This window comes from Alkalimonas amylolytica (genome assembly GCF_900107845.1).
In the GTDB taxonomy this organism is placed as follows: domain Bacteria; phylum Pseudomonadota; class Gammaproteobacteria; order Enterobacterales; family Alteromonadaceae; genus Alkalimonas; species Alkalimonas amylolytica.
The window spans coordinates 1-57,671 of the sequence record NZ_FNRM01000004.1; the positions used below are offsets into that span (position 1 = coordinate 1).

The window sequence follows — 57,671 nt, forward strand, 5'->3', positions numbered from 1 at the left end:
CGTGGCCCGAAGGTCCCACGCTTTGGTCCGTAGACATTATGCGGTATTAGCCACCGTTTCCAGTGGTTGTCCCCCTCCATCGGGCAGATACCCAAGCATTACTCACCCGTCCGCCGCTCGTCATCACCCGAAGGCATGTTACCGCTCGACTTGCATGTGTTAGGCCTGCCGCCAGCGTTCAATCTGAGCCATGATCAAACTCTTCAATTAAAGTTTTGACTCAGTATTTTCTGACTAATAAATTAACATTGGTCACTCATACTGATTATTCGTTTGCACGTATCAACACAAGTACCCACACAGATAATTGATTGCGAATTGTTAAAGAGCAGCGCTTCATTCCGAAGCAGGACGCGTATTCTACTGCGTCAGGGTATTAAGTCAAGCATCATTTGAAGTAATTTTCCAGTCGATGCAGCTTAATTTTATCGCACATCAGAAAAGACGCTTTAGATGCCTTCCCCGTGTCGACTGGGCGGCATTATAGAGGCTTGTATAAACAAGGCAAGAGAAAAAGTGATTTTACGAACCGTTTGCACAAAAACCAAACAGGCAAAGCACAAACGGCTGTTTGCCCTCAGGGCTATTTAGGTTCTGCCGTTCCAAAAAGCGCAACTTTTAAGGTATTGTCAACTTTATCCGGCGCACCGACCATTTCATCGTAAGCTGATTGGTGGCTCAGATAGGCTTTGCGAACGGTCGCCTCAGCAAACGCATCACGAACCTGCTCAATGCTGTGAAATTTCTTTGGCCTGCCTGTGGCATCGTCGATGATAAATGCTTTGCGATTATCGAAATCGACCTCTGCCAGATAGAGCCCCATCTCATAGGAGTGGATCACCAGTTCATCAATATGGACATCCTGCCGATTCAAGTGTTCTAAGCGGTGAAAATTCATAGGCACCTCGTAGTCGTTTTTTTCTGATACGAGTTTAGTGCAAAAAACGATCGCTTACAGAAAAGTTTAGTCAGAAATGGGACAAGCTTTACATTAAGAAATAGCCAAAGGTACTATGATGAAAATTCAGTCAGCATTCTAACTTGTCGAGCTGTTGATGAACCCATCTTTTTTTCGCTGTAAACAGGTGTTAGTGGTAGAGGATTGTGCACCGGTCCGGGCTACTGTGAAAAGTATGCTTCAAACCATCGGCTTTGAAGCTATTCACCTTGCACGTAACTCGACCGAGGCGTTGAAAAAGTGCTATGAAATCCCCTTCGATTTTATTCTGTGTGATTTCAATCTAGGTGACTGCAAAGATGGCTATCAACTATTTGAAGCTCTCAAACAGCAAGATCTCATCAGCCCACTATGCTGTTTTATGATCATTAGCGCTGAGAGTCAGCGTAAAATTGTCCACGGCATGATAGAGCTGCAACCTGATGACTATTTACTGAAACCTTTCAGTTACCCGGTGCTAGAAGAACGAATTATTCGCATGGTCAAAAGCAAAATTGCGCTTCGTAAAATCTACCTAGCAATTGCCGAGCACGATTATCCACTAGCTATCGAAGAGTGTGGCAAGGCCCTTAATGCAAAACCGGAACACAGCCAAACCATATACCGACTAAAAGGAGAGCTTTTACTGAAAACCAAGGCCTATGAGAAAGCCGAAACATTCTATCGGGTCTTAAATGAGGCCAAATCCTACCCTTGGGCCCGGCTTGGCTTCGCCATTGCTGGCTTTCGCCAGGAACGTTGGGAAGATAGTGAGTTGGAGCTAATCGATTTAACACAGTTTGATGAAACCAAAGTCGAAGCTCTGGACTGGCTATCTCGATTGTTAGTTAAGCAAAACCGCTACCAACGAGCGTGCGAGACGCTGACTGAGGCAGCTTTACTCTCACCAAAAAATATTACCCGCCAACAAACCCTGAGTAATTTAACCAGCATCATAGGTGATAAAGAAGCCGCAGTTCGTATCCATAGTAAATTAGTCGCCGCTGCACGCCATTCCATTCATGATACTGCCGATAATTACCTGAACCATGCCCGTGCTCTAATTGACCTCGCGCAAACTAAATCTGTGATGGAGCGAGCCGTTCATTTGCAGCATGCCAGCCAATTAGTCACCGGCCTGAACAAACGTTTTAATGAGGCCCTGGTACAGCAGGAAGTCCAGTTGGTTCGGGGGCGAATCCTGGCAGCAAAAGGACAATTGGCAGAAGCCAAAGAACTCATTCATGGCATTACCGGCCTGAAAAATAAAAAGCTCACCATTGACAGCTGCATGGATGCCGCCAAAGCTTATTTCGAAATTGGTGATTTGTATGAAAGCGAGTATTACATTGACGAAATGCGCCGCCATCTGGCTAAAGATGACTTCCTGACTGAGACCCAGCAACTGATGCTAAAAATGGAACAAAACCGGCATCAGGAACTAAAAGATAAAATTAAAACCATCAATCAGGAAGCCTCAGAAGCCTATCAGCATGGTCATTATGGTCGAGCCAGCGAGCTATTTAACGAGGCTTTTGAATACATGCCGAGCAACCCGGTCATCGCGCTGAATATGCTGCAGGCCATGAGTAAAGGGACTGGTCTGACGGTAGAAACCATGAAACCAGCCAGGCAAGCCATTGCTTTGCTTGAACAAAGCGAGTTGAGCATCACCAACCAAGAGCGTTACAAGAAATACTATCGCACGCTGATCAACAAACACCCGGAGTTGGCAACCAAAAATCGTGCACCATCTGTGGCTGGTTAATCAGCTGCCCGTGTGGCATGCCAGGAAACTACCTGCCAACCTGTATCATTCCGTTGCAGAGTGCCGCTGTTGTAAAAGCGTAATTGCTCTGCATCGCTGTTGCCGAGCAAAGTAAAGTTCAGCACCGCCACATCCCCATAGATACGGATCTGGATATCTTCTGCCCCATAGTGGAGGCGAATATCCGCTTCAGCAATGGGTCCAGTGCGATGCACGCCCTGCATCAAAGTGTCCTTACCAAAACGGGTTCCGGCAGAGCTGGTATAGACCAAATCTTCGGCCCAAAAGCTCTGATGGATCTTTGCATCATTACGGCTGGCTCCTGCTAAAAACTGATGCAATAACGCTGTAATTTCAGCTCTGTCGTCATTAGCGGATACCGATGGCACCAGCAACAAGGATATGAGTAGTGTTACGGTGAAAAATAGACTTTTCATTGTTCATCCTTCCACTAAGTAAGCGAACCGGGGCTCGCTTACTTAATGATTGAGCGGGTTACATGCTGATACCACCATCAATTTCGACCACCCGACCAGTGAAAAAGTCGTTCTCAAAAATGTATTTGGCAGTATGAGCAATCTCGCTGGCCTCACCCAGACGGCCCACCGGTTTCATCTTTTCCAGCCGCTCGCGTGCTTCCGGTTTCATCGCATCCGTCATTGCCGTGCGGATCACCCCAGGTGCGATAGCGCCAACCCGAATGCCATAACGGCCCAGTTCACGTGCCCAGGTCACTGTCATAGCGACCACGCCAGCTTTAGAGGCAGCGTAATTGGTTTGGCCCATATTACCGCCACGAGCCACGCTCGACATATTGATGATCACCCCTTTGGTGCCACGCTTTACCATTATAGCGGCAGCTTCACGGCCGCAAAGGAAAACGCCGGTTAGGTTCACATCGATAACGGACTGAAACTGTTGCAGTGGCATCTTGCTTACCAGCTCACCGTCTTTGTATTTCAGCAACAAGCCATCACGTAAAATTCCGGCATTGTTAATCAAACCATCCAGACCATTGAAATCGTTATCAATAGCGGCAAAGGTTGCTTCCACTTCGGCTTCGTTTGCCACATTGGCTTGATAAGTTTTTACCTCGGCACTGGCAGATAATTCCGCTTTTGCCGCAGCCAGCTGCTCTTCATTCATATCAATCAGGGCCAACCGGGCCCCTGCAGCAGCACACATCCGTGCCATTTCCAGTCCAAGCCCCTGGGCACCGCCGGTAATGACGATGGTTTTGTTGTTCAGATTCATGCTTTTTTCTCAAACAGTTTAAAGATACTGGAAAAATCAAGTTTGCCATGGCCGGCGCGCTGATGGGCAACATACAGATTACGCGCCAAGGCCCCCATTGGAGTGCTGCTTTGGCTTTGCGTAGCAGCTTCAAGTGCCAGCCCGAGATCCTTGGCCATCAAGTCCACCATAAAGCCGCCCTGATACTGGTTGGATGCAGGCACATTCTCCTGCACCCCGGGACAGGGATTGTAGAGTTCCAACGTCCAGTTGCGGCCAGAGCTTTTTAGCATGATTTCCGACAGCACTTTTGGATCCAAGCCATTGTCGATGCCCATTTGCAGCGACTCCGAGGTACCCACCATCAAAATACTGAGCAGCATGTTGTTGCAGATTTTGGCCACCTGACCGGCACCGATAGCCCCGGCATGGAAGATATTTTTCCCCATGCCCTGCAAAACCGGCACCGCTCTTTGGTAATCAGCCTCACTGCCGCCAACGATAAAGGTTAAAGTACCGGCTTTAGCGCCACCAACACCACCGGATACCGGGGCGTCAATAAAAGCTATGCCTTGCTCCGCCAAACCTGCGCCAAGCTTACGGGCACTGTCGGCATCAATGGTGGAGCAATCCATCACCAACGCATCTGGTTTGATCTGAGCCGCTATGCCCTGCTCGCCCAGATACAGGCCAAGCACATGTTTGCCCGCAGGCAGCATGGAAATGACAAAGTCTGCACCGGTTGCCGCATCGGCCGCTGACGCAGCGACTTCGGCGCCTTCTGCTTTCACAGTTGCCAAAGCTTCCAGTGATAAATCAAAGGCTTTGACCTGGTGGCCAGCTTTGACCAGGTTGATGGCCATAGGACCACCCATATTGCCTAAACCAATAAATGCAATTGTTGCCATCACAAGCTCCTTACAAGCCTAACATGCGCAGTGGATGCTGACTGGCAGTCCACGGCGATGTAAAAAAGGTATCGATCAATTCTGTGGGAACAGACTCAACATTCGGGTATTGCCAATTCGGCTGACGATCTTTGTCAATCAGCAAAGCGCGAACCCCTTCGGCAAATTCCCCCATGCGGCCACACTGCACACTGATGCCAAGCTCTAACCGGAAGCTGTCGGCCAGAATCATGCTCTGCCCCAATTGCAATTGCCGGAACACGATATGCGCCGTAATAGGACTGCCATAGCTGAGCGCCTCTTTGGCTTTTTGCAGCCAGCTGTCATCGCCTGGCATGGCATGAATAGCAGCAATCACAGCAGGCAGGTTATCCAGCTCAGCCAGTTTGGCAATCTCAGCCTGGTGCGGCCGGATCTGGCTAAGCGGTAGCTGCGTGCGGCTGTGCTCTTCAAAATCGCGCAGTGCATCGGCCAACTTCTGATGGTTAAGCGCAACGGTATCGCCCCACTTCACGGTCAGCAGTTTATCCAGCACCGCCGTTTTTTTGTCATGCAAAATGAAATGGTCGGCCAAACCAACCAGACGGGCATCGGCAGCGTTGATGGAAGCGCCGGTTAATCCCAGAAACAAGCCACAGCCAGTTGGCATCCGGTTTAAAAACCAACTTGCGCCCACATCCGGATAGAGACCGATGGCAAGTTCCGGCATGGCAATACGACTGCTGGCCGTCACCACCCGATGCGAGGCTCCTGCCATCAGGCCAAGACCACCGCCCATCACAATGCCATTGCCCCACACCAGCACGGGTTTTTCAAAGGTGTGAATCAAATAATCCAGGCTGTACTCTTTGGTGAAAAACTCTTCGACATAGGGGGCATAGCTGTCCGGGTGGTCTTTCATGGCCTGGTAGAGATCGCGAATATCACCGCCAGCGCAAAAAGCTTTGTCACCACTGCCTTGCAGCACCACCATAGCGATGCCTGCATCGTCTTTCCATTGCTGCATCTGTGGCAGTAAGGATTCAATCATGGGCAGGCTCAGGGCATTTAACGACTTCTCTGAATTCAGCGTTGCCAGGCCAATCCGTTTGCCATGCGCGGTCGTTAGCTCCTGATACTGCACGATTGGCTGCTCATTGCTCATTATCCATTCACCCATGTTGGTTGACGTTTTTGCAAAAATGCCTGCACGCCTTCGACTTGATCTTTGGTATCAAACAAGGCCACAAACAATTCCCGCTCCAGTGGTAAAGCTCCGTGCATGGTGCCACTACGCCCTTGTTGGATCAAATGTTTGCAGGCTGTGACCGCCGATGGGCTTTGCTCGCCCACTTTCTCTGCCAGAGCCAGCGCCGCGTCCAACGCCTGGCCGGTCGGCACCACGTCTTCCACCAGACCAATGCGCAGAGCGGTATCGGCTTTCAGGCGCTCGCCACAGAGGATCATGCGCTTTGCCCAGCCCTCACCCACCAGCCAGGCCAAATTCTGCGTGCCGCCGGCGCACGGCAGCAGCCCCACTTTGGCTTCCGGCAACGCCATTTGCGCCTGTTGCTCGGCGATACGAATATCGCAGGCCAGCGCCACTTCCAGGCCGCCGCCCATGGCGTAACCATTAATAGCGGCAATACTGACACCGCGAAAACGGCTTAAGGTTTCAAAAGCATCGCCAAACACGCGCGCCATATCGGATGCTACGCCTTTGTCGCCATCGGCGAACAACTTCAGATCGGCACCGGCGGAGAAAAACTTATCGCCTTCGCCGGTGATCACCAGCGCATACATGTTTTTATCGTGCTCCAGCTCCAGCACCAGCTGTTTCAGCTGCTGCAGGCTGGCTTTGGTCCAGGTATTGGCTGGTGGGTTAGACATGGTAATTAGCGCAGTGTGACCACGCTTTTCCAGCTTTAATTCTGCCACGACAGACTCCTTGGATTTAAACAATGGACTTACAGAATGTCGCCTGCGGCTTCATCCAGCAGACGCCGGCTGATAATCAGCCGCATAATCTCATTGGTGCCTTCCAGGATCTGGTGCACCCGTACATCGCGGAAGTGCCGCTCCAGCGGATACTCCTTAATGTAACCATAGCCGCCGTGCAGTTGCAGGGCCTGATCGCACACCTGGAAACCAACATCGGTAGCAAAGCGTTTGGCCATGGCGCAGTAAGCAGTCGCCTCGCTATCGCCCTGATCCAGCTTAAACGCAGCCATCCGCACCAGTTGCCGTGCGGCTACCAGTTCAGTCGCCATATCAGCCAGTTTAAACTGCAGCGCCTGAAATGCCGCCAACGGCTTACCAAACTGCTGGCGCTCCAGCATGTAGTTACGCGCAGTATTCAAGGCTTGCTGAGCGGTACCAATGGAGCAGGTGGCAATATTAATACGGCCACCATCCAGCCCTTTCATGGCAAACGAGAAGCCCTGGCCTTCTTCGCCCAATAGGTAATGCGCTGGAACACGCACATCTTCAAAGGTAATCAGCCGGGTAGGCTGAGCGTTCCAGCCCATCTTTTCTTCGGCTTTGCCGTAGATCACGCCTTTGGCATCGGCCGGTACAATAAAGGCAGAAATGCCCTTGGGGCCAGCTTCGCCGGTGCGCGCCATCACCACCAACACTTCGGTACTGCCGGCACCGGAAATAAACATTTTCGAGCCGTTTAATACGTACTCAGCACCCTCTTTTTTCGCTGAGGTGCGAAGTGCGGCAGCATCGGAGCCTGAACCTGGCTCAGTCAGGCAGTAAGACGCCAGTTTCTGGCCGGTGACCAGGTGCTCAATCCACTCTGCCTTCGCATCGGCGCTGCCCCAGCTGGCAATCATCCAGGTCGCCATATTGTGAATGGTTAGCATGGCGGTGGTGGCGGTGCAGCCCATCGACAGTTGCTCAAAAATAATGGACGAATCCAGCCGTGACAGCCCCATACCACCGTCTTCTTCCGGGGTGTAGAGGGAGCAAAAACCCAGCTCACCGGCTTTTTGAATCACGTCTTTTGGAAAATGATGATCGCGATCCCATTGGGCCGCGTTAGGTGCCAGCTCTTGCTCGGAAAATTGTTTCGCTACATCAACAAAGGCTTGTTGGTCTTCGGTTAAATTGAAATTCATAATAGGTCCTGCTTATGCCATCGGTGCCGTTGCTTCCGTACATGTAACACACTCGCGCGTTCGCCGCTCCCCGGCTCACTTTTGATCGCTCGCTCTGTTACATCTACTGTGCACAGCACCTGGTTCACCGTATTAAATAAGCATCTACGAAGGATGCCACACTAAGCCGGGCAGCCTGGAAGCATCGTGCAACTAAGCAAACATTCAAAAGTCCCGAGGGGAGCAAGGGACGGGTTTGCGTGTTGCAACGATGTTCCGGGCTTTCACCAGTATCAACCTGAAGGATCAGCGCAAATTAATCGACATATTCGGGCCGGACACCTGAATATCGTCATCAAACCAGCGCGCGGTAATGGTTTTGGTCTCTGTATAGAAACGCACCGCTTGCTTACCGTAAGCATGCTGATCGCCGTAGAAAGAACCTTTCCAGCCGGTGAACGAGAAAAACGGCAGCGGCACCGGGATCGGAATATTGATACCGACCTGGCCGACTTCGACCTGATGCTGATACTTACGCGCTGCGGCACCGCTGGCAGTAAAGATGGACGTACCGTTGCCATAAGGGCTATCGTTCACCACTTTCAGGGCTTCATCCAGCGAGTCAACACTCATGGTGGTGAGCACAGGACCAAAGATTTCCTGTTTGTAAATTTCCATCTCGGTACTGACATTGCTAAATACCGTAGGACCAACCCAGTTGCCGTTCGGGAAACCATCGACGCTGCAATCAGAGCCATCCAGCAGACAGGTGGCGCCTTCTTTTTTACCCTGTTCAATCAGTGACAAAATACGGGCTTTGGCCTGCGGGCTGATTTGCGGGCCATAGGCCGCATTCGGATCGGTGTAAACACCTGGCCGTACTTTGCCAATGGCCGCGGCCACTTCCGGGATCCAATCCTGCGCTGCGCCAACAAAGACCGCGACTGAAATCGCCATGCAGCGCTGGCCGGCGGCTCCAACCGAAGCACCAACCAGGGCATTGATCACCTGCTGCTTGTTGGCATCCGGCATAATCACCATATGGTTCTTTGCACCGGCAAACGCCTGTACCCGCTTCAGATTGTCGGTACCAGTTTTGTAGATGTACTGACCCACATTGACCGAGCCAACGAAGGAAATCGCTTTGATATCCGGATGGTGCAAAATGGTATCCACCTGCTCTTTGGCACCATGCACTACCTGCAACACCCCTTTCGGTGCGCCAGCCTCAACGAAGAGTTCAGCAATACGATTCACGGTCATCGGATCCTGCTCCGATGGTTTCAGCACAAAGGTATTGCCACAGGCAATCGCCATCGGGAACATCCACAGCGGGATCATGGCCGGGAAGTTAAAGGGCGTAATACCGGCGCACACACCCAGCGGCTGAATGTAGCTGTAGGTATCGATGCTACGCGCTACATTTTCTACCGTTTCGCCCATCATCAGAGATGGGATATTGGCGGCCTGCTCCACCACCTCGATACCGCGCCAGACGTCGCCTTTGGCATCTTCGATGGTTTTGCCCAGCTCCTGACAGATGATCTCGGCAATTTCAGTCTGATGTTCTTTTAGCAGGTGGCCAAAACGCATCATTAAGCGGGCCCGCTCGGATACCGGCACTTCTTTCCAGCTTTTAAACGCCTCTTTGGCCGACTCAATCGCCCGGCTCATTTCATCTGCGGTGGCACAAGGTGCCTGCGCAATCACTTCCTGCGTGGCAGGGTTGGTCACCGGGATCCATTGCTCGGTTGTCGAGTCAATAAAGGCGCCGTCAATAAATAGTTGGACTTGCTTGGTCATACAATGCTTCTCCCACGAATTCGAAAATCAGCCAGCCAGGCTTATTATTAGTATGCTTGCCCGGCTGACTGCTCATTTAAATCGGATGATCCGTTACACCAGCTCTACAGCCAGTGCCACCGCTTCACCACCACCGATGCACAACGAAGTCACACCGGTTTTCAGATTGCGTTTACGCAGCGCATGGATCAGAGTCACCAGCAAACGTGCGCCAGAAGCGCCGATGGGGTGGCCCAGTGCACAGGCACCGCCGTTGACATTCACTTTGGCATGATCCAGCCCCAGCTCCTGAATCGCGAGCATGGTAACCATGGCAAAGGCTTCATTAATTTCCCACAAATCGACCTGGTCTTTATCCCAACCGGCTTTGGTCAGTACTTTTTCCATGGCGCCAACCGGTGCCACGGTGAACAGTGCCGGCTCCATCGAGTGGGTCGCATGCGCCACCACTTTCGCTAAGGGGGTTAAGCCTTTGGCTTTGGCATCCGAGGCCCGCATCAACACCAACGCAGCGGCACCGTCAGAAATGGAGCTGGAGTTCGCCGCTGTGATGGTGCCATCTTTGGCAAAGGCAGGACGCAGACCAGGAATTTTGTCGATTTTAGCGTTGCCCGGCTGCTCATCCATGGCGAAGGTGACTTCGCCTTTACGGCTGCTGTAACTGACCGGAGCAATTTCATCGGCAAAAGCACCACTTTCAATGGCGTTTTGCGCCCGGGTCAAAGAGTCGACGGCAAACTTATCCATGGCTTCGCGGCCAATGCCATACTCATTGGCGGTGTCCTGGGCAAAGCAGCCCATCGCTTTGCCATCGTAGGCATTTTCCAGCCCGTCCAGCATCATGTGATCTTTGATTTCACCGTGGCCCATGCGAAAACCAGCCCGGGCTTTTTGCAACAGGTAAGGTGCATTGGACATCGACTCCATACCGCCTGCCACTACCACATCGGCAGAGCCGGCTTTCAGTAAGTCGTGCGCCAGCATGACGGTTTTTAAACCAGAGCCACACACCTTGTTGATGGTGGTCGCGCCAGCAGATAACGGCAAACCGGCTTTTAAGCTGGCCTGACGGGCAGGTGCCTGGCCAAGACCGGCTGGTAACACATTGCCCATAATGACTTCGCTGACAGCATCACCGCCAATACCGGCTTCTGCCATCGCCGCTTTGATCGCCACGGCTCCCAGGTCAGTGGCGCTGACGCTGGACAAACCGCCCATAAAACCACCCATCGCAGTGCGCTTGGCTGCGACAATCACAATTGCATCGTGTTCGGCCATCAGATTCTCTCCGTCATTGCTTCGTCAATTAAAAAGTCTGTGCCAGAGACTACACCATATTGACGTTTACGCCAACGTCAACCTTATACCACTATGGTGCAGTTTTGTCGTTTTTGTTCGGCAAAATGCAGTGGTCTGCGCTCTGTATTTGGCATCTTTGCTTTACAGCGGTTTGCAAAGCATGAACTCAGACCAGTGACAGGCGCCGGGCCTAGCTTTACCTTTACGTAAACTTCACTTATAGTTGTCGGCAGATTTCAGGAAGACCACCATGACGCAAAAAACCGAAACAACTTACTCAATCAGTGAGTTAGCCAAAGAGTTTGACATCACCACCCGCAGTATCCGCTTTTACGAGGATCAAGGTTTGCTGACGCCCATGCGCAATGGCCAGACCCGGATCTACAGCAAACGGGATCGGGTGCGCCTGAAACTGATCCTGCGCGGTAAACGGCTAGGCTTTAGCCTGGCGGAAACCGGCAAACTGTTCGAGTTGTACGACGCCGATAAAAGCAGCATCACGCAGCTCAATACCATGCTGGCCTTGATCGAGCAAAAAAAAGCCGAGCTGCACCAGCAAATGGACGACATTAAAGTGGTACTGATGGAGCTGGTCACGGTAGAGAAGCGCTGCCGCGAAACACTCAGTCAGGCCAAGCACAGCGGCAACAAAGCCGCCTTTGAATCAGAAACCTTCGAATCAACAGTGGGGATCCAGCATGATCACGACTTATAAAACCCTAAATTTTGACCTTGGCGAAACCGTCGACATGATCCGTGAGCAGGTCAATGCCTTTGCCCGCGAAGAAATTGCCCCACGTGCGGAACAAATTGATCACGACAACGCCTTTCCGAATGAGCTATGGCGCAAATTTGGTGATTTGGGCTTGCTGGGTATCACCGTCGATGAGCAATACGGCGGCTCTGGCCTGGGCTATCTGGAGCATGTGGTTGCGATGGAAGAAATCAGCCGGGCCTCTGCCTCGGTAGCACTGTCTTACGGCGCGCACTCCAACCTGTGTGTGAATCAGATCTTCCGCAACGGCAACGAAGCACAAAAACAAAAGTACCTGCCTAAATTATGCAGCGGCGAGCACATTGGCGCTTTGGCCATGAGCGAACCCAATGCCGGCTCTGATGTGGTCAGCATGAAGCTACGCGCCGACAAGCAAGGCGATCGTTACATCTTAAACGGCAATAAAATGTGGATCACCAATGGTCCGGATGCGCATACCTATGTGATTTACGCCAAAACCGATGTCAATGCCGGCTCCAAAGGCATCACGGCCTTTATCGTGGAACGTGGCTTTAAAGGCTTTAGCCAGGCGCAGAAGCTCGACAAGCTGGGCATGCGTGGCTCCAACACCTGCGAGCTGGTGTTTGAAGACTGCGAAGTGCCGGAGGAAAACGTGCTGGGCGAAGTTGGCCGTGGTGTGCAGGTGCTGATGAGTGGCCTGGATTACGAGCGTGTGGTGCTCTCTGCCGGCCCGCTTGGCATTATGACCGCCTGCATGGATGTAGTAGTTCCTTACATTCACGACCGCAAGCAATTTGGCCAATCGATTGGTGAATTCCAGCTGGTGCAGGGCAAAGTAGCCGATATGTACACCCGAATGAATGCCGCCCGCTCTTACGTTTATACCGTGGCCAAAGCCTGTGACCGTGGTGAAACCACCCGTAAAGATGCTGCTGCAGTGATCCTGTATGCAGCCGAGCTGGCTACCCAGATGGCACTGGATGCTATCCAGTTGCTTGGTGGCAATGGCTACATCAACGAGTATCCGACCGGACGTTTACTGCGTGATGCCAAACTGTATGAAATCGGCGCTGGTACTTCGGAAATCCGCCGCATGCTGATTGGCCGTGAACTTTTCATCGAGTCGAACTAGTTTCCAGCAACAGGTGACAGCAGTGACAAAAATTCTGAGTAAAGTAAACCCACGCAGCGAAGAATTCGTGCGCAACCAGGCTGCGATGCAGCAACTGGTAGAGGATGTAAACGCCAAGGTGCAGCAAATCAAGCTGGGCGGTGGTGAAGCCCTGATCGCCCGTCATACGGCGCGTGGCAAACTCTTTGTCCGGGACAGGATCCAAAAACTGCTGGACCCGGGCTCGCCGTTTCTGGAAGTCGGCCAGTTCGCGGGCTGGGACTGTTACGACGACTACGTGCCCTGCGCTGGCGTGGTCGCCGGTATTGGCCGGATCAGTGGTGTGGAGTGCATGATTGTCGCCAACGACGCCACCGTCAAAGGTGGCACCTACTACCCACTGACGGTAAAGAAACACCTGCGGGCGCAGGAAATCGCCGAGCGCTGCAACCTGCCCTGCATTTATCTGGTGGACTCGGGCGGTGCCAACCTGCCCCGCCAGGATGAAGTTTTCCCGGACAAACTGCACTTTGGGCGCATTTTCTTCAATCAGGCGCGGATGTCGGCCAAAGGCATTCCGCAAATTGCCGTGGTGATGGGGCTGTGCACCGCGGGTGGCGCTTATGTGCCGGCCATGGCCGATGAGAGCATCATCGTCAAAGAGCAAGGCACCATCTTTTTGGCCGGCCCACCACTGGTGAAAGCCGCTACCGGCGAGGAAGTCAGTGCCGAAGAATTGGGCGGGGCCGATGTGCACTGCAAAATCTCCGGTGTGGCCGATCACTATGCCGTCAATGATGACCATGCGCTGCAACTGGCACGCAATGCCGTCTCGCGTTTAAACCGCAGCAAACCACAGCAGCTGGATGTACGTGAGCCGGAAGAGCCGCTCTATGATGCCAAAGAAATCTACGGCATCGTCGGCACCGATCTGAAAAAGCCGTTTGATGTGAAAGAAGTCATCGCCCGCCTGGTGGATGGCTCCGACTTTGATGAATTCAAGCAGTATTATGGCAGCACCCTGGTGTGTGGTTTTGCGCGCATTTTCGGCTATCCGGTGGGCATTGTAGCCAATAATGGGATTTTATTCTCGGAATCAGCGCAAAAAGGTGCGCATTTTATTGAGCTGTGTGGCCAGCGTAAAATCCCGCTGCTGTTTTTGCAAAACATCACCGGCTTTATGGTCGGTAAAAAATACGAAGCCGAAGGCATTGCCAAACACGGCGCCAAAATGGTGATGGCAGTGTCCTGCGTCGAAGTGCCTAAATTCACCGTGTTGATTGGCGGCAGCTATGGCGCCGGCAACTACGGCATGTGCGGCCGGGCCTACGATCCCACCATGATGTGGATGTGGCCGAATGCCCGCATTTCGGTGATGGGCGGCGAGCAGGCCGCTGGCGTGATGGCACAGGTCACCAAAGACGGCCTGGCCCGTAAAGGCGAAACCTTATCAGCCGAAGCCGAGCAGGCACTGAAAAAACCCATCGTGGCGCAGTACGAGCAACAAGGTCACCCTTACTACGCCAGTGCCCGCTTATGGGATGACGGCGTGATTGATCCGGCGCAAACCCGGATGACGGTTGGCCTGGCCCTGGCTGCTGCTTTAAACGCCCCTATTGCCGACACCCGCTTTGGCGTGTTCCGAATGTAATGCTGGAGATTACCTGTAATGGCTGAATCTTATATCGAGCTGTCTGTTTCCCCTCAGGGCATCGCCAGTCTGACGCTAAACCGGCCAGAGGTGCACAACGCCTTTGACGATGTGATGATCGAGCAGATCATCACAGCGCTGCAGCAACTGGCAGCCAACCCTGCCGTGCGGCTGCTGCTGCTAAAAGCCCATGGCAAAAACTTTTCTGCCGGTGCCGATCTGAACTGGATGCGCTCGATGGCAGCCAAAGATTACCAGCAAAACCTGGACGATGCTGGCCGCCTGGCCGAACTGATGCGCAGCCTGGATCGCTTTCCAAAACCAACCATCGCGCTGGTGCAAGGCGCAGCCTTTGGCGGAGCCCTCGGCCTGGTGGCTTGCTGTGATATCGCTCTGGCGGAGCCGAAGGCCAGCTTTTGCTTAAGCGAAGTGAAAATTGGCCTGATCCCGGCCGTGATTAGCCCTTATGTGATGCGGGCCATTGGCGAGCGCGCCAGCCGGCGCTATTTTTTAACCGCCGAACGGTTTTTTGCCGATGAAGCCCTGCGGCTTGGCCTGTTGCATCAGGTGGTGGCTGACGGCGATTTGCTGCAAGCGGCAGACAAGCTCTGCCAGCAATTGCTGCAAAATAGCCCCGCTGCACTGAGTGCAGCCAAGCAACTGATTGCAGACGTCGACCAACAGCCGATCAATCCAGCATTGATCCAGCATACCAGCGAAGCCATTGCCCGCATCCGGGTGTCGGCCGAAGGTCAGGAAGGTCTGACTGCATTTTTAACCAAGCGCAGCCCTGGCTGGCTGCCGAAGGATTAACCCATGTTTCGTAAAATCCTGATTGCCAATCGTGGCGAAATCGCCTGCCGTATTATCGAGACCGCGCACAAGCTGGGGATCCGCTGCGTAGCGGTGTATTCCGAAGCCGATGCCAATGCCCGCCATGTCAATATGGCGGACGAAGCCTTCTTACTGGGGCCAGCACCAAGCAAAGATTCCTACTTAAAAGCCGACAAAATTCTGCAGATCGCCAAAGCTGCAGGCGCTGAAGCCATTCATCCGGGCTATGGTTTTTTATCGGAAAATGCCGGCTTTGCCAAAGCCTGTGACGCAGCCGGTGTGGTCTTTATCGGCCCACCGGTCGGGGCCATTGAAGCCATGGGCTCGAAAAGCGCAGCCAAAGACATTATGGCCAAAGCCGGTGTGCCGCTGGTGCCTGGCTACCATGGCGATGAACAGGCGCCGGATTTTCTCGCCAAAGAAGCGGAAAAAATTGGCTACCCTTTGCTGCTAAAAGCGGCCTATGGCGGTGGCGGTAAAGGCATGCGGGTGGTATGGCAACAAAGCGAGTTTGCCGATGCGCTGGCCGGGGCCAAACGCGAAGCCATGGCTGGTTTTGGCAACGACAAGATGTTGATGGAACGCTATCTGACCAAACCGCGCCATGTCGAAATCCAGGTGTTTGCCGACAACCACGGCAATGCGGTCTATCTGGCCGAGCGCGATTGCTCGATCCAGCGCCGCCATCAAAAAGTCATTGAAGAAGCCCCGGCGCCTGGTTTTACTGAAGCGCAGCGACAGTCGATGGGTGACGCTGCGGTTAAAGCAGCCCAGGCCATCGATTACCGTGGTGCCGGTACCGTTGAGTTTCTGTTCGATGAAGACGGCTCTTTCTATTTTATGGAAATGAATACCCGTTTGCAGGTCGAGCATCCGGTTACCGAGATGATCACCGGTCAGGATCTGGTGAAATGGCAATTGCTGGTCGCCAGCGGCCAGCCGCTGCCATTGGCTCAGCACGAAGTCAGCCTGCATGGCCATGCCATCGAGGTACGGGTCTATGCCGAAGATCCAGACAACGACTTCCTGCCAGCCACCGGCAAACTGACCTATTTGCGCCAACCAGAAGCCAGTCGCTATGTGCGGGTCGACAGCGGCGTAGTTGAGAACGATGAAATCAGCCCCTACTACGATCCGATGATCGCCAAGCTGATTGTCTGGGATGAAGATCGCGACCGTGCCATCAGCCGAATGCTGCGGGCGCTGGATGATTACCGCATCGCCGGGGTGACCACCAATCTAAGCTTTTTAACCAGTCTGGTCGAACATCCGGCTTTTGTCGCGGCCGAGCTCGACACCAACTTTATTGAACACCATCAAGAATCGCTGTTCGCACCAGCCACCAAAGAAAACAACCAAGCGCTGGTGCTGGCAGCTTTGTACATTCTGGAAACGCAAAAGCAGCCGCAAAGCTGTAGCGACGCCTTCAGCCCCTGGCAGTTTAGCCATGGCTGGCGGTTAAATGAACAACCGATGCAACTGCTGAACCTGCAGCATCAGGAACAGAGCCATCAATTGCAGCTGCAACAGTTGCAGGATGCCGTGCTGGTGCAACTGGATGGCCAGCAGCTACGCTGCCAGGCCCGCTTGCAAGGCGATGAGCTGATCGCCACCCTGGGCGAGCACAAAACCCGGGTGCGGATCAGTCAGTATCAGGACACCATCAGTGTCTTTATTCGCCACCATCGCTACGACTTCAGCTATCAGACCGAGCTGCTGACCGAAACCGAGCTAAGCGACGACAGCGGCAGCCTGACTGCACCGATGAATGGCACCATCGTCGCGGTGCTGGTCGAAGCTGGCCAGCAGGTGAAAGCCGGTCAAACCCTGGTGGTGATGGAAGCGATGAAAATGGAGTACAGCATCAAGGCGCCTACCGATGCCACCGTCAAGGCCGTGTTCTATCAGGCCGGAGAGTTGGTGCAGGACGGTGCCGAACTGGTGGAACTGGAAACGGAGGACGCCTGATGCTACCTAAGCAAGTTCGCCTGGTGGAGGTCGGGCCGCGGGATGGCCTGCAAAATGAAGTGGCGGTGTCGCTTGACGCCAAAATTAAGCTGGTCAATCAGCTGAGCCGCACCGGGCTCAGTACCATTGAAACCGGTGCTTTCGTCTCCCCCAAGTGGGTGCCGCAAATGGCCGACTCCGCCAGTGTTTTTGCTGGCATCAAGCGTAAAGCCGGTATTCGTTATGCCGCCTTAACGCCTAACTTAAAAGGCTACGAAGCCGCCAAAGCCGCCGGTGCCGATGAAGTGGCGATTTTTGGTGCCGCCTCCGAAGCCTTCAGCCAGAAAAACATCAACTGCAGCATCGACGAAAGCCTGCAGCGTTTTGCCCCGGTGCTGGCTGCGGCCAAGGCCGATGGCATCCAGGTGCGTGGTTATGTCTCCTGCGTGGTAGGTTGCCCCTATCAGGGCGACGTGGCCCCGGCCGACGTGGCCCGGGTGGCCAAGGCCTTACTGGATATGGGCTGCTATGAGATTTCGCTCGGCGATACCATCGGCGTCGGCACGCCTAAAACCGTTGCTGCGATGCTGGATGCGGTGCTGGCCGTGGTGCCACTAGAGCAAGTGGCGGTGCATTTTCATGATACCTATGGCCAGGCGTTAACCAATATTTACACCGCGCTGTTGCGTGGTATTGCGGTGATCGACAGTGCCGTGGCTGGCCTGGGCGGCTGCCCGTACGCCGCCGGGGCGTCCGGTAATGTTGCCAGCGAAGATGTGGTTTATTTGCTAAATGGCCTTGGCATTACACACGGCGTGGATTTAAATGCATTGGCACAAGCTGGCTGGGACATATGCGCCGAGCTCGGCAAGCCGGTTAGTTCTAAAGTAGGATTGGCATTGCAGGCCAAGTGCCTTAAAAATTAAGCGGAGTTCAGGCTCTTCGGAGCACGCAGGGGTTGCGTATCTTTTGGTGTGACACGTCGTGAACCCTTCCCAGGGGACTCTTGTCAGGCATCCTTGCCTGACAGGCTCACACCAAAAGACACATCCACCCCTGCTCATTATGAGCAGCGGACATCAGATGTTCGAAGCAATGAGGATTACAGATGGCAGGGTTTAATAAAGTCGTAGAGAGTTACGAAGCAGCGATGGCCGGGTTGGAAGACGGCATGACAGTGATTGCCGGCGGTTTTGGCCTGTGCGGTATTCCGGAAGGCTTGATTGCCCAAATCAAAAAGATGGGTACCCGGGAGCTGACAGTGGTTTCCAACAACTGCGGGGTCGATGGCTTTGGCCTGGGCATTTTGCTGGAAGATAGGCAAATCAAAAAAATGGTCGCTTCCTATGTCGGTGAAAACGCCCTGTTTGAAAAGCAGCTGCTTAACGGTGAGCTGGAGGTCGAACTGACGCCGCAAGGCACCCTGGCAGAAAAAATGCGCGCTGGAGGTGCTGGTATTCCGGCCTTTTTCACCGCCACCGGCTACGGTACTCCGGTGGCTGAAGGCAAAGAAACCCGTGAAATTGATGGCCGCCATTATGTGCTGGAGCCTGCCATTACCGGTGATTTTGCTATAGTGCGAGCCTGGAAAGCCGACCGTTACGGCAACCTGGTATTCCGCCACACCGCGATGAATTTTAACCCGATGGCGGCCACCGCTGGCAAAATTACCGTTGCTGAAGTGGAAGAAATCGTCGAGCCGGGTGAGCTGGAACCCAGCCAAATTCACACCCCGGGCATTTATGTGCAGCGCGTGATCAAAGGCAACTTTGAAAAACGCATTGAGCGCCGCATGGTTCGTCAAGGTTAAGGAGGCAGTAATGGCTTTATCACGTGAACAAGTCGCCATGCGAGTGGCGCAGGAACTGCAAGATGGCTTCTACGTTAACCTTGGTATTGGCATCCCTACGCTGGTTGCCAATTATGTGCCAGCCGGCATTGAAGTGATGCTGCAATCGGAAAATGGTTTGCTGGGCATGGGCCCTTACCCAACTGAAGCACAAATCGATGCCGATATGATCAACGCCGGCAAAGAAACGGTGACGGCCGCTACCGGCGCTGCTATTTTCAGCTCGGCCGAAAGCTTTGCCATGATCCGTGGCGGCCATGTCGATTTAACCGTACTGGGTGCTTTTGAAGTCGACCAGCATGGCAACATTGCCAGCTGGATGATCCCAGGCAAGCTGGTGAAAGGCATGGGCGGTGCCATGGATCTGGTGGCCGGTGCCCAAAACATAGTGGTGACCATGACGCACGCCGACAAACACGGCAACAGCAAACTGCTGAGCGACTGCACCCTGCCCCTGACCGGCGTCGGCTGCGTGAAAAAAATCGTCACCGATTTGGCAGTACTGGAAGTACGGGATGGCGCTTTCCATCTGCTGGAGCGAGCGCCTGGTATCTCGGTGGAAGAAATTCAGCAGAAAACCGCTGGCAAGCTGGTGGTATCCGGCGATATCCCGGAAATGCAGTTTTAATTACAATGGGCGCCGGCATGGCGCCTTTTTTATTGCCGCGCCCCACTAACCGCTCTTCATTCATCATTCAACATTCACAACCCCACTCTTCACAGATGAAAAATGCTGATTTATTGACCAGATAAAATCATCTGATACAATCATTGTATATCAACTGATAAAGGCTGCAGCATGCAAACCGTACGAGACTATAACCCACGCCTCTATTACGCCAAACCAGATATCTGGCAACAGATCGGAGTTGCTGAGCGTGGCCCTAAGCTGTATCAGGCGCTGCATCAGGGCTTTGCCTACCAGGTGTTTGATAAACTGGCAGCACTGTCCAGCCTGGATAAAAAGCAACTGGCAGCGGTTTGCCAGCTGGCCCCGGCCACTCTGGCCCGGCGTGCGAAAAGCGGCCGCTTTACTCAGGATGAAAGCGACCGGCTGTATCGCTTTGCCACCGTTTTTGCGGCTGCCAGCAGCTTGTTTGGCGGCGATAGTGCTGCCATCAGAAGCTGGCTGACACAGCCCGTGTATGGCCTTGGCGATCAGGCCCCTATTGAGATGCTGGCCACCTCGGCAGAAAGCCAGGCGGTGCTGGATCTGATTGGTCGCTTAGAGCATGGCGTCTTCAACTGATGCTGCTGTTCCGGCTGGTGCATCAGAAGTGGGCTGCTCAGGCGTTTGATGGCGAAGGTGCCAGGCTCTATGGTGGGCGCTGGAACAGCAAAGGCAAAGCCTGTATCTACACCGCCGGGTCGGAAGCTCTGGCTATTTTGGAAGTGCTGGTGCATCTGAACAACAGAGTGGCACTAAAGCAGTTTCGTTTATTTCAGTTGTACCTGCCGGACGATGCCTTGCTTAACCTGAGCCCACAGCACCTGCCCGCCAGCTGGCAGATGCAACCGGCCAGCGCCGAGACCGCCAACATTGGTGACAGCTGGCTGCAAGAGCAAGCAAGCCTTGCTCTGGTGGTACCCAGTGTGCTGGCGCCGCGCGAGCACAACATTCTGCTCAACCCAGCCCACCCCGACTATCCGTCCTGCCTTGACAGCCGGATAGAACTGGATTTTATGCCGGATCCTCGGTTAAGCCGCTAAACTGGTTTTAGCCAGCTTTTGGGTGTGGGCGCTCTGCCGGCCACTTGACGCTCAGCTTACGGTGCTGGGCCACGCAGTCTCTTAGATACAGATTAATAAGGCTTTGGTAAGGGATCCCTTCCACTTCAGCCATTTCCTTGAAGTAAGCAATCACATCCTCGCTTAAACGCATAGTCACCGGCTTCTTCAGCTTGGAGGCATAAGGGTTCTTACGAGAACTCATTTCGGAAAGATCGTATTCAGTTTTCATGGCAGACCACCTTGATAATGCTTGCGTTCGTTGCTTGTCGCTTTACGAGCTGAAATGATGCGAATCGTCTCTCCATTGCCGCGCTCACAGTGACAAACAAGCAGGATCCTGGCCTCACTGCTCATACCCAGCATCAGAAAACGATCTTCAGTCACCGAATTCTCGGCATCAAAAAACTACAGGGCAAATTCATCATAAAACACGCTTTGTGCCTCAGCAAAAGACACTCCGTGCTTCGTCAGATTGGCATTTGCCTTGGCCGGATCCCACTCGAACTTAATTATATGTACAGTGTATGTACACTACTGAGTTGCGTCAAGCTCAAAGCCTGAAGCCGACTGACCACCCTCAAAATAAGATCCGCTTACTGCAAGTGTTGTTGCAGCCAGTTTTTCATATCGTCAAAGGACTCTTGGGAAACATTGTGACCGGCATCCGGATAGATATGCAGCTGATGCGGCTGCCCCCGCTGCTCTAGCAACTTGGCAAAACGCGTGGCATTGCTGACATGCACCCGATCATCTTGCTCACCGTGCAAAATCAGGATCGGCAGCTCGGCCGGGATTTGATCCAACCAATGCACGACTGAACGTTCAGCCAGCGCCTCCTGCTTACGGTTGGCATAATCCGGGATCCTCGCCTTATACACGTTTTCCATTTCAGAACGAAACTCGAGCTCTTTCTCTAAATCAATCACGCCTACCGAAAACACCAGCGCTTTCACCTCCGGCATATTCCGCACCGCCATCAGGCTTTGCATGCCGCCGCGACTAACGCCCCACATGGCGATGTTGTTTTGATCGGCCATTGGCATCTGCTGGATAATGGGCAATAAGGCTTCAACATCGGCCACATCGGCACCACCGAACTCATCTTGCGCACGGTAATTACTGGCAATCACAATATAGCCCTGCTCAGCCCAGGTGATTAATTGATGGTATACAAATGGAAATCGTAGAGCGCCAAAATCGGCATTGCCACCACGGTTATAAATCAATACCGGCAACTGGTGCTCTGTTTTATCAGGGTGCACCGGTGCCACAACCACTCCCCGCACTTCAACATCGTCGACCAGGTACATAAAGTCACGGCAATAAACAGTGTTCACCCGCTGCTCAAACTGCGGTTGGACAAACACACGATTCACTCGCTCCTGCTGTTCGGCAGGCATTTGCTCTAAACGTTGTGCCAAAGTAACAGAGCTCTCAAATGGGCCGCGAAAACAATTGGCCGTCGTCTGAATAGACGCATGCCCACTAAAAGGTTCTGCCTGCGCCAAAGACAGCGACACCAGCAAGGCCATTCCTAGCAACCATTTCATAGTATTTTCCTTAATCATTATTTTTAGAATCGATAAAAAGTTATCACAAACAAACAATTGCAACAACTCACAAATAGATTGTTATCATATGTGGCAGAAGGTAAGGGGGGGTGGAAGCACAGTAGATGTGAGGGCGCAATCAAGCGCCCCTAAAGCCTAGAGCTTTATTAAGACTTATGCAACCGGGCCAATAGGCTGGAGGTATCCCAGCGGTTACCCCCCATGCGCTGGACTTCGCTGTAGAACTGATCCACCAGGGCGGTGACTGGCAGGTGGCTGCCGTTTTTGCGAGCTTCGTTAAGAGCGATGCTTAGATCTTTGCGCATCCAATCAACAGCAAAGCCAAAATCGTACTCGCCTTTCAGCATGGTCTGATAGCGGTTCTGCATTTGCCAGGATTGCGCAGCACCTTGCGAGATCACCTCAATCACAGCCGCTGCATCCAAACCGGCGTTTTGCGCAAAATGCAGGCCTTCGGCCAGCCCCTGCACCACACCGGCAATGCAGATTTGATTGACCATCTTCGCCAACTGGCCGGCTCCCGCTGGGCCCAGTAGCTTGCAGCAGCGGGCATAGGCCTGCATCACCGGCTCTGCTTTGGCGTAGCTATCACTCTCACCGCCGACCATGATGGTCAGCACGCCGTTTTCAGCACCGGCCTGACCGCCGGATACCGGCGCATCCAAAAAGCCAATGCCCTGTTCGGCACAAGCCGCAGCCAACTCACGAGCCAGCTCGGCCGAAGCCGTGGTGTGGTCGATCAGTACCGAGCCTGGCTGCATGCTGGCTAAGACACCATGCTCGCCATAGACCACCGAGCGCACATCATCGTCATTACCAACACAAAGAAACACCAGCGCTGCGCCTTGGGCGGCCTCTGCCGGTGTACTGCCATACTGACCGCCATACTGCTTAACCCATTGCTGTGCTTTGCTGCTGGTGCGGTTGTATACCCGGCTGTCATGGCCATGTTGCTGCAAATACCCCGCCATCGGATAGCCCATCACACCCAGGCCAATAAAGGCGACTTTTTTGCTGTTTGCGGAATTTGTCATACCAGTGTCTTACTTCTGTCGTAAACTAGGGAATGGCGCTAAGCGTACAAAGATGGCCGGCAAAAAGCAAAAACCTTTTGGGGAAGAACGGATGAACAACCTGCATCACTTTACCGTGAACGACGCACAGGGCAAGCCTGTCGATTTATCGCAATACAAAGGCAAAACCGTGCTGGTGGTCAATACCGCCAGCCAATGCGGCTTCACCCCACAGTACCAGGAGCTGGAAGCACTGTATCAAACCTATAAAGATCGCGATTTTGTCATTCTGGCCTTTCCCTGCAATCAGTTTGGCGGCCAGGAACCCGGCTCGGATCAGGATATTCAGCAATTTTGTCAGCTGAATTATGGCGTCAGTTTCCCGGTGCTGGCTAAAGTTCAGGTCAATGGCCCGGAAGCCGAACCGCTGTTTGAATTTTTAAAGAATCAGGCCCGTGGTTTGCTGAAAACCCGTGCCATCAAATGGAACTTCACCAAATTTTTGGTCAATACCAAAGGTGAAGTCGTGAAACGCTACGCACCGCGCACCAAGCCACTGGCGCTGCGACAAAGCATCGAGGAGTTGCTCGGCCAATAAGTACCTGGCTTGATCCGCCGCAATAACAAATGCGCCGTTTTTGCTACACTGTGGACAAATGCAACAGGGATATCCGAATGAAAGTTACCGTATACAGTGCCAAAAAATACGATCAGCAAGCCTTTAGCCGTTGGGCCGATGCCAGCCTGGAGTTTCATTATCTGGAGCTGAAGTTAAACCCGGACACCGTTGCGCTGGCCGCTGGCAGCAGCGCCATCTGCGCCTTTGTCAACGACGACTTATCGGCGCCTGTACTAGAAGCGTTGCACTCAGAAGGCGTGCGGATGATTGCCTTACGCTGTGCAGGGTTTAACAATGTCGATTTGGATGCCGCCAAGCAACTGGGCATTCGGGTAGCACGGGTGCCGGCTTACTCACCAGAGGCAGTCGCTGAGCATACCGTTGGCATGATGCTGACCTTAAACCGTAAGCTGCACAAAGCCTACAACCGGGTGCGGGATGATAATTTCTCTCTTGATGGCTTGCTCGGTTTTAATATGCACGGCAAAACGGTCGGTCTGATAGGTACTGGCCGTATCGGCAAAGCCACTGCCAAAATCTTGCTTGGTTTTGGCTGTACCTTACTCTGCCACGATCTGTACGAAGATGCCGAGCTAAAGCAGCTGGGAGCGCGCTACGTGCCCTTGCCTGAACTGTATCAGCACAGCGATGTCATTAGCCTGCACTGCCCCTTGACGCCGGAAACCCGTTATCTGATAAACCCCGATACTTTGGCATTGATGAAGCAGAACGTGATGCTTATCAACACCAGCCGCGGCGGCTTAATCGATACCAAAGCAGTTATTCAGGCACTGAAAAGCCGTAAAATTGGTTATCTGGGGTTGGACGTGTACGAGCAGGAAGCCGATCTGTTTTTTGAGAATCTGTCAGAGATGGTAATTGATGACGATGTCTTTAAGCGCTTGCTAACCTTCCCCAATGTGCTGATCACCGGCCACCAGGCCTTTTTTACCGAAGAGGCCATGCAGCAAATCAGCCAGATCACCAGTGAAAACCTGGTTGCTTTCTCCAAAGGCTCAGCAAATGGTAACGAGCTTTGCTAAAGCAGGGTCAAGCGTTTCAGATAACCCATAAAAAAAACCGCTGAGGCGGTTTTTTTTATGCTGAAAATAGAGAGCAGGCAGTTATTCAATCAAGTCTTTTGGGATACTGGCACGCAGTCCAGACCAAATTTTACCACTTTCCCAACCATATTTACGGACCACAGCGATCACTTCATCGTGACGACCGGCCTCAGCATAAGCACGCAGTTCTTTGTAATAGCTGCGGGCCAGCTCACGGGCTTCTGGCTGGGAAAAGTAAAAACGGGCAATTTTATTGTACAGGCCACGAAAGCCATTGAGGATAAGCACATAAATCCGGTTGGATGAGTGCAATGCCAGTTCATGATTTAAGTTGTAATCAAAATCAGCAAAAGCTTCCGCCGTATCCGGTAACTCATCGGCGCCAGCAAAAGAGGCCATGGCTTCTTCACGATGGGTTTTGATGGCACCACGAATGTAGATCGCGCTGATATTGGTGCGGGCTGATAACAGCTCGTTCACCAGATCCGGCATCTGGTCTTGATCCAATCGCGCCAGGGTTTCCAGAATATTCAAGCCTGAAGTTTCCCAGAAATTATTCACTTTGGTTGGCTTACCATGCTGGATGGTCAACCAGCCATCACGCGCTAGCCGCTGCAATACTTCACGGAGGGTAGTTCGGGTGACACCAATCAGCTCCGACAACTCACGCTCAGCGGGCAAGATGGAGCCTGGGGCAAACTTGCCATTCCAGATTGAGTCAACGATGTATTCTTCTGCAAAACCGGCCGGGCTTTGTGCTTTGATAAGATTGGTCATCCAGGAAGGTCCACTTGTGCTGTGATTATTTTAAATTATCGACTGATTGTACCAGAGAACCGCCAGTTCACAAGGGGTGCCACCATTTTGGCTGGCTTTTGGTGTCATAGTTGTAACCTGGTTCACAATGACATAGAGTAAGTGCCTCAAAACTAGACTTTTCCCGGAGCCTGACTGATGTTTGAGTGGCTGAAAAAATTCTCTAAGCAACGGCTAAGCTGGCTGTTGCTATTCCTGACTGCGCTGGGGCTTGAGCTGGCCGCATTATACTTTCAATACGGTATGGGGCTGGAGCCTTGCATTCAGTGCGTTTACATCCGGGCAGCCGTAGCCGGTATTCTACTGGCAGCCTTGCTTGGTCTGATGGCTCCTGGCAGTGGGCCGATTCGGGTACTGGCCTGTCTGGGCTGGCTGGCAGCGGCTATCTATGGTTGGGTGCAAGCACGAAAGCTCAGTGATATTGAACAACTCATTGCCGATGGTGGCTTTTACAGCTGTGCTTTGTTTGCTGACTTTCCGGATTGGCTGCCGCTGCATCAGTGGCTACCTGCTATCTTCGATCCAACCGGGCCTTGTGGCGCCATTGACTGGCAATTTGCCGGTGCTTCGATGGCAGACTGGATGCAGTGGCTCTTTGTCGCCTATGCGCTGGTAGCGGTGCTGGTGATACTCAGTCAAGGGGTTCGACTGACGACAAACCCTTACAAAGGATGAGCTCCGATAAAATCAGGTGCCTAAGCACCTGATTTTGTGAAACGAATTACTCAACAATTGCCAGTAACTCAACATCAAACACCAGGGCACTGAATGGTGGAATAGCGTGGCCTGCACCGCGCTCACCGTAGGCCAGTTCGTGCGGGATATACAAACGGTATTTGGCACCTACCGGCATCATCTGCAGGGCTTCGGTCCAGCCAGCAATCACACCAGATACCGGGAACTCAGCCGGCTCACCACGTTGGTAAGAGCTATCAAACACAGTGCCATCGATCAGAGTGCCATGGTAGTGGGTACGCACCGTTGACTCACGTCCAGGCTTATCGCCAGCACCGGCATTCAGTACTTCGTACTGCAAACCAGATGCGGTCACTGACACTTCGGCGCGTTTGGCGTTTTCTGCCAGAAAATCTTCGCCTACCTTAGCTGCTTGCTCCGCCTTCTCAGCCTGAGCGGCTTGCATACGCTGGCTGATTTCAGTGAAAGCTGCACGAATCAGCTCTTCGGATACTGCCGGGGCTTCGCCCTGATAAGCTGCTTGTAAACCAGCTGCCACGGCATGGATATCCAAGCCATCAAAAGGATTGTCGGCCAGTTGCTGGCCCATTTGCAAACCGATGCCATAACTGGCGTGCTGTTCTAACGATGTGTATTGTTCAGACATAAAACTCACTTTGTGATTGACGCTGTAGCTACAGCAAAGAACCCCTATAGTACCGCAAAGCAGGCCTGCTGTCAGGCCGCTACTTGCTGAACCTGCTGCCAAAGGCCAGTGACAAGTTGCTGATCGGCGCTGTTGAGCTCGCCATTGGTGATGGCTTGCGTCAGGCTTCGATCTACCTGTGCCAGTAGATCTTGCTGACTAAAAGGCTCTGCAGCCACTTCCAAGGTGCCAACCGCCAGGTCAAAATGCCCCCGCAGATAGCCGGCCGCAAACAGCTCGTCGTCGCTGGCGGTTGGGATCATCTGATCAAAATAGTCGGCCACAGCCGAAATGAAGGTGGTGCTGTCCATCAATCTGCCTCTCCTAATCGATACATCACATAATCGTTGTAACCGGTCAACACCGGCATCAACCCCTGCAACTGCTGATCCAGCAAAGCATCACCGGTATCGGCCAATAGGGGTCTGCCCGATAGTTGCTGCAATTTGGCCTTGGTTGCTATCAGCCAGATATTATCCCGACCAATAGCCCGGATCACATCCGGCGAGAGCTGTTGATTGCCACGGCCAAACACATGACCCTGACCACCAATCAGCGTGATAATTAGCTTGCTCGGCCGATCTTTGACCAGCGCTAATAACTGGCTGGCGGTAACATCGCTGGCTATCAACTGGCCATTTTCTACCACATCGACACCCAACAGGGTATTGGCAAGACCAAGCTGCTGCATCACTGCAGCCACGGTCGAACCTGACCCCATCACATAGCGCACGTCTTCATCCATCTGGCTGACTACCCAGGCAGCTAAGTCATCAAGCACCAGCTCTTCCGATTCGCGCCCGCCCATTTTCACGCTTTGCACATACTGCAAAGCAGCAGGAATGGACAGCTCACCAAAGCGACGGGCTTTGACCACGCCCTGACGAAAGGCCTGCTCGTCAATGTCCATCACATCGGCCTGACGCATCGAAACCAGCTCACCCCGCACCAGGCTGGCGACCAACTTGCCAGCAGCCGTCGGGCTAATCGCATAGACACCGGAGTGAATTTTACAGCCCGCGGGAATACCAAGCGCCGTCACCTGCTCTGGCAGCACAGCACAGATATTGCGGGCGGTCCCATCCCCACCGGCGAACAACAGCAAGTCAATGCCATCAGCGGCCAAAGCCCGGGCGGCGGCTTCGGTATCTTCAGCCGTGGTCGGCTCAGTGATAGCTTGGTAACAGACTTTGCAGTGAAAACCTAGTTGCTCTGCCAACTGCTGCCCCATCGTGCCAGCAACCGTTTTAATCAGCAGTCGATCTTTGAGTGCGAGCAACTCACTCAACGCAGTTTCGCTGCGCTTACCGGCCAAAGGCTTAGCACCCAGCGCCAGCGCCTGTTCGGCAACACCATCGCTCCCTTTTAAGCCAACACTGCCGCCCACACCGGCTAGCGGATTGATAATCAAGCCTAAACGAAACACCGATGACATAGCTCTCCCCTGCCCCTTAGCTGCAATGGCGCGCATTGTAACCGCTCGCCCCACTTTTTCCCAGTAGCAGCACTTGAGTTGCTGCATGAACTACCCTAGAGTTGTGGCACGAATTGACTGCCTGTAAGCTCATTATGCCCAAGCATGCTGACACTTTAGATCTAACCGCCGTTTTTGCCAGCCAACGAAAAGCAGCGCTTGCTCTGCCTTATCCGGACTATGCATGCCGCCTGGGCTGGCTCAAACAATTAGAACAGCAGTTGAAGCAACAGCTAAATGCCCTTGCAGCCGCGCTGTCCGAAGATTTTGGCCATCGCAGTGCCGAGGAAAGTCTGCGGATTGAATTGTTGCCAACAGCACAAGGCCTGGCGTATCAGCAAAGGAAATTAAAGCGCTGGATGAAACCGGAAAAGCGCCATACCAGCTGGTTGTTTCAGCCAGCCCGGAATTTCATTCAGTACCAACCCAAAGGCGTGGTTGGCATCATGGTGCCCTGGAATTACCCGGTATTTTTAACGCTGGGGCCTTTGATGGCAGCACTGGCGGCTGGCAACCGTGTAATGCTTAAATTGTCGGAAGATACCCCAGCCACCAGCCACTGCTTGCGGCAGCTGCTGGCAGCGGTATTTCCAACCGACCAAGTCGCGGTTTTTAGTGGCGATGCAGAACAAGCAGCCGCTTTTGCTGCCTTGCCTTTTGATCATCTGCTATTTACCGGGTCAACGACAGTCGGTCGTAAAGTGATGCAAGCCGCAGCAGCTAACCTCACCCCTGTCACGCTCGAGCTGGGTGGCAAATCGCCGGCCATCATTGCAGCCGATGCTAACCTGGCCGTCAGTGCCGAGCGATTGGTGTTTGGCAAGTGTGCCAATGCCGGCCAAACCTGTGTTGCCCCCGATTATCTGTGGGTTGATGCTCAGATCCAGCCCGCTCTGATCAATGAACTGAAAAACACTTTTAACCGCCTGTACCCTGCCAGCCGACTGCAACAGGATTTTAGTTGGCTTTGCACCGAGCGTCAGCGTCAGCGCATGCTGACCTTATTGCAACAAGCCGAGCAAGCCGGTGCTACCATCATCAGTTGCGCTGAGCACAACTGGCAGCATTATCTGCAGGATGGCAGCGGCCTGCTGCCACTGCAGCTGGTGCTAAACTTGCCTGAGGATCATGCCCTGTGGCAGCAGGAAATTTTTGGCCCGATTTTGCCCATCCGAAGCTTTAACACCATCGAGCATATTTTTACCGAATTGAGCACTCAAGCCCGGCCTCTGGCCTTGTACCTGTTCAGCGATAATAAAGCCTTGCAACAACAATTCCTGAAGCACAGCCACTCCGGTGGGGTTTGTCTGAATGACTGCCTGATGCAGGTGGCACAGGATGACCTGCCCTTTGGTGGCATTGGTGCATCCGGTATGGGTGCTTATCATGGCAAAGAAGGTTTTATCACCTTTAGCCATGCAAAAGCAGTGCACTCTAAAGGCTGGTGGCACCCAGGTAAACTGATCTACCCGCCTTACAACAAAAGCCCGCTAAACACTGCACTGCGCTGGTTACTCCGTAGCTGAACAGCTATTTGTCATAGCAAAACAGTAGGCTGCATTGCATTTAAGGTTATTCTGAACTTAACTTGAAAGGTCAGATTGTTGTAGACCTTGCTGAGGATATCATCATGCAGTTTCAGTCCCTCCGCTTTCAGCTAAGCCTTGGTGTTGCCTTGTTGTTACTGATCAGCACCGCTAGCATGGCGCTGATCGGCTGGCAGTCAACCCGCAGCAGTAATCAAAATGCCATTGAGCGCTTGGATCGCTCCATGCGGGCTACCGCTGAAACCATCCTTACCGACGCAGCCAGAGTGAACGCTCTGGACACCGCCAGCGTAATGAACCGGAATTACGACGTCGCCAAAAACCTTGCCAGCCTGATGAGCAATACAGCCGTGGGCTCTGGCAATGCACCCTATAGCCGTGAGCAAGTACAATTGTTCGCTCGTCATCTGCTGCAAGCCAACCCTTCGGTGTCCTCTATTTACACCCAGTATGAAGCCAACGGTTATGACGGGCGTGACGAACATTACCGCGGAACCGGCATTGAGCACAGTTCAGATCAAGGTACGCTCGAAGTGTACTGGGTAGCGTCCGAGAGTGGCCTGGAGTTTATCCGTACCCCTGATGCCGCTGATAAATACCTTAGCAACCTGAACGAATTTGGCATCCGGGAGGCCGAATGGTACCTGTGTAGCCATGATAAACGCCGGCCTTGCCTGATGGAGCCTTATCAGTACGAGATCCGCCCGGGTTACGAAGTGCTACTAACTTCTTTGGTGTACCCGGTGCTGGTCAATGGTGTCTTTCGTGGCGTCGCCGGCGTTGATATTAACCTGCCGGTGTTGCAGGAGTCGCTGCTTCGTCAGGCGGCCAGCCTGTACGACGGTCAGGCTGATCTCTACCTGCTCAGCGAGCAGCAGTTAGTCGTGGCATCCAACCGTTTTGCCAATCAATTGGGTCAGTCACTGCAGCAGCTTGCGCCTGAGCTTGCAACCGCTTTGCAGCAACAAAGAAGCGGCCTTTTTTCGTATCAGGACCAGCTGGTTCTGGCTTACCCTATCCCCATCGAAGCCTCTGGCAGCATTTGGTATACCCTGGTTGCAGTTCCGGAACAGGTGGCACTGGCAACAGCCTATGAACTTTCGCAGCAACTGCAGGAGGATGCCAACGCCACCACAGCTCGTATGCTGCTGTCCGGTTTAGGCTTGTTGCTGCTCTTTGTTGCATTGATGTCCGTCTGGTTAAGGCGTGCGACCAAGCCCATTGTCAAAATGAGCCTGCTGATGCAGGAGCTTGCAGGTGCTGAAGGCGATCTAACCCGCACCCTCGATAGCAGTCGTCATCAGGAGCTGCAGGACATGGCAGCTGGCTTCAATGCCTTTACTGCTAAGCTGGCACTGATGATCAAAGCCTTGCAGCAGTTTTCCGCCCAACTGCAACAACAAACCCACACCCTGGTGGATACCAGTCAGCAAACCAATCAAGCCACCCAGCTGCAAGCTGCAGAAATCCAGAATGTGGTATCCGCGATGCACGAGATGACAGCGACTGCCAATGAGGTCGCTCAACTGGCAGGCAGTACAGCGGAAGGGGCACAAAATGCCATTTTGGCATTGAATGAAGCCAATGGATTATTCCAGAGCACACTGGATGAGTTTCGTCAGGTCGCTTTGGATGTGGAACATAGCAAAGTTCAGATTGAAGAAGTGGCGGGGAGTAGCCAGGAAATTAATCAGATCATTGAAGTGATTCAGTCCATTGCAGAGCAAACCAATCTACTGGCACTGAATGCCGCTATCGAAGCAGCGCGAGCCGGTGAGCAAGGCAGAGGTTTTGCTGTTGTCGCCGACGAAGTCCGTACTCTGGCCGCCCGAACTCACAGCTCCACCGATCAGATCAAACAACTAATCGCCAATTTACAGCACCAGGTCGGCGGTGCGGTGCAACAAATCAGCAAGAATACCGCCGGTATTGAGCAAACACTGAGTGAAGCTGTGGTTGCCTACGACAAACTATCCGCTGCAACCACCGACATCTCAGCAATCGCCGATAACTCCTTTCAGGTAGCGACTGCAGCGGAAGAGCAGAACCAGGTTAGCGATGAAATTAACCGCAATATTTCGGCTATTGGCGATGCGACCCGGGAGCTTGAGCAACTGGCACAGCGCAATAATGAGGTGAGCGATACCATCGATCAAATCACCGGCCAAATGGATGAGCGATTAAACCAGCTCAAATGTTAAGCCGTGCACAGGAGTTCCTATGAAAGCATCATCAATGGCCACAACCTTGCTTAGCAGCACCCTTCTCTGCGCAGTTATATTGCCGGCTCAGGCCAACTGGACTCTGGAGCTGGCGGTGACCAACAACTATCTGTTCAATGGTGTCAGTCAAACCGATAAAAAACCAGCCTTTCAACCAGGCTTAACCTGGGAGGCCGGCAATGGCTTCTATGCTGGCTTCTGGGGTTCAAATGTCGACTTTGGCGAAGGCACCAAGGTCGAGGTCGATGGTTATCTTGGCTATTACCATCAATTTCGTGACTTCGGCCTGGATATTGGCCTGGCTCAATATACCTACCATGGCCGCGGCCACAGCTCTGAACTTAACTTCCGGGAGCTTTATCTGACGCTGCACCGTAATGATTACGAGCTTTCTTTCTGGTACAGCAACGACTATTTTGGTTTTGGCGGTGGGCATCTGGTGGTGAAACTGGCGCGCAGTTTTACTTTAAGCCCGGGCTGGACTTTGCAGGCAGGGCTGGATCGTTCACACTCCTTTGATAAAGCCAGTTACGACTGGGAAGGTAAAGCTGGTTTTTTCCATGCTGAGTTGGTACTCAGCACCGATCTGGCCGGTTTTATCTTAAGCGCTGGTCTGCACACCACCACCTTAAAAGAGCGCTGGGGTGATGATGCCCTGGTGTTATCAGTCAGCCGTTCGTTCTGAAACGACTGCATGCACCTGCGTTGGCAGACATAAAGCAAATAACATAGCAACCCCGGCCGTGGCCGCTGCTATCACAAACGTCTGAGTCGAACCTGCACCATCCTGCCAAAAAATACCCGCAGCGTAAGCACCGACCGCACCACCGCCCCCGAAAATCAAGCCGGCATAGAGTGCCTGACCACGGCTGCGCAATGCTTTCGGGAAATAGTGTTGTATAAAGTGCATGGCGCAGCTATGGGCAATGGCAAAACTTCCTGCATGCATCAGCATACTGACCGCCAGCCAAAATGGTGAATGTGCCAGATAAGCCAGCATCAACCAACGCAGCATGGTAAGGCCATAGCAACAGCTCAGCACCAAGCGGTAACTGCGCTGCTTTAACAAGGTGCCCATCCAGAAAAAAGCAACAATTTCAGCCAACACCGCCAGGCTGATAAAAAGTCCAGTCGCTACCCCGCTGTAGCCAAGGTCTCTGGCATAGAGGGTGAAAAAGCCATAAAAAGGCGCGAAGCTCATCTGCAAAATAAAAGCCGCCCCCATAAAACAGAGAAATACCGGCTGGCTGAGCAAACGGCCAAAGCCCTTTCGGGCCGAGCTACTTTCCGTGGGAGGTGACAGCTCTGGCAATAAAAATAAACTGCCAATCAGGAGCAACATGAGAATGGCCGCACCATAAGGCAGCGATTCAGTACCCAGGCTTTGCAGCAATACCCCCCCTATCAGCACCAGCACTATGTAGCCAACGCTACCACTGCTACGGATCCGGCTATAACGACTGGTATTGTCGTTTAGAAAGTGAAAGGTGGTGACTTCCAGCTGCGGCAGGATGGCAGTCCAGAAAAAGCTGAAGATACTAAAGCCAAGCAACAGCAGCCAAAAGCCCTGGTCGAAGAAACTGCTAAGCCAACCGAACAAAGCCAGTACCGCGCCAAGCCGCATGATGAGTAACGGTCGTCCTTGGCGCTCCGCCACGGCAGCCCAAAGGCTTGGGCCAACAATGCGGGTAGCGGTGACCAACGCCAGCAGGACACCGATATCGTACGAACTTAAACCACGGCCATCGAGAAAAAGCCCAAGGTAAGGAATAAAGATGCCAAGCACACCGTAGTAAGCAAAGTAAGCCAGCACCAAAGCCGGTACGGCATGCTGTGTTGGCAGTCCACTCATTCGTCTTGCAAGCGGGCAATATCCGGTGTGTTGCAGACCACATCCAGGTTCTGCGCCCGATGGCGTAGCAGATGGTCCATCAACACAATGGCCAGCATGGCTTCAGCAATCGGCACCGCCCGGATGCCGACACAAGGATCATGCCGGCCTTTGGTCAGCATATCCACCGGCTCGCCATCCAGGTTGATGCTCTTACCTGGAATACTAATGCTGGAAGTGGGTTTAAGCGCAATACTAACCCGAATATCCTGACCACTGCTGATACCTCCCAACACGCCACCAGCATGATTGGCGCTAAAGCCTTGCGGCGTTAATTCATCACGGTGGGTCGAGCCTTTTTGCTCCACCACAGCAAAGCCATCACCGATTTCTACGGCTTTCACCGCATTAATGCTCATCATGGCATGGGCAATATCGGCGTCAAGGCGATCAAACACCGGCTCCCCCAAACCTACCGGCACTTTAGAAGCCACAACATTCACCCGGGCACCGACAGAGTCACCCTCTTTTTTCAAATCCCGCATATAGGCATCAAGCGCATCCAGCTTGGTTGGATCCGGGCAAAAAAACGGGTTGTTGTTCACTTCATTCCAATGCACTTTATCCATCGCAACCGGGCCCAGCTGGGCGAGGTAACCGCGAATTTCCATGCCGAACTTTTCTTTCAGGTATTTTTTGGCAATGGCACCGGCAGCAACCCGAATAGCCGTTTCACGGGCCGAGGAGCGACCACCACCACGGTAATCGCGAATGCCAAACTTATGCCAGTAGGTGTAATCGGCATGGCCTGGGCGGAACACATCTTTAATTTTGGAGTAATCCTGCGAGCGCTGATCCGTATTTTCAATCAATAAACCGATGGAGCAACCAGTACTGATGCCTTCAAACACGCCGGATAAAATTTTCACTTCATCGGCTTCGCGCCGGGCAGTAGTGTATCGCGAGGTGCCGGGTTTTCGCCGGTCCAGATCTTGCTGCAACTCGTCAGCGCTAATGTGCAACCCAGGCGGACAACCATCGACGATGCCGCCAATGGCTGGACCATGGCTTTCCCCAAAGGTGGTCACCCGAAACAACTGACCGATACTATTGCCTGCCATTTAAAACTCCTTCAGCTGTTGCTGGCAGCGTAGCAGCTCTGCCTTATCAATGGAAAATACCCCGGTACCGCCCTGTTCAAACGCCAGCCACTGCAGCCCGACATCTGGCAACAAGGCCTGAAGTGCCACCATGCTGTTACCCACCTCACACACCAACACGCCTTGCTCGGTCAGGTGCTGTGCTGCTTGCCGTAAAATTTGTCGGGTCAGCGCCAGGCCATCAGCCCCAGACGCCAAGCCAAGCTCTGGCTCGTGTAAAAACTCAGCCGGTAAATCAGCCATATCCTCGGCGTCTACATAGGGCGGATTGGTAACAATCAGGTCGTACTGTTGTCCGGCCAAGCCATCAAATACATCTGATAACAATGGAAATACCCGATGTTCAAGTTGATGCTCGGAAATATTGTACTCTGCCACCGCCAACGCATCAGGACTAATATCAGCTGCATCCACTTCTGCCTCAGGAAACTGGTATGCGCAGGCAATAGCAATACAGCCAGAACCGGTACACAGATCCAGGATCCGCTCTGGTTGGACACCTGCCAACTGCTCGCTAAACCCTTGTTGGATCAGCTCAGCAATGGGTGAACGCGGCACAAGCACCCGCTCATCGACATAAAAGGGCAAGCCGGCAAAATAAGCCTGATGAGTCAGATAAGCGGCAGGGATGCGCTGCTCTATTCGTTGTTGCAGCAGCGCAATAAAATCCCGTCGCTCTTGCATGATCAACCGAGCTTTAAACAACTGCTCGTCGGTGAGCGGCGGCAAGGACAACACAGCAGCCATTAAATTGGCCGCCTCATCCCAAGGGTTGTCGGTGCCATGGCCCAAATAAACCTGGCCCTGATGCATTTTACTGACCGCAAAGCGCAGCCAATCCTGCACACTGCAAAGCTGCGTTAACGCATCTTCAATCAAAGAAGGACTAAATAAAGAGGTTGCCTCGGTTTGCGCTGTGCCTGTGGTCGTTGAGCCTGTGGTCATAGTATTCCAAGTTTATTCATACGGCTGGACGGAAGTGGTTTGTGTTGCCCGGCTGGTTTGATTACACTTGCACCATGCCAGATAAAACCAAACTAAGCCCGGAAGAAAGTCAGTTATTCCGTGACCTTGTCGCGGACGCCTCACCGTTGGTGCAGGATAAAAAGTGGCATCATTCTACTCCGGTTACATCAAAAACTAAAGCAAAAGCCCGGCTGCCCACCGAGGAGCAAGCGCTGTTTTATTTTTCCGACCAATATGAAGGCTATGTGGGAGGTGACGGTGCACAAAGCTATGTTGCCCCCGGGGAGGACCCGCTGTTAGCCAGAGCCTTAAAGCGTGGCCAAATTCAGCCTCAGGTTACCCTGGACTTGCACGGCATGACGCAGCAAGAAGCCAAACTGGAACTGGCGGCTTTGCTGCACTGGTGTCAGCAGCAGCATCTGCATTGCGCCTGTATCGTCCATGGTAAAGGCTTGGGGATTCTGGCGCGAAAAGTACCCAACTGGCTTATCCAGCACCCCAATGTAAGGGCTTTTCATACCGCACCACGCAGTTGGGGCCGCGATGGGGCTTTGCTGTTACTGCTGGCGCTTCCGCAAGGTGCCATGAGCGATAAAGACAGTGACAATCTAACCTGATGGATCGTTGGTTACACCGGCAGTAAGCTCAACTCCTGAGGAGAAACGGTTTCCAGCAATTGGCCGTTTCGGCCTGGTTCATACTGCAAACAGGCCAGGCCTGCCGTAGCAAATACCGGACACTGACCAGCACTGCTGAAGGTCTGCACTAAAAAGCTTACCAGCGGCATATGGGATACCAATAAGATACGCTGCTCTGGTTCAGTCGACCAGAGTGCATCCAGATACAGCTGTACCTGCACCGGATCACCTTCTGGCACCAGATCCGACAACAACGCCAATTCACAACCGGCCGGCTGCTTTTGCAACATGAGTTCAGCCGTCTGGCGCGCCCTGCTGTAAGGACTGCAAATTATCTTGTCAAAAGCAGGATAATGCTGACGCAGCCAGGACGCCATCCGGCAGGCTTCTGCTTTGCCTTTTGTGGTAAGTTGCCGTTTTGCATCCGTGCTTTGCAGCGCTTCAGCCTCACCATGACGCATAATCACCAAGTTGACCATCAACTGTCACCTACTACCGAAATGTCACGCCCCGGGTACACCAGGCTAAAAATTGTGCGCTATCATAATGAAAGATTCGCTCATGAGTAACTGTTATTAAGGCATAAACTTAGGCTATGCTATTCCTTAAAGGCATGAAAAGCCACAACTGAGCCGGTTGCCCCGAAAACCCAGCAGGCAGACTATTGAAAAAAAACTTGATAAAGCAAAGCCCTAACGACCAAAAGCAGTATAAGCACCTGGTTCTGGCCAACGGCTTGGCTGTACTTCTGGTACAGCAGAGTGATGCAGAAAAAAGTGCTGCTGCGCTTTGCATCCGTGCCGGGCACTTTGATGATCCACCTGAACGGCAAGGACTGGCACACTTTACCGAACATATGCTGTTTTTGGGAAGCAAACACTACCCGGTTGCTGGTAGCTTTCAACAATTTGTCAGTCATCATGGTGGCAGCAGCAATGCATGGACCGGCACAGAGCATAGCACGTACTTTTTTGACAGTGATGCAGCGCATTTTGCCGAAGGCTTACAGCGTTTTGCCGATATGTTTATCCACCCCTTGTTTGCAGAGAGCTACATAGAGAAAGAACGTCAAGCCATCGAAGCCGAGTTCACCCTTAAACTGAAAGATGATGGCCGCCGGATCTATCAGGTACACAAGGAAACGGTTAACCCAGCGCACCCTTTTGCTAAATTCTCGGTAGGTAACCTGCAAACCCTGGTCGACTTGCCGGAGCAAAGCCTGCGTGACAGCCTGCTGGCTTTTTATCAGCGTTACTACCTTGCCAGCCAGATGACGCTGGTTCTGGTAGCACCGGAACCACTCAGCACTCAGCAAGCCTGGGTTGAACAACACTTTACAGCGATGCCTCAGGGGGAATGCCAACGTGATTGGTTGGAAGAGCCCCTCTATTTGCCTGAACAACTGGGTATCGAACTGAGGGTAGAACCGCATAAAGAAATGCACAAGCTGGTACTGAGCTTTGCCCTGCCTGGTATCCAACGTTGGTACCCTTATAAGCTGGTCAGCTTTATTGCGCATTTACTGGGGGATGAAGGACCAGGTTCTTTGTATGCCGAGTTGAAAGCGGCTGGCTGGATCAATCAACTTAGCGCCGGTGGTGGTGTCGATGGCAGCAACTTCAAAGACTTCAGTATTTCCTGCGAACTGACTCAAGCTGGTATGGCCTCTACTGAGCAAATCACGCATGCCATCTTTCAATATCTGGCCATGCTAAAACAATCTCCCTTCCCACAGCAGTTGTATCGTGAGCGACAGCAACTGCTGGAATGGTCATTCAGCTATCAGGAGCCCAGCACTTCGGAGCAAACAGCCACTGAGCTGGCTGTGAATATGCATCATTACCCGGTTGAAGACATCGTCTTTGGTGACTACCGGATGGAAACCCCACCAGAGTCCCTGTATCGTCAGGTGCTGAATTATTTCCAACCCACCAATGTGCGACTTATGGTGATTGGACCTGGCCTTGAAACCAACCAGAGCGCGCGCTGGTACCTCACACCTTATCGGGTAGAGCCGCTGCCAACCCGGTTGCTGCAATCGCTGGCAAACTTATCACCATCGCCAAAGTTTCAGTTGCCGCAACCAAACCCCTACTTCGTCGATGAGCTTCGGCTGTTGCCTGAAAGTGCAACACAAGAAAGGCCCGACTGTATCCATCGCGATAATGCACTCACCCTTTGGTTTAAGCCAGATGCCGATTTTCATACCCCAAAAGGTCACATCTATCTGCAGTTGAGCCTGCCTTTTAGCATTCAGAGTTGCTGGCACTTGGCTGCAACCAGACTATGGGTAGAGTTGCTAAACGATGAAATCCAACAGGCATTGTATCCTGCCAGCACGGCGGGTCTGGGCTACAGCCTTCACGTACAAAAGCAAGGCATCAGCATTCACAGCTTTGGCCTTAGCAACAATCAAATTCAGTTGCTGCTCGATGTGTTAGAGCATCTAAGTCAATTTCAGGTCCAGGCGGGCCGTTTTCACGAAATCAAACAACAGCTGATGCGTCACTGGCGTGACAGCCATAAAAATAAACCCGTCGCCAGTCTGTTTAGTCAGCTTTCAGCGGTGTTGCATCCACTCAATCCAGCCATCGACAGACTGCTGTTGGAACTTGAAAGCATGCAGCTTGATGCCTTTGCCTGCTTTCATCAGCAGTTGTTGCAGCAATTGCACATCGAGGCTTTTATGGTTGGCAACTGGCAATCACAGGACGCCACCGAATTGCAACAGCGCTTGGGTAGCTGGTTGGCTGATCGGGAGCATTGCGCTCCTCTGTCTGTGCCAGAGCGCCCAATGCAAAACCATGGCCCTGTTTGGCTCAATATAGATGTGGATCATCATGATCATGCGCTGGTCATCTACTTACCAGCTCAGGATAAATCACCCGAGCAGATCAGTCGCTTTATGCTGGCCAACCACTTGCTGGCACCGCGCTATTTTCATCAATTGCGCACCGAGCAACAACTAGGCTATCTGGTAGGAACCGGTTATGTTCCTGTGAATACTCTGCCTGGCCTGGCTTTTTACATTCAATCACCCAATACGGATTGTCAGCAGTTGTATCAGGCTACCGTGCAGTTTTATCGTACTTTCCTGGCTGAGTTAGAGCAATTGAGTGAGCTTGAGTTTCAGGAGCTAAAGCAAGGGTTGCTCAACCAACTGCAAGACAAAGACACCAGTTTAAGTAGTCGCGCGAAGCGGCTCTGGCTGGCAATTGGGCAGGATGACCTGCAGTTTAACCTAACTGAGCGCATCAGCAGTGCGACAAAGCAGCTGACCCTGAATCAATTTGTTCACTTTTTTTACCAGCTACTCTCACCAGATTACGATGCTATTTTCCTTGCTACCGACAGCAAGCCAAGCCATAGCCACCTGCGTTTTCTAGATGCATCAGAGCTGATTTCCGAGCTGGAAAATGATTAAAACGATTTGCTTTTGACAGCATCAGGCAATTTCTATATGTTAACGGTACCTAGACTGCATCCAAGATGACTTAATGCGCGCTGGCACCACAACAACAATAATATTGAGCTGCCTAACTACTTTACTGCCAAACACGGCCTTCGCCATGAACTGGGAGGCTGTGCAACCTTATGTCCTCAGTGTTGTGTTGTTGCTTTCGTTTGGAGCCTTATTATTGGCTCATCTTAGTATAGTCAAGATGCGCCGATATCAAAGCCGACTGGAGCACAGTGAAGAAAGGCTTCGTCTTTCACTCTGGGGTAGCGGTGATGAGCTTTGGGACTGGAACATTGAACAAGGCACATTGTATCGCTCCAGCTCGTGGCAAAGCCCGGTTGAGCTGGACCCGGAGACTCAGGATATTCCTCCCAATCGCCAACAAATTCACCCGCAAGACTTGGATCGAGTCAGCGAAGCGCTAAGCAATCATCTCAATCAGCAAAGCCCCTATTTTGAAGCCACCTACCGCATTCGATCCAGTGATCAACAGTGGATTTGGGTGCTTGACCGCGGCAAAGTCGTCAGTTATAACCAGCAAAATCAAGCCAGCCGCATGACCGGTACTCTGAAAAACATTCATCATATCAAACTGGCAGAAGAGCGCTTGCAGCTGTTCGCACAGTGCCTGGAAAATATTTCCGATGCGGTTGTTATTTGTGATACATCTTTTCGCATTCTGGAAGTAAACCCGGCTTTTAGCCGTATTACAGGCAAAGATCGTGAACACGTCATTCAACAACAGTTCGAATTATCGCTTTACCCAAGCCGCTTTCTACGTGATATCAAACAAGCCTTGATGAAAACCAGTTCCTGGGTTGGGGAAGTGCAGGAACAACGCAGCGATGGTCAAACCTACCATGCCGAGTTGAACTTTAACGTCGTCCGGGATGAACAAGGACAGATCCAGCAATATGTCGCGGTATTTTCTGATATTACCGAACGCAAGACCCGTGAAGAACAGCTCAGTAAGCTAGCCAACAGTGATACTCTGACCGGCTTACCAAACAGGGCTTTATTTCTCAGCCAGTTGGGTGAGCTGGTAGAGCAACAAAAACGCCATTCACTTTTAATGTTCGACCTGGATAACTTCAAAAAAATCAATGATTCACTTGGTCATCAACTCGGTGACGGCCTGCTATGCAAGCTGACGGAGCGCCTTAAGTTATTTCCCCGCAACAAAGGACAGCTGTACCGGCTTGGTGGCGATGAGTTTGCTATTTTGCTGGAAAACACCAACGATATTCACACCATTACCTCACTGGCCAAAGAGCTGATCAAACAAATTAATCTGCCATTTTTTATCAATCAACACGAACTTGCGATCAGTTGCAGCATAGGCATAGTGCTATACCCAGAGGATGGTCAGGATCCTCAGAGCCTTCTTCGTAACGCTGATACGGCCATGTACCATGCTAAAAATGAAGGCGGTAACCGTTACCTTTTTTTCAACGACAGTATGAACAAACAAGCGGTAAAACGCTTGCAGATTGAAAACCTGATTCGCCATGGCTTAAAAGAAGACTTTTTTTCCGTCTATTATCAGCCAAAAATGGATATCCACAGCGGTAAGCTGCTTGGAATGGAGGCATTGGTTCGTTTCATTACCCCAAAGCGCGGCATTATCAGCCCTGCCACTTTTATTCCTGTAGCTGAAGAAACAGGACAAATTGTTGAAATCGGGGCTGTGGTGCTTCGTAAAGCCTGTCAACAAGTGAAAGCATGGATTGATCAGGAACTGTTTCATGGTCGGGTTGCAGTGAACCTGTCAGCCAAGCAATTTATGTTGCCTTATTTATGCGAACAAATTGACGATGTACTGCAACAGACCGAGCTGCCGTCTTATCATCTGGAACTTGAGATCACCGAAGGCACCGTCATGCAATCGCCCACCATGGCAATTGATACCATGAAGAAGTTACGGGCGCGTGGTATTCACCTGGCTATGGATGACTTTGGAACGGGCTATTCGTCACTGGCGTATTTGAAGCAGTTTCCGCTGAATACGCTGAAAATCGACAAAGCCTTCATTGATGATATGGACACAGCCCGTGGCCGCAATATGGTGGATACCATAGTGACGATAGCTCACAACCTAAGCCTGACGGTGGTGGCAGAAGGCGTGGAGGAAAAGCAGCAGCTGGACTTGCTTAAACAACTACGATGTGAAGTGATACAAGGTTATTACTACAGCAAGCCCTTGTCATCAGAGGACTTTACCAGGTTTTTGCAACAGCAGCAGGCACCGAACACGACGAAAGTCGCACGGACAACTGCCACACTGGGTTAGCATCCATGCTCAACTGAGTTACCTGGGCACATCAACCGGGCTTGAACCCGGTAGAGGCGGCTTAGAGAGGCTTAATCGCTGTCAACCTCAACGTAACTGAAATCGTCACTGCTGTCAGCAATACGCTTCTTACCAAACACGGTATGGAATTTACGTTTTTCCTGCACCCGTTGTTTGTATTTCAGCCAGGTTTTCTCCACAGCGCTGGCCGCTTCGGCCTCTCCGCGGCAAACCAGTACAAAACGTTGCTCTTCATCAGTTTGTGGAGCACGACTACCCTGCTCCAGTTCCTGCAAAGCAACACCATGCTTTTCCAGCAGGTTACCTTCTGCCAGTGTAAAGCGTCCTGACCGGGTAAACCCTTTTGGGAAATTGCGGTCATCGAAAAAGCGACGTGGAGCGACAAAACTTTGCTGCATCACTTTTTTCCTCTGTTGCTCATCATTACAATGCATTATTAGGGTTGCATGTTGTACAAAGCAAGTGGCAATTGGGATCACAATCCACTTGCTCTGCTCAACTGTGCGGAGTATGGTGAACAAAATTGCCCTCGTAAAACAAAAGTTTTTTATCGTGACGATAAAAATTCCTGAGGAAAGCACTTGGATACAGAGTTACTTAAAACTTTTCTGGAAGTTCATCGCACCCGTCATTTCGGTAAAGCTGCCGCCAACCTGTTTTTGACCCAATCGGCTGTCAGTTCACGCATTCGCCAACTGGAACAGCACCTTGGCGTCACCCTGTTCAGTCGTTACCGTAACAACATTCAGCTGACCACAGCTGGTGAGCGGCTACTGCCGCATGCCGAGACCATGTTAGTCACCCTTCAGCGGGCGCGGCAGGATGTAGCGATTACAGCCGATCAACAACAGCAACTGGTCATTGCCTCAACCGCAACACTATGGGATTGTTACCTACTAGCGCGCTTTAGCGTGATGCAGCGACAACTTCCGGCCATCAGTTGGCGGGCTGAAAGCCTGGAGCGAGAATCCATGATCCGAGGTTTGTTAGAGCGTCAATTGGATTTAGCTTTACTGTTTGACCCACCAAAAACTGATGACCTGCAAGTCGAGCATCATACGGAATTAAAACTGTTGCCGGTAATCCACTCTGATTTTGAGCCGACAAAAGCGGCTATGCAGGCCAATTATGTGTTAATGGACTGGGGAACGGCTTTTCAAATAAAGCATGCCGATATCTTGCATGAAGAGATCCGGGTCACGGTCCGAACCAATCATGCCGGCATCGCCCTGACATCCGTATTACAACAAAAAGGCGCGGCTTATCTGCCAGAGACCATGGTTGCACAACAGCTGCAACAGGGAGTGCTGCAGCAAGTTGAAGATGCCCCGGTAATAGGTCGAAATTTGTACGCGGCTTACCTGAAAGCAGCAGACAGCAGTGATAGCCTGCAAAACGTCCTGATACAACTTAAGGATATTAAGGTCTGAACAAACGGCTGTTGCGCCCTCTGGCCCTTAAGATCACCAGGCGCTTATGGCTGGTAAAAAGCGGCAGCAATAAAGGTCCAAGCGCCAGCGCAGCAATGCCCCAACGCCAAGCGGACATACCGGCACGCAATGCAGCGATGTAGATTGAAATAGCGGTGCAGACAAAAACAGCAGGAAGCAACAACAAAGCGATCTCTCCCAATTAAAACAAAACTATGGAATAGCGCAGCAATGCGTATGTTATCAGATTCAAATCGCTGATGTTGTTAAAACATGGCCAATTTACTGCTGCTGTTGTTCACAACCCTCACCGTTTAGCCGTTGATACACCCAAGCTTGCTCACCACTGGTTAAAAAGACCTGAAAACGGCAATAGCGCAGCCCCAAGCGCTCATACCGGTCCAGTCGCTGCATTTGCCGCTTGCTCACCTGCATTCGGACCCCTACAGTGACTGCAGCTTCGTTTGCGACAATATTCAACCCCTCACGCTCAAACCCGGCTAACTCATCAACGGTTACTTTCACATCCCCTCCAGTGACTAACTTGCGTACAAATCGATTGCGGAGAGTTCCATACGCAAATAATTGATAGGACGGTTGCTGATACTCCACACTTTCATCTGGTGTGAAGAAAAATGGCGCTGGCCACCATAACCAAAGTAGCCACAACGTCAAACTCACCATGAGAACGATAGCAGTGATAAAACCAGCGACTTGGCGATGTATTTTCATCTTACAAGTCTACCCCCAAACGCAAGACAAAAAAAAGCCCATCCGAAGATGGGCTTTATTCATTTATTTCTTTTGTGCTTAGTTGGCACGAATTTCAATCAAGGTTGAAGCCTGCTCATTACCACTTTCATCTGCAAAAGATATCACGCCCATGTACGGCAATGGGGATGACTGCAAATCACGGGTCATTAAAGTCACATTATTAAAGCGACCATCAATAGCACGAACCGGTGCAGCCAAGCGCGATGTGGCATTATTGTGCTGGTCCACAATCCAGAACGGCATGGTGTAAGTCACTTCTGCTGCGCCTTGCAAATTGCGCGGATGCACCCACACAATATACACATTACCTGCGGCTTGATTCGCAGCCGGAACCGGATCACGCAGCACGATGTCTTCAAACCCACTATTGCTGGTTGATGACGTGACAAATGAACAGCTCCATCCCTGACAGCGATAGACATATAAGTCCAGGATAGCACCAGGCACAGTCGCCAGCCCCTCATTTAACATGAAACGAGCCACTTTAGTTCCTGCAGGGATCTCCAGAATGTGAGTACCTAAGCTTGGCTCATTGAACTGGAAGGTTCCATCTGGATCCTGTGGAATGGTTCTGGAGCTAGCAAAAGGTGCAGACAATCCAACCATAGAAGCTGACGTACGACCGCTGTAGTTCATCAACACAGGGAAGCTTACCCGGCCAGAGCTGGCAGCAACCTGCGCAGAAATCACCTCAGGTGCTTCGATCAGTGTTGGTGGGATGGCTTTGATGGCGATTGGGCTACGCACATCGAATTGACCGTTGCTCAACGTCACTGAACCAAACTTCCAGGTTTCGTAATCAGTTGAGGATGTAGTTTCAAATTTAATGGCGTAGGCAGCCTGGCCATTGGCAGGAACTTCCAGCTGAGAGGATGGTACCCACTCGCCTAAGGCATTGAGCGTTAATGCAGTAGCCTGAATTCCGGCGGGCGCATCAATCTGAATGGTATAAGTAGTGCTAAAGCCTGATACGTCAGTGACTTCGCGATAAACAACGCGACTGACATCCAACTCGGCAATACCAATGGATGGCATATTCAATTGGCTAGCCTCGAAGTCGTATCCCATGTTGGCAAAAGCATCGCAGCTAAAGCCTGAGGCATTCGATACAAAGCTTTGCGCACCCAAACCACACAAGAATGCAAAGTAATGCGTAGTATCAACGTTATACACCAGACCAGGATTAGCAGCACTGGCAGGAACCGCATGGCCGGCACCAAAGTCAAAAGGATCAGCCGCAGTGACACCATTTTGTTTCACCACATTTTGACGTGCTGTCGTCATCAGTGCGGATTTGATCATCGCTGGTGACCAATTCGGGTTTGACTCCTTAAGTAAAGCAGCCATACCAGCAATATGCGGGCTGGACATTGAAGTACCCTGCAAGTAAACGAAAGGTACGTCATTGGCACCTAACATCCGCTCTTCAGAGCCTGCTGCCAGGATGCGAACACCCGGAGCGGTAATATCAGGTTTGATGATATCGAACGAAGCCAGGTTTGGACCACGCGATGAAAATCCTGCCATAATATTGCCAACTTCAGTTTGCGGTACCAAGGCCCCCGCCACAAACCGAACCGCAATATCTTCTCCGGCTTCACTAGCTTCAAGTAACGCCAAACCATGAGCACGGCTAATCATAAAGCCAGGGATTGAGAAGCTACCATTACCACCCATCACAAAAGGTGCAGTGTTATCACTGTTAAGCACAATGGCGCCAACAGCACCTGCGGCCTGTGCAGCTGCCAACTTGTTATCAAAAGGACAAACACCGCGTTGCATCAAAACAATTTTGCCTTCGAGCTCTGCCGCATTGTCCACACCATCACATGCCAGAATCGGGCTAGCCACGGCTAAATCGGCAGCTACTTCGCCTACCTGAAACAGCGGCGTCGTGGTAGCAGCTTCCACAGCTGGATAATTGCCCGTTACTGAACCACCGGTTACATCAATGGCAGCACCACCAACAACGACGCTGGTTCCATCATAGGTTGAAGCAGCAACACTCATAACCCAAGGTGCTGGCGTACCCACTGTGCCTGCTCCTGGGCCACTATTGCCTGCTGAAACGGATACAAAAACACCAGCTTGGGTAGCACGCAACTTGGCCGCCGCAGCTAAGGTGGTTAAATCCGTTAAACTACCACCAATAGAGTAGTTAATTACATCCACGCCATCGGCGACTGCGGCATCAATCGCAGCCATGGTATCACCAAAGAAACAGCCACGCTCTGGGTTACCTTCAGGGCTTACGTAGCTGCTGTTCCAGCAAGCTTTGTAAGTAGCAATACGAGCTCTTGGTGCCACACCAGTCACAAAGCCGGCAGGCTGGCCGTTGATCGTTGCCATAACCCCTTCATTACCAGCAGCAGTCGACGCTACATGGGTGCCGTGGTTGTCTGGATCACGGGGCGACACAAACTCACCAGGTTGCAAGTTATAAACGGAGGTAAAAGCACTATTAAAGTAACGAGCACCCACCATTTTTCCATTACAGAAGAAGGTATCATCTTCACCGGTATCACAGACGCCGTTCCAGTTGTCCAATGGCGCATAAGAGCCGTCATCAGCAAAGCTTTCACTTTCTGGCCAAATGCCGGTATCCACGATACCGATCACCACATTCTCGCCTTTAACACCCAAAGTATGCTGCCCATTGGCACCGTTTAAGCCCAGAAACTCTGGCGTATTGGAGGTATCAAGCTGCATCGGCTCGTCTTGCCATACCCCAACGACATCCGGATGTTGACGAAGACGCTGCACTTCGTCTGCCGTTAAGGTTGCTGAAAAACCATTGAAGGTGTGGGTATAGGAATACAGCACATTCGAAATGCCCATCTGAGCAGCAAGGTTCTGATGGAAGTTTGTGACTTGCTGTTGGTGCGCTTGCATGGCAGCTGAGCGGGCGTCATAACGATTCATACCAGCTGTCAACTGTGAGTTAGGCCGCAGCTCACCTAAACGCGCTGCTTTCTCGATACCAGACTCGCCACGCACCTGAATGATATAAGGTGCGTAAGCAGCAGCGGCACCATCCAATTGCAGCAAGGCAGTATCAACGGATACTTCGTATGGATTTGCATGCACTACGGTCATAGCGCAAGCAGCCATAATGGCAGACGCCAGGATGGTTTTAGTACGTTTGGTTTGTATCTTCATAATTTTCACTTTTAGTTATATTTATACTGAACAAAGAGGTTGCCAGCGATTCCTTAACCCAAGCAGTCAGCTCCTGGTATTTGCATAACTATGCAGGGCGCAGCACAGGAAACATCATCGTAAAAAAAACTGACACAACTCATACAATAAATTACACTCTATGATAAAACAGGGCTTTTCTGGCAGCTTGAATTACAGGATCTGTCTATTGTTTAAACAAATGGCGGTAAAGCATGCAAAAAAAACGGACACCCATTCTTTATCAAAAAATTAAGCTCGACGGCGCAGCATCAGACCAAACAACGCCAGCAGCATTAATGCTAAAGTAGCTGGTGCCGGTACCGTCACATTTCCAAGTGTCATGTCAAAAAAGTCGCCGTTTGCGTCTTCAAAGAAACCGAAACCAGACTCAAAGAAACCTACAAAAAAGTCGCCAGTGTTGATATCTTCAACCTGAAAGGATAAAAACTGAAAGCCTTCAAATAAGTTCAGAGGGTTAAAAGCTACTTCAAAAAAATCAAAATCTAAATCTTGAATAAGCTGAACGCCAAAAAGTTCGAATGCAAACCAACTGGTACTGATATTAAAGTCACCGAAATTCTCACTTTCCGACACTTTGACGCTAATCGAGCCTATGGTTTGGAAGATGCCATTATTGTCGATCAATAACAGATCCTGCGAAAGAATAGGGGTAGCTTGCGTTGAAGGCGCTGTAAACAGGGCAACAAAGCCCAAAACTAGTACGGCAAGTAAAAGCTTTTTCATTGATGTAACTCCTGGATGGATTGATTTTAATTAGCATGCATGGTTGTTGCATAACCATGCCGGCAAATTAGAGGCAGAATGCATGCCAGAATCGCAAATTTTGCTCACACCTGATTATGTAAGACAATGCAAATACATTCAAAATGAAACGAAATCTTTACAGCTGTGTTCAAGACGAACCGAAAGAAAAAAGCCCCCTGGTGCAGGGGCATCAGGGGGCTTATCCGCAGGTCAAAAATCAATAGAAAGTTTTGCGGTCCGCTGCCATTGTGACAAGAAGCTCACAGGGTGCAAAACGCGCACCAAACTTAGCCTCATAGCTTTTCAATATGTCCACCAATTTAGCAGCGCCCAAGCTATCGATGTAACGGAATGGCCCACCTAAAAATGGCGGGAAACCAATACCGAAGATAGCACCGATGTCACCATCCCGGGCCGACGCAATGACGCCTTCTTCCAGACAGCGAGCTGCTTCGTTCAGCATTTGCACCGTGGTGCGCTGTACCAGCTCGTCGCTGCTTAGTTTCGGGCTTGGCGTTATGCCAAGCAGTGGGTAGACACTGGCATCGACCGGCTTTTTCCCTTTCGCTTTGCCACTGTACAGATAAAACCCTTTTGAGGACTTCTTGCCTTTGCGGCCATCAGCCAACAGTTTGTCAAAAGCCGCTGGAGCAGCAAAACGGTCACCCAGCTCACCCTGCAAAATCGGGCCAATTTTAGCGCCGACATCAATGCCCACTTCATCCAGCAAGGTAATAGGTCCAACCGGGAAGCCAAACTTTACCAAGGCTTTATCCAGTTTCTCGATCGGCTCGCCTTCCAACAGAATTTGCGCCGCTTCGTTCATATACAGTGCCAAAATGCGATTGACGTAAAAACCAGCCCCATCCTTTACTACGATAGGCGTTTTGCCTTGCTTACGGGCAAAAGCCACCGTGGTAGCAATAGTCTCCGGCGAAGTGCCTTTATGTGCAATGACTTCCACCAGAGGCATTTTGTCGACCGGTGAAAAATAGTGCAGGCCAATCACATTTTCCGGCCGTTTCGCTTTCGCTGCAATCTGGCCAATCGGCAAGGAGCTGGTGTTGCTGGCAAAGATGGTGTCTTCTTTGCAGTGCTGCTCAATATCCGCCACCATGTTCTGCTTAAGTTCCAGATCTTCAAACACCGCTTCTACCACCAGATCGACATCTTTAAAACCGCTGTAATCGGTGGTGCCAGTCATCAATGCCATTTGCTGCTGCAACTCGGTTCTGCGCATAAAACCACGCTTGGCTTTTTTATCCAGCAACTGATAACCATAAGCCAGGGCATTGGCGATGCCTTGTTGCTGAATGTCTTTGATGCGAACCGGCAACCCCGCTTTGGTTGCGGTCACACTGGCAATACCACCGCCCATCAGGCCGCCACCTAACACCGCTATTTTCCGCAGCATACGCGGCTTAGCATCACCAGCACCGCTTTCTTTTTTCATGTCAGTGGTGGCAAAAAACAGTGCGCGCAGCGCCTTGGACTCTGGCGTCATGCACAGTTCACCGAAAGTTTTGGCTTCAGCCGCCAGGCCCTGCTGCATGCCCTTATCGATGCCAGTGCGGATCACCTGCAAAATTTTAAGCGGTGCCGGGTAATTCCCATGGGTTTTCGCCAGCGTTTGTTTGCGGGCCTGGTCAAACACGATGCCACGACCGGGGCCGGTTTTTTCCAGCAACTTGCCAACCAGATTGAGCTTCGGCTCATGCACAGGCTTTTTACCAGACAGCGCCAATTGCACAGCTGCATCCAGTAATATGCTGTTGGGTACCATCGCATCGGCCAAACCGGCTTTTAATGCCTGCTTTGCCCGTAACTGCTTGCCGGTTAGCATCATATCCAGTGCTTTTTGCAGGCCAACCAGTTTAGGCAGACGCTGGGTACCACCACTGCCAGGCAGCAGGCCTAACTGCACTTCCGGTAAACCCAGTACGGTTTTAGCATCGTCACTGACCACCCGCTGATGACAGGCCATCGCCAGCTCCAGCCCCCCTCCCAGGCATGGGCCATGAATAGCCGCCACCACAGGTACCTTCAATTGCTCAATATCGGCGAACACTTGCTGACCTAAGCGCGCAATCGCCTCGGCTTCTTCAGCACTATTACATCCATCCAGCATAGTGATATCAGCGCCAGCAATAAAGGAGTCCGGCTTACCGCTGATAATCACCACCCCTTTGAGGCTGCTGTTTTGTTTCAGCTCGGCCAGTAAGGCGTTTATTTCATCGGCAAAGGTGGCTTTAAGCACATTCATGCGCTCACCCGGCACATCCATGGTGATCACAGCAACGCCATCGTCGCGCAGTTGCAAGGCAAAGCTGCTGGTGTTTTGTTCAGTCATTATTCGGTCTCCACAATCATAGCGGCGCCCAGGCCACCGGCAGCACAGGCCGTAGTCAAGCCTACCCCACCCCCACGACGTTTCAGTTCATGTAAGGTTTGCACCAGCAAACGGGTGCCGGTCGCGGCAAAGGGGTGGCCGTAAGCCAAGGAGCCGCCATTCACATTGAACTTGTCCATATCAATGTCGCCTATGGCTTTATCCAGCCCCAGCTTTTCTTTGGCAAACCTGGTGCTGCCAAACATCTTCATATTGGCCAGCGCCTGCGCGGCAAAGGCCTCATGCATTTCAATCAGGGTCAAATCGGCCAATGTCATGCCGGCACGCTGCAGCGCTATTGGCGTGGCGTAAGACGGCCCCATCAGCATGTCCTCCCAGACATCAATGGCGGCAAAGGCATAACTGCGAATGTAACCCAGCGGTTCATAACCCAGTGCCTTGGCCCGACTTTCGGTCATCATCAGCACAGCCGAGGCACCATCGGTTAATGGCGTACTGTTGGCCGCTGTGACAGTACCGTATTTGCGATCAAACACAGGCTTTAAGCGGGCATAGGAGGCTAACTCGGATTCCATCCGCACATTGTTGTCTTGCTCGAAAAAGGTTTTGTGCGGCGGCACATGCGCCACCATGACTTCATCGGCCATCAGGCCGGATTGCCAGGCTTTGGCAGCCAGGCTGTGCGAGCGATGCGCCATTTCATCCTGGGCTTCCCGGCTAATGCCATGAGTTTTCGCCATTTGCTCGGCAGTCTGGCCCATTGACAGGCCGGTGCTGTATTCGGCCACAGCTGGCGGCACCGGCAACAAATCTTTTAAACCCAGTCGCTTTAAAATACTCAGCTTTTGGCCCAGGGTTCTGGCTTTGTTCATATCCACCAAGGCTCGGCCCAGCGTCTTACTGACCCCAATTGGCAACACTGAGCTTGAATCCGCACCACCGGCAATACCAACATCTACCATACCAGCCAGCATGCTTTCCGCGACATTGGCTACGGCCTGAAAACTGGTGGCACAGGCGCGGGTCACGCTGTAGGCATCGGTATGCACATTCATGCCGGTACCCAGCACAATTTCCCGGGCAATGTTTGGCGCCTCCGGCATTTGCACCACCTGACCATACACCACTTGCTCCACCAGAGCAGGATCGATCTCAGAGCGGATTAGCAGCTCATTGACCACCATCTTGCCCATATCCAGCGCCGACACCCCATGAAAAGCTGTCGCCTGCTTGGCAAAGGGAGTGCGTAAGCCACGCACAATGGCAATGCGATCCCCCTGACGGTTTTTTAATTCGATTGGCTTGGTCATAAGTATCCTCATGGTATCGGTAACAGGTCAGACCTGATTCATCGTTCGATTGTAACCACAGTCGCTGAAAATTAAAACACCTGTTTTAAAATCCATGCATTGCAACCTGCTCTTGTCTTTTGCAGAATGAACCTTATATAAATGCATACGTCATAAATGCGTACGTCATAGCATAGCTGCTTTTACTCCCTGCACAGGTTAAACATCATTATGGTACAAGCTTTTACCGAATTGAAACGCTATCTCGACAGCCAGGTTCTGGGCCAACCGGCGCTGACTGAAGGCATACTGATCGCCCTGCTTGCCAATGGTCACCTGCTGGTGGAAGGCCCTCCTGGCCTGGCGAAGACCCGCGCCGTGAATGCCCTGGCTCAGGGGGTGGAAGGTGATTTTCACCGCATTCAGTTCACCCCCGACTTACTACCAGCCGATCTCACCGGCACCGACATTTATCGGCCGGAAACCGGCCAGTTCGAGTTTCAAACAGGCCCCTTATTCCACCATATTATTCTGGCCGACGAGATCAACCGGGCGCCGGCCAAGGTGCAATCGGCCCTGCTGGAAGCCATGGCCGAGAAACAAATTACCGTTGGCCGCAGCACTTACCCGCTGCCCGAGCTATTTTTGGTGATGGCTACGCAAAATCCGCTGGAGCAAGAAGGTACCTACCCATTGCCTGAAGCTCAGTTGGATCGCTTTTTACTGCATTTGAATGTCGACTACCCGGATGCGGACACCGAGCTGGCGATTTTGCAACTGACCCGGGGCGAAGCGCTGCAACAGACCACCCCCAAAGCGCCGCAAATGACCCAGGCCGATATTTTTGCCGCCCGTAAAACCATTTTGCAGTTGCACTTAGCACCAGCACTGGAGCAATACATCGTCGCCCTGGTGCTGGCCAGTCGCCAACCGGCCAACTACGATCAGCAGCTGAGTCAATGGCTGGCCTACGGTGCCAGCCCTCGTGCCACCATCGCGCTGGAGCGCTGTGCCCGGGCCAAGGCCTGGCTGGATGGCCGGGACTTTGTCACTCCGGATGACATTCAAGCGGTATTTCACAATGTGCTGCGCCACCGTATTATTCTGACCTATGCGGCCGAAGCCGAAGGCATCAAAACCGATGCGGTGCTCACCAAAATTCTTGAGCTGGTACCTGTCCCCTGACCATGAGTGATGTCAACCCACAGCAATGGCTGCAGCAGCTGGCTGCAACAGGGATGAGTCTGAGCCTGAATGAGCTGCTTTGGTACCAGCGTTATACCAAACTGCTGGATCTCAGGCCACAGCAACACATTCAAAGCAAGCTGGCTGGCAGCTACCTGGCGCGCAGCAAAGGCCGCGGCATGGAGTTTGATGAAGTGCGTCATTACCAGCCTGGCGATGATGTCCGTACCATTGACTGGCGGGTAACAGCACGCACCGGTAAAGCCCATACCAAGCTGTTTCGTGAGGAAAAAGAGCGGCCGGTCTTTATCTTGACCGATCTGTCCGACAGTATGCATTTTGGCAGTAGCCTGCTTTACAAATCAGTGCAGGCCGCCCATTTAGCGGCCCTGATCGCCTGGCACAGCAAAGCCACTGGCGATAAACTCGGCGGTCTGGTGTTCAGCGAGCGTCATCATCTGGAACTAAAGCCCCGAAGCCGCTCGGCTGGTGTGCTGCATTATCTGCATGCATTGCAAGCTGTGTTTGCTGAGCAACAGGGACGCTACGGCCTTCAGTTGCCGCAGGCACTTGGACAAGTGCGGCGGCTGGTACGGCCCGGCAGTTTGCTCTTCGTATTATCTGATTTTCAACAGCTGAACAGCGAAGCGCTGCGGCACTTAAGTGCGATACGCCAGCATAACGAAGTGGTCTGTGCATCGTTATTCGATCCGCTGGAAATGGCGCTGCCCATCAGTGCCAGTGGCAGCGCTCCGGTAACCGATGGTGAGCAATCGGCCTGGCTGGATCTTGGCAGCCGCAGTACCCGGCTGCGTTATCAAACACAGCAACAGCAGTTTTCTACTCAGCTGCAACACAGCCTGAAACAAGTGGGCTGCCGCTGTTTGCCCATAAGCGCAGCCGAGCCGCTGGTCAATCAATTGCTACGGAGCTGGCATGACTGAATCGCATCCTCTGCTGGCTGAGCTGGCCGATATCATCGAAACCGACACAGCCCCCGCTATGGGCATAGCGCCCGGCTGGTGGCTGGTGCTATTGCTTGCACTGCTAGCGGCCGCTGCCGTGGTCTGGCTGGCCAAGCGACGCAGGCAGCAGCTGCAAAAGCAAGCTGGTTTACTTGCCGCCCGGGCTGAGATGCAGCGACTGGTGGCGCTCGAAACCATTGACCCTGCGGCCATCAACCAATTGCTAAAGCGGCTGATCCGTCACTATGCACCGAACAGCCCTCTACTTAGTTGCAGCACTGAGGAATGGCAGCAGTTTTTACAGGCACAGGATACAACGCTCACCTGGCCCGATCTCAACCGCCTGCTGTATCAGCCCACACCAGATTCTGCCGATGTCAGGCACTTTTCCGACTGCGCCAAAAAATGGCTGGATCAGCAAAGTATTCAGCAGTTGCAACAAGTCGCGCAGCGGCAACCACTCAGTGGAGGTGCGGATGTTTGAACTAAGCTGGCCCTGGTTGCTGCTGTTACTCCCTCTGCCGCTGCTGTTCAAAAGCAGCGCGGTTGCGGCTGGCCGGACACTGAAACTGAAACCCTTGATGCAGGTAGCCGGACAAAGCCAGCGCAACCCAAGCCGATGGCGACAAGCTGGCACCTGGCTGGCAGGCCTGATTTGGCTAGCCCTGGTGCTGGCAGCAGCTGAGCCGCGCTGGTATGGCGAGCCGGTCGAGATCCCACAACAAGCCCGTGATATTATGGTGGTGCTTGATTTATCCGGCTCGATGGAAATTGAAGACATGCAGTGGCAGGGCCGGCCCATCAATCGCATTCAGGCGGTGCAACTCCTGACCAAGGAGTTTTTACAACGCCGGCAAGGCGACCGGGTAGGGCTGATCCTGTTTGCCGATGCGGCTTACCAACTAACCCCATTGACTCTGGATTTAACCACGGTACAAACCATGCTGGATGAGATCGTGGTTGGCATGGCGGGCCGGCGAACTGCCATTGGCGAAGGCATAGGCCTGGCGGTGAAACGTTTTAACGAGCTGGAAAGCTCCAACAAAGTGATCGTATTTTTAAGCGATGGCGCCAGCAACACCGGCAATATCGGCCCGGAAGAATCACTGCAATTAGCCAAGGCTGCCGGTGTTCGAATTCATACCGTCGGCATCGGGGCAGAAGAAATGGTGCAACAGGGCTTGTTTGGCCCGCGCGTAGTGAATCCGTCACACGACCTGGATGAGCCCTTGTTGATCCGTATGGCCGAAGAAACCGGTGGCGCTTATTTTAGGGCCCGCAACATGCAGGAATTTGAGCGCATGTACCAGTTGCTGGACGAACTGGAGCCAATTGAACGTGAAACCTTAAGTTACCGGCCGCAGCGCAGCCTGGTGCATTGGCCACTAGCTGTGGCCTTGCTACTCTCGCTGTGGCTGGCCGCACTACAAATTCGTTGGCAGGAGCTGTTGTATGCCAATCGCTGATCTCTACTGGCTAAGGCCTTACTGGTTATTAAGCCTGCTCCCGTTACTGATCATCTTGGTCCTGCTCTGGCGTTACCGCCAGCAACAAAGTCCCTGGCAAAAGCTGATCGCACCCCATCTGCAAAAGCACCTGCTCGGGAAGGGAGCTGTGTCGCTGTCCCCCTGGTCGCTGCCCCTACTGGCCCTCTGCTGGTTGTTGGCGGCCATTGCCCTGGCTGGTCCCAGCTGGCAACGCATCGAACAACCAGCAATCACTGTCAACAAGGCCACGGTGCTGATCATCGATATGTCGATGTCGATGTATGCTACCGATATGGTACCCAACCGGCTCAATCAAGCCCGCTTTAAAGCACTGGATTTTATTGAAGCGTTGCAAGAAGGCGAGCTGGCCCTGGTTGCTTTTGCCGGCGAGGCTTTTGTGGTCAGCCCACTGACACCGGATCACAACAATGTTCGCCTGCTGCTACCGAACTTACGACCTGACATTATGCCAAGCCAGGGATCCAACCTGCTGGCAGCCTTAAAGGAAGCCGACCGCTTATTGCAACAAGCGGGCTATCCGCAGGGGGATATTGTCGCCCTGGTGGATGGCTTTGAGCGGCACAGCGAGCGCGAATTGTTTGATCAGGTATCTCGTATGCGGCACCGACTATCTATTATCAGCTTTGGCAGTGAAGAAGCGGCTCCGGTCCAACTGCCGGATGGCAGCTTGCTGCGCGATAGCAACAATCAACTGGTGCTGCCCGGTGTGCCCATTAGCCAACTGCGCCAACTGGCCCAGCGAGGTGGCGGTGTCTTTGCACAAGCGCGATTGACCGACAGCGATATCCAGGCGGTGCTGAACCAACCTGAGCGCCAGCAAGGACGCTCGGAACAACAGCTGCAAACAACTGGCGATGCCTGGCGAGATAAAGCGGTCTATCTGGTCTGGTTGTTATTGCCACTGGCCCTGTGGCTTGGCAAGCGCGGACAGTTACTGCTGGTTTGCCTGTTATTGTTACCACCGGGCGTGATGGCAGAGAATAACCGCAGCCTGTTTCAAACCGATCAGCAACGCGCGATGCAAGCCTATCGGCAAGGTGACTATCCACGTGCTGCTCAGTTATTTAGTGATCCTTACTGGCGTGGCCAGGCAGCATACCGTGCTGGCGATTACCTGGCCGCAGAGCAAGCCTGGGCAGCACTGAGCGATACAAACCCAGCCGCCAGTCACAGCTACAATCTGGGCAATGCGTTAGCCAGGCAGGGACGCTTTGAAGAAGCCCTAAACGCCTACCAGGCAGCTTTACAGCAAGATCCTACAT

General features: G+C 52.4%; 53 protein-coding genes, 1 rRNA gene and 1 pseudogene (1 of these 55 running past the window's edge). 26 read left to right on the forward strand and 29 right to left on the reverse strand.

From position 1 onward, the window contains the following. Both BLW37_RS08945 and BLW37_RS08950 read right to left on the reverse strand, forming a co-directional pair. Window positions 1-210 (reverse strand): 16S ribosomal RNA (locus BLW37_RS08945); the annotation flags it as partial. Window positions 211-583: 373 nt separating this feature from the next. Continuing rightward, entirely contained in the window at window positions 584-898 is a 315-nt protein-coding gene (locus BLW37_RS08950; protein ID WP_091342066.1) for a DUF6482 family protein, read from the reverse strand. Window positions 899-1,055: 157 nt separating this feature from the next. Between BLW37_RS08950 and BLW37_RS08955 the strand changes: the two genes are divergently transcribed. Next, window positions 1,056-2,705 (forward strand): tetratricopeptide repeat-containing response regulator, encoded by a 1,650-nt coding sequence (locus BLW37_RS08955; RefSeq protein WP_091342068.1) that lies wholly within the window; start codon window positions 1,056-1,058, stop codon window positions 2,703-2,705. Here BLW37_RS08955 and BLW37_RS08960 read toward each other — a convergent pair. The 8 genes from BLW37_RS08960 to BLW37_RS08995 form a co-directional block, all read right to left on the reverse strand. Beyond that, entirely contained in the window at window positions 2,702-3,142 is a 441-nt protein-coding gene (locus tag BLW37_RS08960) for a nuclear transport factor 2 family protein (protein WP_091342070.1), read from the reverse strand. The two genes, BLW37_RS08955 and BLW37_RS08960, sit on opposite strands and share 4 nt — an antisense overlap. A 58-nt stretch (window positions 3,143-3,200) precedes the next feature. Further along, window positions 3,201-3,959: an SDR family oxidoreductase gene (locus BLW37_RS08965; protein WP_091342073.1), complete on the reverse strand. Its 759-nt coding sequence runs from the start codon at window positions 3,957-3,959 to the stop codon at window positions 3,201-3,203. Continuing rightward, a complete protein-coding gene (mmsB, locus tag BLW37_RS08970; RefSeq protein ID WP_091342075.1) occupies window positions 3,956-4,846 on the reverse strand; it encodes a 3-hydroxyisobutyrate dehydrogenase in 891 nt (296 codons plus the stop codon). Before mmsB ends, BLW37_RS08965 begins: the two co-directional genes overlap by 4 nt. A 10-nt stretch (window positions 4,847-4,856) precedes the next feature. Further along, window positions 4,857-5,990 (reverse strand): enoyl-CoA hydratase/isomerase family protein, encoded by a 1,134-nt coding sequence (locus BLW37_RS08975; protein ID WP_091342077.1) that lies wholly within the window; start codon window positions 5,988-5,990, stop codon window positions 4,857-4,859. Further along, on the reverse strand, window positions 5,990-6,715 hold the full coding sequence (locus BLW37_RS08980; RefSeq protein ID WP_245785699.1) for an enoyl-CoA hydratase: 726 nt from the start codon (window positions 6,713-6,715) through the stop codon (window positions 5,990-5,992). The genes BLW37_RS08975 and BLW37_RS08980 overlap by 1 nt, the downstream gene beginning before the upstream one ends. Window positions 6,716-6,792: 77 nt before the next feature. Further along, entirely contained in the window at window positions 6,793-7,950 is a 1,158-nt protein-coding gene (locus BLW37_RS08985) for an acyl-CoA dehydrogenase family protein (RefSeq protein ID WP_091342081.1), read from the reverse strand. 285 nt (window positions 7,951-8,235) lie between these two features. Further along, window positions 8,236-9,732, reverse strand: a complete 1,497-nt coding sequence (locus BLW37_RS08990; RefSeq protein ID WP_091342083.1) for a CoA-acylating methylmalonate-semialdehyde dehydrogenase — start codon at window positions 9,730-9,732, stop codon at window positions 8,236-8,238. Window positions 9,733-9,825: 93 nt separating this feature from the next. Then, window positions 9,826-11,010, reverse strand: coding sequence for a thiolase family protein (locus BLW37_RS08995; protein WP_091342085.1), 1,185 nt, complete (start codon window positions 11,008-11,010; stop codon window positions 9,826-9,828). 271 nt (window positions 11,011-11,281) lie between these two features. Between BLW37_RS08995 and BLW37_RS09000 the strand changes: the two genes are divergently transcribed. The 10 genes from BLW37_RS09000 (at window position 11,282) to BLW37_RS09045 (ending at window position 20,869) form a co-directional block, all read left to right on the forward strand. Further along, window positions 11,282-11,746, forward strand: coding sequence for a MerR family transcriptional regulator (locus tag BLW37_RS09000; RefSeq protein ID WP_245785675.1), 465 nt, complete (start codon window positions 11,282-11,284; stop codon window positions 11,744-11,746). Continuing rightward, window positions 11,730-12,899 (forward strand): isovaleryl-CoA dehydrogenase, encoded by a 1,170-nt coding sequence (locus BLW37_RS09005; RefSeq protein WP_091342087.1) that lies wholly within the window; start codon window positions 11,730-11,732, stop codon window positions 12,897-12,899. Before BLW37_RS09000 ends, BLW37_RS09005 begins: the two co-directional genes overlap by 17 nt. Before the next feature lie 22 nt (window positions 12,900-12,921). Next, entirely contained in the window at window positions 12,922-14,529 is a 1,608-nt protein-coding gene (locus BLW37_RS09010) for a carboxyl transferase domain-containing protein (RefSeq protein WP_091342089.1), read from the forward strand. A gap of 18 nt (window positions 14,530-14,547) precedes the next feature. Then, window positions 14,548-15,342, forward strand: coding sequence for an enoyl-CoA hydratase/isomerase family protein (locus BLW37_RS09015; RefSeq protein ID WP_091342091.1), 795 nt, complete (start codon window positions 14,548-14,550; stop codon window positions 15,340-15,342). 3 nt (window positions 15,343-15,345) lie between these two features. Further along, window positions 15,346-17,331, forward strand: coding sequence for an acetyl/propionyl/methylcrotonyl-CoA carboxylase subunit alpha (locus tag BLW37_RS09020; protein ID WP_091342093.1), 1,986 nt, complete (start codon window positions 15,346-15,348; stop codon window positions 17,329-17,331). Next, a complete protein-coding gene (locus BLW37_RS09025; RefSeq protein ID WP_091342095.1) occupies window positions 17,328-18,236 on the forward strand; it encodes a hydroxymethylglutaryl-CoA lyase in 909 nt (302 codons plus the stop codon). Before BLW37_RS09020 ends, BLW37_RS09025 begins: the two co-directional genes overlap by 4 nt. Before the next feature lie 182 nt (window positions 18,237-18,418). After that, entirely contained in the window at window positions 18,419-19,120 is a 702-nt protein-coding gene (locus tag BLW37_RS09030) for a CoA transferase subunit A (RefSeq protein WP_091342097.1), read from the forward strand. Window positions 19,121-19,130: 10 nt separating this feature from the next. Then, window positions 19,131-19,787: a CoA transferase subunit B gene (locus BLW37_RS09035; protein WP_091342099.1), complete on the forward strand. Its 657-nt coding sequence runs from the start codon at window positions 19,131-19,133 to the stop codon at window positions 19,785-19,787. A 171-nt stretch (window positions 19,788-19,958) separates the two neighbouring features. Beyond that, window positions 19,959-20,408 (forward strand): type II RES/Xre toxin-antitoxin system antitoxin, encoded by a 450-nt coding sequence (gene parS / locus BLW37_RS09040; RefSeq protein WP_091342100.1) that lies wholly within the window; start codon window positions 19,959-19,961, stop codon window positions 20,406-20,408. Further along, a complete protein-coding gene (locus tag BLW37_RS09045; RefSeq protein ID WP_091342102.1) occupies window positions 20,405-20,869 on the forward strand; it encodes an RES family NAD+ phosphorylase in 465 nt (154 codons plus the stop codon). The genes parS and BLW37_RS09045 overlap by 4 nt, the downstream gene beginning before the upstream one ends. Window positions 20,870-20,876: 7 nt before the next feature. On the opposite strand, the gene BLW37_RS09050 is transcribed toward BLW37_RS09045, so the two are convergent. The 4 genes and pseudogenes from BLW37_RS09050 to BLW37_RS09065 all read right to left on the reverse strand — a co-directional run bounded on the left by BLW37_RS09050 (window position 20,877) and on the right by BLW37_RS09065 (window position 23,495). Continuing rightward, window positions 20,877-21,119 carry a BrnA antitoxin family protein gene (locus BLW37_RS09050; protein ID WP_091342104.1) on the reverse strand — a complete coding sequence of 81 codons (243 nt, stop codon included), beginning with the start codon at window positions 21,117-21,119 and terminating at the stop codon, window positions 20,877-20,879. Then, window positions 21,116-21,403, reverse strand: a pseudogene (locus BLW37_RS09055) (BrnT family toxin). Before BLW37_RS09055 ends, BLW37_RS09050 begins: the two are co-directional and overlap by 4 nt. 80 nt (window positions 21,404-21,483) lie before the next feature. Next, window positions 21,484-22,440: an alpha/beta hydrolase family protein gene (locus BLW37_RS09060; protein WP_171907583.1), complete on the reverse strand. Its 957-nt coding sequence runs from the start codon at window positions 22,438-22,440 to the stop codon at window positions 21,484-21,486. Window positions 22,441-22,607: 167 nt separating this feature from the next. After that, complete coding sequence (locus BLW37_RS09065) at window positions 22,608-23,495, reverse strand: NAD(P)-dependent oxidoreductase (protein WP_091342107.1); 888 nt, start codon at window positions 23,493-23,495, stop codon at window positions 22,608-22,610. 91 nt (window positions 23,496-23,586) lie between these two features. On the opposite strand from BLW37_RS09065, the gene BLW37_RS09070 reads away from it, so the two are divergent. Both BLW37_RS09070 and BLW37_RS09075 read left to right on the forward strand, forming a co-directional pair. Then, window positions 23,587-24,072: a glutathione peroxidase gene (locus tag BLW37_RS09070; protein WP_091342562.1), complete on the forward strand. Its 486-nt coding sequence runs from the start codon at window positions 23,587-23,589 to the stop codon at window positions 24,070-24,072. Window positions 24,073-24,149: 77 nt separating this feature from the next. Beyond that, entirely contained in the window at window positions 24,150-25,136 is a 987-nt protein-coding gene (locus tag BLW37_RS09075; RefSeq protein WP_091342109.1) for a 2-hydroxyacid dehydrogenase, read from the forward strand. An 81-nt stretch (window positions 25,137-25,217) separates the two neighbouring features. On the opposite strand, the gene fadR is transcribed toward BLW37_RS09075, so the two are convergent. Beyond that, a complete protein-coding gene (gene fadR, locus BLW37_RS09080) occupies window positions 25,218-25,934 on the reverse strand; it encodes a fatty acid metabolism transcriptional regulator FadR (protein ID WP_091342110.1) in 717 nt (238 codons plus the stop codon). Between the two features lie 177 nt (window positions 25,935-26,111). Between fadR and dsbB the strand changes: the two genes are divergently transcribed. Further along, the gene (gene dsbB, locus BLW37_RS09085; RefSeq protein ID WP_091342112.1) at window positions 26,112-26,648 is read left to right on the forward strand and encodes a disulfide bond formation protein DsbB; all 537 of its coding nucleotides are present in this window, start codon (window positions 26,112-26,114) and stop codon (window positions 26,646-26,648) included. 46 nt (window positions 26,649-26,694) lie between these two features. On the opposite strand, the gene bamJ is transcribed toward dsbB, so the two are convergent. The 3 genes from bamJ to BLW37_RS09100 all read right to left on the reverse strand — a co-directional run bounded on the left by bamJ (window position 26,695) and on the right by BLW37_RS09100 (window position 28,789). Then, window positions 26,695-27,315, reverse strand: coding sequence for a BamJ family beta-barrel-assembly machinery protein (gene bamJ / locus BLW37_RS09090; protein ID WP_091342114.1), 621 nt, complete (start codon window positions 27,313-27,315; stop codon window positions 26,695-26,697). 71 nt (window positions 27,316-27,386) lie between these two features. Then, entirely contained in the window at window positions 27,387-27,665 is a 279-nt protein-coding gene (locus BLW37_RS09095; protein WP_091342115.1) for a YfcL family protein, read from the reverse strand. Beyond that, entirely contained in the window at window positions 27,665-28,789 is a 1,125-nt protein-coding gene (locus BLW37_RS09100; protein ID WP_091342117.1) for an ATP-NAD kinase family protein, read from the reverse strand. Before BLW37_RS09100 ends, BLW37_RS09095 begins: the two co-directional genes overlap by 1 nt. A gap of 134 nt (window positions 28,790-28,923) precedes the next feature. On the opposite strand from BLW37_RS09100, the gene BLW37_RS09105 reads away from it, so the two are divergent. From BLW37_RS09105 to BLW37_RS09115, 3 genes are all read left to right on the forward strand, one after another. After that, a complete protein-coding gene (locus tag BLW37_RS09105) occupies window positions 28,924-30,354 on the forward strand; it encodes an aldehyde dehydrogenase family protein (protein WP_091342118.1) in 1,431 nt (476 codons plus the stop codon). Between the two features lie 104 nt (window positions 30,355-30,458). After that, window positions 30,459-32,576 (forward strand): methyl-accepting chemotaxis protein, encoded by a 2,118-nt coding sequence (locus tag BLW37_RS09110; RefSeq protein ID WP_091342120.1) that lies wholly within the window; start codon window positions 30,459-30,461, stop codon window positions 32,574-32,576. 19 nt (window positions 32,577-32,595) lie between these two features. Beyond that, window positions 32,596-33,282 (forward strand): TorF family putative porin, encoded by a 687-nt coding sequence (locus BLW37_RS09115; protein WP_245785676.1) that lies wholly within the window; start codon window positions 32,596-32,598, stop codon window positions 33,280-33,282. Here the strand turns inward: BLW37_RS09115 and BLW37_RS09120 are convergent. From BLW37_RS09120 to prmB, 3 genes are read right to left on the reverse strand one after another with little or no spacing between them, the layout of a single operon-like run. Next, complete coding sequence (locus tag BLW37_RS09120; protein WP_091342122.1) at window positions 33,262-34,449, reverse strand: MFS transporter; 1,188 nt, start codon at window positions 34,447-34,449, stop codon at window positions 33,262-33,264. The genes BLW37_RS09115 and BLW37_RS09120 overlap by 21 nt on opposite strands. Next, complete coding sequence (gene aroC, locus BLW37_RS18805) at window positions 34,446-35,549, reverse strand: chorismate synthase (RefSeq protein WP_216351828.1); 1,104 nt, start codon at window positions 35,547-35,549, stop codon at window positions 34,446-34,448. Before aroC ends, BLW37_RS09120 begins: the two co-directional genes overlap by 4 nt. Then, window positions 35,550-36,533, reverse strand: a complete 984-nt coding sequence (gene prmB, locus BLW37_RS18810) for a 50S ribosomal protein L3 N(5)-glutamine methyltransferase (RefSeq protein ID WP_216351829.1) — start codon at window positions 36,531-36,533, stop codon at window positions 35,550-35,552. Window positions 36,534-36,574: 41 nt separating this feature from the next. On the opposite strand from prmB, the gene smrB reads away from it, so the two are divergent. Next, window positions 36,575-37,171 carry an endonuclease SmrB gene (gene smrB, locus BLW37_RS09130; protein WP_245785677.1) on the forward strand — a complete coding sequence of 199 codons (597 nt, stop codon included), beginning with the start codon at window positions 36,575-36,577 and terminating at the stop codon, window positions 37,169-37,171. 11 nt (window positions 37,172-37,182) lie between these two features. Here smrB and sixA read toward each other — a convergent pair whose 3' ends face one another. Continuing rightward, window positions 37,183-37,671: a phosphohistidine phosphatase SixA gene (gene sixA, locus BLW37_RS09135; RefSeq protein ID WP_091342124.1), complete on the reverse strand. Its 489-nt coding sequence runs from the start codon at window positions 37,669-37,671 to the stop codon at window positions 37,183-37,185. 257 nt (window positions 37,672-37,928) lie between these two features. On the opposite strand from sixA, the gene BLW37_RS09140 reads away from it, so the two are divergent. Both BLW37_RS09140 and BLW37_RS09145 read left to right on the forward strand, forming a co-directional pair. Beyond that, window positions 37,929-40,616 carry an insulinase family protein gene (locus BLW37_RS09140; protein ID WP_245785678.1) on the forward strand — a complete coding sequence of 896 codons (2,688 nt, stop codon included), beginning with the start codon at window positions 37,929-37,931 and terminating at the stop codon, window positions 40,614-40,616. Between the two features lie 73 nt (window positions 40,617-40,689). Further along, entirely contained in the window at window positions 40,690-42,942 is a 2,253-nt protein-coding gene (locus tag BLW37_RS09145) for a putative bifunctional diguanylate cyclase/phosphodiesterase (protein WP_091342128.1), read from the forward strand. Window positions 42,943-43,013: 71 nt separating this feature from the next. Here BLW37_RS09145 and BLW37_RS09150 read toward each other — a convergent pair whose 3' ends face one another. After that, on the reverse strand, window positions 43,014-43,361 hold the full coding sequence (locus tag BLW37_RS09150; RefSeq protein WP_091342130.1) for a MaoP family protein: 348 nt from the start codon (window positions 43,359-43,361) through the stop codon (window positions 43,014-43,016). Window positions 43,362-43,544: 183 nt separating this feature from the next. Here BLW37_RS09150 and BLW37_RS09155 point away from each other — a divergent pair, with 183 nt between their 5' ends. Then, window positions 43,545-44,393: a LysR family transcriptional regulator gene (locus BLW37_RS09155; protein WP_091342131.1), complete on the forward strand. Its 849-nt coding sequence runs from the start codon at window positions 43,545-43,547 to the stop codon at window positions 44,391-44,393. On the opposite strand, the gene BLW37_RS09160 is transcribed toward BLW37_RS09155, so the two are convergent. The 6 genes from BLW37_RS09160 to fadI form a co-directional block, all read right to left on the reverse strand. Then, the gene (locus BLW37_RS09160; RefSeq protein ID WP_091342133.1) at window positions 44,383-44,580 is read right to left on the reverse strand and encodes a hypothetical protein; all 198 of its coding nucleotides are present in this window, start codon (window positions 44,578-44,580) and stop codon (window positions 44,383-44,385) included. The two genes, BLW37_RS09155 and BLW37_RS09160, sit on opposite strands and share 11 nt — an antisense overlap. A 95-nt stretch (window positions 44,581-44,675) precedes the next feature. Further along, window positions 44,676-45,125 carry a gamma-glutamylcyclotransferase gene (locus BLW37_RS18945; protein WP_091342134.1) on the reverse strand — a complete coding sequence of 150 codons (450 nt, stop codon included), beginning with the start codon at window positions 45,123-45,125 and terminating at the stop codon, window positions 44,676-44,678. A 78-nt stretch (window positions 45,126-45,203) separates the two neighbouring features. Then, entirely contained in the window at window positions 45,204-48,326 is a 3,123-nt protein-coding gene (locus BLW37_RS09170; RefSeq protein WP_091342569.1) for a S8 family serine peptidase, read from the reverse strand. 270 nt (window positions 48,327-48,596) lie between these two features. Next, window positions 48,597-49,091 carry a PEP-CTERM sorting domain-containing protein gene (locus BLW37_RS09175; protein ID WP_091342136.1) on the reverse strand — a complete coding sequence of 165 codons (495 nt, stop codon included), beginning with the start codon at window positions 49,089-49,091 and terminating at the stop codon, window positions 48,597-48,599. A gap of 238 nt (window positions 49,092-49,329) precedes the next feature. Beyond that, window positions 49,330-51,462, reverse strand: a complete 2,133-nt coding sequence (fadJ, locus tag BLW37_RS09180) for a fatty acid oxidation complex subunit alpha FadJ (protein ID WP_091342138.1) — start codon at window positions 51,460-51,462, stop codon at window positions 49,330-49,332. Then, complete coding sequence (gene fadI, locus BLW37_RS09185; protein WP_091342139.1) at window positions 51,462-52,772, reverse strand: acetyl-CoA C-acyltransferase FadI; 1,311 nt, start codon at window positions 52,770-52,772, stop codon at window positions 51,462-51,464. Before fadI ends, fadJ begins: the two co-directional genes overlap by 1 nt. 210 nt (window positions 52,773-52,982) lie before the next feature. Here fadI and BLW37_RS09190 point away from each other — a divergent pair, with 210 nt between their 5' ends. The 5 genes in view from BLW37_RS09190 to BLW37_RS09210 are tightly spaced (at most 2 nt apart) and all read left to right on the forward strand, a layout consistent with a single transcriptional unit that may run on beyond the window. Continuing rightward, the gene (locus BLW37_RS09190; protein WP_091342141.1) at window positions 52,983-53,936 is read left to right on the forward strand and encodes an AAA family ATPase; all 954 of its coding nucleotides are present in this window, start codon (window positions 52,983-52,985) and stop codon (window positions 53,934-53,936) included. Window positions 53,937-53,938: 2 nt separating this feature from the next. Further along, entirely contained in the window at window positions 53,939-54,880 is a 942-nt protein-coding gene (locus BLW37_RS09195; protein ID WP_091342143.1) for a DUF58 domain-containing protein, read from the forward strand. Next, entirely contained in the window at window positions 54,873-55,385 is a 513-nt protein-coding gene (locus tag BLW37_RS09200; protein WP_091342144.1) for a DUF4381 family protein, read from the forward strand. Before BLW37_RS09195 ends, BLW37_RS09200 begins: the two co-directional genes overlap by 8 nt. Then, window positions 55,378-56,367: a VWA domain-containing protein gene (locus tag BLW37_RS09205; RefSeq protein ID WP_091342146.1), complete on the forward strand. Its 990-nt coding sequence runs from the start codon at window positions 55,378-55,380 to the stop codon at window positions 56,365-56,367. Before BLW37_RS09200 ends, BLW37_RS09205 begins: the two co-directional genes overlap by 8 nt. After that, on the forward strand, window positions 56,354-57,671 hold the 5' portion of the coding sequence (locus BLW37_RS09210) for a VWA domain-containing protein (protein WP_091342148.1). It continues 515 nt past the right edge of the window; only the first 1,318 of its 1,833 coding nucleotides appear in the window; it begins with the start codon at window positions 56,354-56,356; the stop codon falls past the right edge of the window. Before BLW37_RS09205 ends, BLW37_RS09210 begins: the two co-directional genes overlap by 14 nt.

Excerpts from the sequence above, each read along its gene's own strand:
- bamJ (WP_091342114.1), bottom strand. The coding sequence starts at position 27,315 with ATGTCTGAACAATACACATCGTTAGAACAGCACGCCAGTTATGGCATC.
- BLW37_RS09070 (WP_091342562.1), top strand. The coding sequence starts at position 23,587 with ATGAACAACCTGCATCACTTTACCGTGAACGACGCACAGGGCAAGCCT.
- BLW37_RS18945 (WP_091342134.1), bottom strand. The coding sequence starts at position 45,125 with ATGAAAATACATCGCCAAGTCGCTGGTTTTATCACTGCTATCGTTCTC.
- BLW37_RS08965 (WP_091342073.1), bottom strand. The coding sequence starts at position 3,959 with ATGAATCTGAACAACAAAACCATCGTCATTACCGGCGGTGCCCAGGGG.
- BLW37_RS09120 (WP_091342122.1), bottom strand. The coding sequence starts at position 34,449 with ATGAGTGGACTGCCAACACAGCATGCCGTACCGGCTTTGGTGCTGGCT.
- BLW37_RS09110 (WP_091342120.1), top strand. The coding sequence starts at position 30,459 with ATGCAGTTTCAGTCCCTCCGCTTTCAGCTAAGCCTTGGTGTTGCCTTG.
- BLW37_RS09170 (WP_091342569.1), bottom strand. The coding sequence starts at position 48,326 with ATGAAGATACAAACCAAACGTACTAAAACCATCCTGGCGTCTGCCATT.
- BLW37_RS09145 (WP_091342128.1), top strand. The coding sequence starts at position 40,690 with ATGCGCGCTGGCACCACAACAACAATAATATTGAGCTGCCTAACTACT.
- BLW37_RS08960 (WP_091342070.1), bottom strand. The coding sequence starts at position 3,142 with ATGAAAAGTCTATTTTTCACCGTAACACTACTCATATCCTTGTTGCTG.
- BLW37_RS08955 (WP_091342068.1), top strand. The coding sequence starts at position 1,056 with ATGAACCCATCTTTTTTTCGCTGTAAACAGGTGTTAGTGGTAGAGGAT.
- BLW37_RS09200 (WP_091342144.1), top strand. The coding sequence starts at position 54,873 with ATGACTGAATCGCATCCTCTGCTGGCTGAGCTGGCCGATATCATCGAA.
- BLW37_RS09015 (WP_091342091.1), top strand. The coding sequence starts at position 14,548 with ATGGCTGAATCTTATATCGAGCTGTCTGTTTCCCCTCAGGGCATCGCC.
- BLW37_RS09195 (WP_091342143.1), top strand. The coding sequence starts at position 53,939 with ATGAGTGATGTCAACCCACAGCAATGGCTGCAGCAGCTGGCTGCAACA.
- BLW37_RS08975 (WP_091342077.1), bottom strand. The coding sequence starts at position 5,990 with ATGAGCAATGAGCAGCCAATCGTGCAGTATCAGGAGCTAACGACCGCG.
- BLW37_RS08995 (WP_091342085.1), bottom strand. The coding sequence starts at position 11,010 with ATGGCCGAACACGATGCAATTGTGATTGTCGCAGCCAAGCGCACTGCG.
- BLW37_RS09065 (WP_091342107.1), bottom strand. The coding sequence starts at position 23,495 with ATGACAAATTCCGCAAACAGCAAAAAAGTCGCCTTTATTGGCCTGGGT.
- aroC (WP_216351828.1), bottom strand. The coding sequence starts at position 35,549 with ATGGCAGGCAATAGTATCGGTCAGTTGTTTCGGGTGACCACCTTTGGG.
- prmB (WP_216351829.1), bottom strand. The coding sequence starts at position 36,533 with ATGACCACAGGCTCAACGACCACAGGCACAGCGCAAACCGAGGCAACC.
- BLW37_RS08980 (WP_245785699.1), bottom strand. The coding sequence starts at position 6,715 with ATGTCTAACCCACCAGCCAATACCTGGACCAAAGCCAGCCTGCAGCAG.
- BLW37_RS09100 (WP_091342117.1), bottom strand. The coding sequence starts at position 28,789 with ATGTCATCGGTGTTTCGTTTAGGCTTGATTATCAATCCGCTAGCCGGT.
- BLW37_RS09095 (WP_091342115.1), bottom strand. The coding sequence starts at position 27,665 with ATGGACAGCACCACCTTCATTTCGGCTGTGGCCGACTATTTTGATCAG.
- BLW37_RS09105 (WP_091342118.1), top strand. The coding sequence starts at position 28,924 with ATGCCCAAGCATGCTGACACTTTAGATCTAACCGCCGTTTTTGCCAGC.
- BLW37_RS08950 (WP_091342066.1), bottom strand. The coding sequence starts at position 898 with ATGAATTTTCACCGCTTAGAACACTTGAATCGGCAGGATGTCCATATT.
- fadI (WP_091342139.1), bottom strand. The coding sequence starts at position 52,772 with ATGACCAAGCCAATCGAATTAAAAAACCGTCAGGGGGATCGCATTGCC.
- BLW37_RS09000 (WP_245785675.1), top strand. The coding sequence starts at position 11,282 with ATGACGCAAAAAACCGAAACAACTTACTCAATCAGTGAGTTAGCCAAA.
- BLW37_RS09020 (WP_091342093.1), top strand. The coding sequence starts at position 15,346 with ATGTTTCGTAAAATCCTGATTGCCAATCGTGGCGAAATCGCCTGCCGT.
- BLW37_RS09175 (WP_091342136.1), bottom strand. The coding sequence starts at position 49,091 with ATGAAAAAGCTTTTACTTGCCGTACTAGTTTTGGGCTTTGTTGCCCTG.
- BLW37_RS09035 (WP_091342099.1), top strand. The coding sequence starts at position 19,131 with ATGGCTTTATCACGTGAACAAGTCGCCATGCGAGTGGCGCAGGAACTG.
- BLW37_RS08985 (WP_091342081.1), bottom strand. The coding sequence starts at position 7,950 with ATGAATTTCAATTTAACCGAAGACCAACAAGCCTTTGTTGATGTAGCG.
- parS (WP_091342100.1), top strand. The coding sequence starts at position 19,959 with ATGCAAACCGTACGAGACTATAACCCACGCCTCTATTACGCCAAACCA.
- BLW37_RS09030 (WP_091342097.1), top strand. The coding sequence starts at position 18,419 with ATGGCAGGGTTTAATAAAGTCGTAGAGAGTTACGAAGCAGCGATGGCC.
- BLW37_RS09115 (WP_245785676.1), top strand. The coding sequence starts at position 32,596 with ATGAAAGCATCATCAATGGCCACAACCTTGCTTAGCAGCACCCTTCTC.
- dsbB (WP_091342112.1), top strand. The coding sequence starts at position 26,112 with ATGTTTGAGTGGCTGAAAAAATTCTCTAAGCAACGGCTAAGCTGGCTG.
- BLW37_RS09060 (WP_171907583.1), bottom strand. The coding sequence starts at position 22,440 with ATGAAATGGTTGCTAGGAATGGCCTTGCTGGTGTCGCTGTCTTTGGCG.
- BLW37_RS08990 (WP_091342083.1), bottom strand. The coding sequence starts at position 9,732 with ATGACCAAGCAAGTCCAACTATTTATTGACGGCGCCTTTATTGACTCG.
- BLW37_RS09205 (WP_091342146.1), top strand. The coding sequence starts at position 55,378 with ATGTTTGAACTAAGCTGGCCCTGGTTGCTGCTGTTACTCCCTCTGCCG.
- BLW37_RS09005 (WP_091342087.1), top strand. The coding sequence starts at position 11,730 with ATGATCACGACTTATAAAACCCTAAATTTTGACCTTGGCGAAACCGTC.
- BLW37_RS09075 (WP_091342109.1), top strand. The coding sequence starts at position 24,150 with ATGAAAGTTACCGTATACAGTGCCAAAAAATACGATCAGCAAGCCTTT.
- BLW37_RS09150 (WP_091342130.1), bottom strand. The coding sequence starts at position 43,361 with ATGCAGCAAAGTTTTGTCGCTCCACGTCGCTTTTTCGATGACCGCAAT.
- sixA (WP_091342124.1), bottom strand. The coding sequence starts at position 37,671 with ATGGTCAACTTGGTGATTATGCGTCATGGTGAGGCTGAAGCGCTGCAA.
- BLW37_RS09050 (WP_091342104.1), bottom strand. The coding sequence starts at position 21,119 with ATGAAAACTGAATACGATCTTTCCGAAATGAGTTCTCGTAAGAACCCT.
- mmsB (WP_091342075.1), bottom strand. The coding sequence starts at position 4,846 with ATGGCAACAATTGCATTTATTGGTTTAGGCAATATGGGTGGTCCTATG.
- fadJ (WP_091342138.1), bottom strand. The coding sequence starts at position 51,462 with ATGACTGAACAAAACACCAGCAGCTTTGCCTTGCAACTGCGCGACGAT.
- fadR (WP_091342110.1), bottom strand. The coding sequence starts at position 25,934 with ATGACCAATCTTATCAAAGCACAAAGCCCGGCCGGTTTTGCAGAAGAA.
- BLW37_RS09190 (WP_091342141.1), top strand. The coding sequence starts at position 52,983 with ATGGTACAAGCTTTTACCGAATTGAAACGCTATCTCGACAGCCAGGTT.